The sequence below is a fragment of the Streptomyces sp. NPDC087263 genome (assembly GCF_044744645.1).
GTDB lineage: Bacteria > Actinomycetota > Actinomycetes > Streptomycetales > Streptomycetaceae > Streptomyces.
This window is the reverse complement of the sequence record NZ_JBIUYT010000009.1, coordinates 208287-264629: the sequence shown is the minus strand read 5'-3', so window position 1 is coordinate 264629 and position 56343 is coordinate 208287. Positions and strand designations below refer to the sequence as shown.

The following is a 56343-nucleotide window of genomic DNA, read 5'->3' as shown; positions in this document are numbered from 1 at the left end:
GGACGTGGTCGCGCGCGGCTCAGATGTGGTGGGGCGGCTTCTCGTCGAGGAAGCGCTTGAGGTCGGCCGCGCTGTCGCCGTCGCCACCGGGCCGCTCGCCCCACCCGCGGTCCGTGTCGTCCGAGGACCGCTGGCTCAGCGGGTCGTCGAAGACCAGCGCGGCCGGCTTGGGATCGCGCGGTTCGGGGGCGGAAGCGGTGCTCATGCCTCCAGGGTACGCGGCGGGGGCGACGACCCACCCCGGCCGAACCAGGCGCCCCAGAGGGTCGACGGGCGTGGAACCGACGGCAGACGCCGAAGCAAGTGGGTTCCACGGCCCCTCACCCGCGGATACCGGACCCCAGCCTGCTTGTGATCACATTCACAAGAATTTCCGGAACTTTTCTGCTGTGCTTGGCCCTATGACGTCCCGTTCCGCCTCCGAATCCGCTGCGACGCCACGGCCTGCCGGTCGCGGGCCGTTGCGCAGAATGACCGCCCGCGGCCGCGACGAGGCGCACCGGGTCGCGTCGCCGCTGGAGCTCTTCTTCGACCTGTGTTTCGTCGTGGGCATCGCCCAGGCGGGCGTCCAGCTGGTGCATGCCGTGGCCGAGGGGCACGCGGGTGAGGGCATCCTCAACTACGCGATGATCTTCTTCGCGATCTGGTGGGCCTGGATGAACTTCACCTGGTTCGCCTCGGCGTACGACAACGACGACGCGCTCTACCGGGTCGTCACGCTGGTGCAGATCGCCGGCGTCCTCGTACTCGCCGCCGGAGTGTCGCGGGCGACCGACGACCACGACTTCGTGGTCGTCTGGCTCGGGTACGCGATCATGCGGTTCGCGATGATCGCGCAGTGGCTGCGGGTGGTGCGGTCGACGGAGGGTGCCGAGAGGACGACGGCACTGCGGTATGCGGGCGGCGTGCTGCTGTGCCAGGTCGGTTGGCTGGGGCTGCTGGTCCTGCCGGAGCACGGGCGGCCCTGGGTGTTCCTGGTGATGGCCCTCGCCGAGTTGTGTGTCCCGGTGTTCGCGGAGAAGGACTTCGCGACGTCCTGGCATCCCCGCCACATCTCCGAGCGGTACGGCCTGTTCACGATCATCGTCCTGGGCGAGACGATCGCCGCGGCCACGGTCGCCGTGAAGTCGGGTGTGGACGAGAACGACGCGCTCGGAGAACTGCTGCCGATCGCCGCGGGCGGGCTGCTGATCGTCTTCTCCGCGTGGTGGATCTACTTCGTGGTACCCATCCACGGGCATCTGCGGACCAACAGACAGTCGTTCCTGTGGGGTTACGGCCACTACCTGATCTACGCGTCGGCGGCCGCGATCGGCGCGGGACTCGAGGTGGCGGTCGAGCAGGCGGTCGGAAAGGCGCACATCTCGACGCTCGCCGCGTCCTCCGCCGTGACACTGCCGACGGCGCTGTACCTCCTCACCGTCTGGGTGCTGCATTCGCGCTACTTCAAGGTGGGCATCGCCCAGCAGGCCGTCCTGCCGACCACCGCCCTGCTGGTCATCCTGTGCACGTTCCTGGGCGACCGGGCGGTGCTCGCGGCGGGCATCGTATCGGCGCTGGCCGTGGCGGTCGGGGTGACATTGACGGCGCGGATGGTGACACGAGAGGAGGCGCGGGCCGCCCAGCGGTAAACACTGTCGCCATGACAGTTGACGCTCTGACGGATGTCGCGGGTCTGCGGGTGGGGCATGCGACGCGTACCGACGACGGTTGGCTCACCGGCACCACGGTCGTACTCGCCCCTCCGGGCGGCGCCATCGCGGCCGTGGACGTGCGCGGCGGCGGGCCGGGCACCAAGGAGACCGACGCGCTCGACCCGCGCAACCTGGTGCAGAAGGTCGAGGCGGTCGTACTGACCGGCGGCAGCGCGTACGGGCTGGATTCGGCGTCCGGTGTGATGGCCTGGCTGGAGGAGCGCGGGCGCGGGGTGCGGGTGAGTTCCGATCCGGCGCACGTCGTGCCGGTCGTTCCCGCCGCCGCGGTCTTCGACCTGGGGCGCGGCGGCGACTTCCGGGCCAGGCCGGACGCGTCGACGGGCCGCGCGGCGGTCGAGGCGGCCGCCGCGAGCGAGCCCGGCGCTCCGGTGCGTGAGGGTTGCGTGGGCGCCGGTACCGGGGCGGTCGTCGGGGTGCTCAAGGGTGGGATCGGCACCGCGAGCGTCGTGCTCGCCTCGGGGATCACCGTGGCCGCGCTGGTGGTGGTCAACGCGGCGGGGTCGGTGGTGCAGCCGGAAACGGGGGCGCTCTACGGGGAGCTGGTGCAGGGGCGTACGCCGTATCCGCCCGCCGAGGTGCACGAGGCGGCGCAGCGGCGGCTGGCCGAAACCGGCGCGAAGAACGGCTCTCCCCCGCTGCACACCACGCTCGCGGTCGTCGCCACCGACGCCGACATCACACGCGCCCAGGCGCAGAAGCTCGCGGGCACGGCGCACGACGGCATCGCGCGCGCCGTGCGTCCGGTGCATCTGCTGAACGACGGGGACACGGTGTTCGCACTGGCCACAGGCGCCCAGCCCTTCGCCGACCCGCATCCCCTCGCCCTCAACGACATTCTTGCGGCGGGCGCGGACCTGGTGACGCGGGCGATCGTACGGGCGGTGCGGGCGGCGGAGTCGGTGGACGGGGCGGGAGGGGTGTGGCCGACGTACGAGGAGTTGTACGGGGGTCGGGGGCGGCGGGGGTAACCACCCGGAGCTTGGGTGACTGGGGCGGCGCGGGGCGCGAGGCGCGAAACGTGGAGGGCGGCAGGGCGGCAGGGCGGTGGGGCCGGGGCGGGCCGGGATTTCCGCGTTGGGTTTTGTCGCCAGGGCTTGGGGGATTGTCGCGGTTCTGTCACGTGATGGCGTTCACGGCGGACGGAGGGAACCCTTCCCGCCGCCGCTCGCTCTTTCTCGACGTAGTGGAGCGGATCACCCACATCACGAGAATCTGGAGCAGCCCGTGGCAACGCCGGACAAAACTGCGCGGCGCGCACTGGGGGCCTGTGCCGCCCTGGTGGTCGGCGCCCTCACCCTCACCGCCTGCGGTGGCAGCGCGAAAGCGGACAGCAAGGACGGCAAGGACGCGGGGAGCGGCGCGAGTTCGGCCAAGTCGTCCACGGCGACCCTGGTCATCTCGGCCAAGGACGGTTCGACGGGCGCGTCGATCAATGCGACCGGCGTGAAGGTCAGCAACGGCAAGCTCACCGACGTGAAGATGACGGTGTCCGGGACGGGGGCGGCCGTAGCCGGGGCGATATCCGCGGACGGCCGGTCCTGGACGCCGAAGGAGCAGTTGGAGCGCGGGACGAAATATCAGATATCGGCCACGGCGAAGGACGCGAGTGGGCGCACCGCCGCGGCCAACTCCATCTTCACGACGGTCACCTCGAGCAACAGCTTCATCGGCACGTACACGCCCGACAACGGCACCAAGGTCGGCGTCGGGATGCCGGTCTCGTTCAACTTCGACAAGGTGATCAGCGACAAGGAGGCCGTGCAGTCGCACATCACGGTGTCCTCCAGCAGCGGGCAGCAGGTGGTGGGGCACTGGTTCGGGACGCAGCGGCTCGACTTCCGGCCCGAGGAGTACTGGAAGGCCGGTTCCAAGGTCACGATGAAGATCGACCTGGACGGAGTCGAGGGCGCGAACGGCGTCTACGGGGTGCAGAAGAAGACCGTCACCTTCACCATCGGGCGTTCCCAGGTGTCCACGGTCGACGTCAACACGCAGACCATGACGGTCGTACGGGACGGAAAGACCCTCAAGAAGGTCCCGATCTCGGCGGGCAGCCCGGACCACACGACGTACAACGGGCAGATGGTGATCTCGGAGAAGTTCGTGCAGACGCGGATGAACGGATCGACGGTCGGTTACGGCGGCGAGTACGACATCCCGGATGTGCCGCACGCGATGCGCCTGACGACTTCGGGGACGTTCATTCACGGCAACTACTGGTACAGCAAGGGCAATCCACCCTTCGGCCGGGAGGGCACCAGCCACGGTTGTGTGGGGCTCGCCGATGTGCAGGGCGCACAAGGGGACACCAGCGCCAAGTGGTTCTACGACAACTCCCTCGTCGGGGACGTCGTGATCGTCAAGAACTCCCCCGACAAGACCGTCGCGCCGGACAACGGGCTCAACGGCTGGAACATGTCGTGGAGCTCCTGGACCACCGGAAGTACCGTCTGACGAGGGCTTTTTGCCTCGCGGGTGGGTCGTGCGGGAACTTGCCGCGCGGCCTGCCCGTTTTCCGGCCGTACGTTTTCTCGGTTCGCGGACATGATGTCCGATCGAGGGGCTACGGTATGCACCCACAAGGTGACATGCAGCAACGCCGGGAGAAACCTTGAGCGTTCCGTACGAGACAGCAGCGTACGAACCACCCGAGTCGCCCGAGTCTCCGGAGGAGCATCTCGCGCGACTCCTTGGTCGTGCCCTGAATTCCTTCGACCTGCCGGACGAGACGATACGGCGGCTCGACTGTGCGCTGGCGCACGACAGTTCGCTGCACTCCGCGCACCACAGCGCGGGGCTGCATCGCGAGACGTACCGACACACGTGGCTGCTCGCCGACGGCTCGGCGGTCACCCTGTGGGAGCTGGTGCACAACACGGCACCCGGCAGCGATCCGGAGCACGAGGTGTACGTCGACGACGAGGAGCTGCGCGCCGCCACGGACCGGCTGCCGCTGCCCGCGGACACACCGGACTTCGAACTGGCCGTGCTCGTACACCTGTCGCCGTTCCCGGAGCCGCGCCACGAGTACGTGCCCGACGACTCGGCGGATCACGCACGAAGGCTGTTACGCCGGGCGGAGAATCCGGATCAGCCGGAGGCCGACATCGCAGCGCTGCTGACACGCGAGGCGTGCGCGCACCAGATCACCCAGGCCTTCGGCCGCCCCTGCCGGACAGGCCGGCCGGGGATGTCCTTCTCGCTCTACGAGCACGCGTTCCTGCTGCGTGACGGGCAGGAGATCTCCCTGTGGGAGGTCGAGCACACGGCGACGCCCGACCGGCGGCACATGTGCGAGGTGTACGCCACGGAGGGCGCGGCGCGTGACGCGATGGAGCGGCTCGCGGCTCGGCTCAACTGACACCCACGGAGTCAGTGGGTCACCGGAGGCCGTCTACGGACGGCTTTCGCTGAACTGACGTACAAGACCGGCAAAAGCCGCGTGCTCCTGCGGGGTCAGTTCGACGGGCGCCGTGTCGGGACCGGACCGTCGTTGGCGGGGCATCGCCCGGAGCGCGTCGCCGTGAGAATGGACCGCGTCACCGTGAGGCTGGACCGCGTCACCGTGGCGCCGGAGCGCGTCGCCGTGGCGCCGGAGCGCGTCGCCGTGGCGCTGGACCGCGACTTCCGAGCGGTCACGGCCCCGGCCTCCGCGCAGGAGGCGTACCAGCCCGACAACCCAGATGACCGTCGCCAGGGCGAGGGCGGCCGCACCTGTGAGCTGAAGGATCGACACTTGCTCGGGCATACTCCCCAGTAGACACCAGGGTCCGGGACTTTGGTCCCGGACCGTGACGTATATCGCAGATGCGGCGAACAGCTCACAGATGCAATAAATGGCTCACAGATGCGGTGAACTGCTCACAGGCTTCCTCAAGGGGCAGGCGGCCGGTGGTTGGCGATTCAGGCGGCCGCCACCGGCTCCTTGTGCTCGGCCTTCCCCGATATCGGAGCGTCGGCGACCCCCGTACCCGTGCCCTCGGGGGCCTGCCTGCGCATGCCCTTCAGGACGACCACCAGGGCGGTGGTGACGCAGACGCCCGCGGCGATGGCGACGAGATAGAGGAACGGGTTGCCGATCAGCGGGACCACGAAGATGCCACCGTGCGGGGCACGCAGGGTGGCGCCGAACGCCATCGACAGGGCGCCGGTGACCGCGCCGCCCACCATGGACGACGGGATGACCCGCAGCGGGTCCGCCGCGGCGAACGGGATCGCGCCCTCCGAGATGAAGGAGGCGCCAAGCACCCAGGCTGCCTTGCCGTTCTCGCGCTCGGTCTGGGTGAAGAGCTTGGCGCGAACGGTCGTGGCCAGCGCCATGGCGAGCGGCGGGACCATACCGGCCGCCATCACCGCGGCCATGATCTTCATCGCCGAGTCGCTGGGGCTCGCGACCGCGATGCCCGCCGTGGCGAAGGTGTACGCGACCTTGTTGACCGGGCCGCCGAGGTCGAAGCACATCATCAGGCCGAGCAGGGTGCCGAGCAGGATGGCGTTGGTGCCGGTGAGGCCGTTGAGCCAGTCGGTCATGCCCTTCTGCGCGGAGGCGATGGGTTTGCCGATGACCACGAACATCAGGAACCCGACGATCGCCGCGGAGATCAGCGGGATCACCACCACCGGCATGATGCCGCGCAGCGCCTTCGGGATCCTGACCTTCTGGATCGCGAGCACCACGGCACCGGCGATGAGACCGGCGGCAAGACCGCCGAGGAAGCCCGCGTTGATGGTGAGGGAGATCGCGCCGCCGACGAAGCCGGGGACAAGACCTGGCCGGTCCGCCATGCCGTACGCGATGTAGCCGGCGAGGACGGGGACCAGGAAGCCGAAGGCCACGCCGCCGATCTGGAAGAACAGCGCACCCCAGCTGTCCGCCTGCAGCCACATGAAGTGGTCCATGACGGACGGCGCCTTGTTGACCTGGTAGCCGCCGATCGCGAAACCCAGGGCGATCAGCAGGCCGCCCGCGGCAACGAACGGCACCATGTAACTCACGCCGCTCATCAGCCACTTGCGGAGCTTGCTGCCGTAGCCCTCGCCGGACTCGCCGGTGCGCTCCACCGGCGTGCCGGGCGCGGAGCCCGCGGAGACCTCGCCGCGCTCCGCCTTGCCGCGGACCTCGGAGATCAGCTCGGCGGGGCGGTTGATGCCCGCCTTCACACCGACGTCGACGGTCGGCTTCCCGGCGAAGCGGTCCTTTTCCCGTACGGGCACGTCGTGCGCGAAGATCACGCCGTCGGCCGCCGCGATGAGCGCCGGGTCGAGCCGGGTGAAACCGGCCGAGCCCTGCGGCTCGACGACGAGTTCGACACCGGCCTCGCGTCCCGCGTTCTCCAGCGACTCGGCCGCCATGTACGTGTGCGCGATGCCGGTGGGGCAGGAGGTGACGGCGACGATACGGAACGGGCGCTCGTCGGAGGTGGCGGTGGCGCCCGGCGCCGGGGCGGATCCGTCATCGACGGTCGCACCCGGCGCCGGGGCCGCGCCGTCCGTGGCGGGGTCGGCGGAGGCCGCCGCGTTCGACTCCGCCGCGGAGTCATCGGAGTCATCGGAGTTGTCGGAGTTATGGGAGGCGGCGGCTGCCGCCTCGGGCTCGTCCCCGCGGATGAGCGCGGCCGCAGCCGCCGCGTCGTCCACCGACCGCAGCGCGGTCGTGAACTCGGCGTTCATCAGATGCCTGGCCAGGGACGACAGCATCGTGAGGTGGGCGTCGTCCGCGCCCGCGGGAGCGGCGATCAGGAAGATCAGGTCGGCGGGGCCGTCCGGCGCGCCGAAGTCGACCCCGGCCGCGCTGCGCCCGAAGGCGAGCGTCGGCTCGGTGACGTGTTCGCTGCGGCAGTGCGGGATGCCGATGCCGCCGTCGAGGCCGGTCGGCATCTGGGCCTCACGGGCGGCCACGTCGGCGAGGAAGCCGTCGAGGTCGGTCACCCGGCCCAGGCCCACCATGCGCTCGGCGAGGGCTCGTGCCGCCGCTTCCTTCGTGTCGGCGGACAGGTCGAGGTCGACCAGGTCCGCGGTGATCATCTCGCTCATCGCGGGCTCCTTCGCACGCGTATCGCCCGGGGGACGTCATGGGCGGGGGCGGGGACGGGGGTGAGTGCGGGTGTGAGTATGCGTATGCGTATGCGTACGGGGGCGGGGGCGGGGACAAACCTCAGGTGAGGTGCCGGCCGGGTGGTGGAGGCGGGACCGGGGGAGCCCTGCCTCCACCCGGCGGCGGGACCGGGCAGGCCCCGTCGTCGTATGGCTGCGGCGGGGACGGGGAAACCCCGCCGCTTCGGGGCCGGTTCAGGGGGTTGGGGGCGGGTGGATGCGGGGCGGGTGGATGCGGGGCGGGTGGATGCGGGGCGGGTGAGTACGGAGACGGTGGGTGCGAGGCCGGTGAGTACCGGGTCGGTGGGTACGGGACCCCTGTGCCCGGGGCCGGTGGGTACGGGACCCCTGCGTCCGGGGCCGGTGGGTACGGAGCCCGCCTGCCCGGGGCCAGGGAGCACGGGGCCGGTGAGTACGCGGCCCACCCACCCAACGCCGGTGAGTACGCGGCCCACCCACCCCGGGCCGGTAAACGCAGCGCCGGTAAGCACAGAGCCCACCTCCCCGCCGCCCGCGACCACGTGACCCACCCACCCCGGGCCGGTAGGCACGGAGCCGGTAAGCACGGTGCCAGTAAGCACCGGGCCGGTAACCACACGGCCCGCCTCTTCGGCCCCCGTGAGCACGGAGCCCGCCCGCCCGCCGCCAGGGCGTCCAGGGCCGGTCGGCCGGGTGTGGTGTGCAGTCATGACGCCGGCTCCGTCAGTACGCGGTCCACCGGGATCTCCGAGGTGACCGTCACGGCGGAGGGGTCGAGGTCGGCAGGGCCCGGCATGACGCTGCCGGGGAGTTGGACGGCGGCGGCGCCGTGGGCGACGGCGGAGGCCAGTGCCTTCGGGCCGCTGCCGCCCGCGATCAGGAAACCGGCGAGTGAGGAGTCGCCGGCGCCCACGTTGCTGCGTACGCCGTCCACCCGTGCGCTCGCGAACCAGGCACCCTCGCCGTCCACGAGCAACTGACCGTCGGCGCCCAGGCTCGCGAGCACGGCGCGCGCACCCAGCTCGCGCAACTCCTCGGCCGCCTTGACCGCGTCGCCCACCGTGGTGAGGGGGCGCCCGACGGCTTCCGCGAGCTCCTCCGCATTCGGCTTCACCACGTCGGGCCGCTCGCGCAGCGCCGCGAGCAGCGCGGGACCTGAGGTGTCCAGCGCGATCCGGGCGCCCGCCGCATGCGCACGGGCGACGAGATCGGCGTACCAGGAAGGCCCGAGCCCGCGCGGCAGGCTGCCGCAGCAGGTGATCCAGTCGGTCTCGCCGGAGCGGTACTGGGAGCGGACGGTTTCCAGGAGGAGTTCGGCCTCGGTGGCGGAGAGTTCCGGGCCGGGCGCGTTGATCTTCGTCAGGGTGCCGTCGGGTTCGGCGACCGAGATGTTCGAGCGGGTGGCTCCGGCTATCGGGACCGGCGCGACCTCGATGCCCTGCGCGTCGAGCAGGGCGGCGACGAGTGCGCCGGGCGCACCACCCAGGGGCAGGACGGCGATCGTGCGCTGCCCGGCGGCTGCGACCGCGCGCGAGACGTTCACGCCCTTGCCGCCCGGGTCCATGCGTTCGCCGGTGGCCCGGATGACCTCGCCGCGGTCGAGCGACGGGACCTCGTACGTACGGTCGAGGGAGGGGTTGGGGGTGACGGTGAGGATCATGCGCACTCGTTTCTCAACACACAGAGGCCACGTACCACGTACCACGTGCCGCTTGCCGCTTGCCGCTCAATACACACAGCGCCTCAGAAAGCAGAGCGCTCTAGACACACAGCACTTCGGTGCCGCCGCGTTCGATGGCGGTGGCGTTGTCCGGGCTCAGCCCGCGGTCGGTGATCAGCAGGTCCACATCGCTCAGGTCGCCGAAGCGGGCGAAGTGCTCCTGGCCGTGTTTGGAGGAGTCGGCGAGCAGCACCACACGGCGCGCGGCGCGCATGGTGGCGCGTTTGACGGCGGCCTCGGCGAGGTCGGGGGTGGTCAGTCCGTACGAGACGGAGAAGCCGTTGGCCGCGATGAAGAGGACGTCGGCGCGGATCTCGCTGTACGCGCGGAGCGCCCAGGCGTCCACGGCGGCGCGCGTACGGTGCCTCACGCGCCCCCCGACGAGGTGGAGTTGGATGCCGGGGTGGTCCGCGAGGCGGGCCGCGATCGGCAGGCTGTGGGTGACGACGGTGAGCGTCGCCTCCAGCGGGACCGCGCCGGCGAGCCGGGCGATCGTCGATCCGGCGTCCAGGATCACCGTGCCGTCCTGCGGCAGTTCGGCGACGGCGGCCTGGGCGACGCGGTCCTTCTCGTCGGCCGCCGTGTACTCGCGCTCGGCGAGGTCGGGCTCGAAGTCCAGCCGCCCGGCCGGTATCGCGCCACCGTGCACCCGGCGTACGAGGCCCGCGCGGTCCAGCGTCTTCAGGTCCCGGCGGATGGTCTCCGCGGTGACCTGGAACTCCTCGGCCAGTGACACCACGTCCACCCGGCCGCCGTCACGGGCGAGCCGGAGGATCTCCTGCTGCCGCTCCGGTGCGTACATGTCCGTTCACCTCCGAGTCATGCCCGAACCTGTGGTTTCAATCGGAGGCTACGCCCGGATTTCCGCAAAGTAAACAGGTACGGGCGCGATCCGGGCATGAACGGACTTCGGTTGCCGAGGGCAACACAACCGGGACAACGCAAGGGGCCCGGCACGTGGAGTGCCGGGCCCCTTCGGTCTTGGTTCACGAAACGAGCTCGGGCTCCTTCGTGACCTCTTCGGACGACGGGCCCCCCGCGCCCTCCACGTCCTCCGCGCCCTCCACATGCTGCCCCGGCCGCTTCGGCAGCGCGAACATCAGCAGGAAGATCGCCGTCATCACCGCCGCGACCCAGCCCAACGCGTGCTCGAAGGCGTTCACGAAGGCCGGGCCCACCTCGGCCGAGGTCAGCCGCTCCCCCATCGTGCCGAAGAAGACGACGGACACCAGGCCGAGACCCAGCGCGTTGCCCATCTGCTGCACGGTGTTGATGAGCCCGGACGCCGAACCGGCGTGCTCACGCGGCACCTCCGACAGCACCGCGTCCGTCAGCGGCGCCACGATGAAGCCCATCCCCGCGCCCATGACCACCAGGGGAAGCGCCATCTGCCAGGAGGCGATGGACATGCCGTACCGCTCGGACTCCCAGATGTAGAGGAGTACACCGGCCGCCATGAGCAGCGCACCCGCCTGGAGAACCTTGCGCCCGAAGCGCGGGACGAGCAGCTGCACCGACATCCCCGCCGCCGCCGAGACCGCGATGGAGAACGGAACCCCGGTCAGGCCGGCCCGCAGCGGGCTCCAGCCCAGACCGGTCTGCATGTAGAGCGTCCAGACCAGGAAGAAGATGCCGAGCGCGACCCCGAAGACGGTCTGTACGGCGATGCCCGCCGCGAAGCTCTTCACCTTGAAGAGGGAGAGCTCGACGAGCGGCGAACCGTCGACCCGCGCCTTCCGCTTCTCGTACGCCACCAGCGCCGCGAAGACGACGAGGGCGCCGACCATCGACACGTACCCCCACAGCGGCCAGTCCAGCTCCTCGCCCCGCGTCAACGGGTAGATCAGCATCAGCATGCCGAGCGCGACGAGGGCGACACCGACGAGGTCGAGCTTGAGGGCCCGCGGGGCCTTGGACTCGGTGATGAAGCGACGGCCCAGGATCAGGCCCGCGATACCGACCGGAAGGTTGATGAGGAAGATCGGCCGCCATTCGAGACCGAACAGGTTCCACTCGGTGAGCAGCGCGCCGAGGAGCGGCCCGGACACGGCACCCAGTCCCACGACCGCGCCGAACAGCCCGAACACCTTCCCCCTCTCATGCGCCGGGAAGGTCGCGTGCACGATCGACAGCACCTGCGGCACCATCATCGCGGCCATCCCGCCCTGGAGGATGCGGGAGGCGACGAGCATCTCGGGGTTCGCGGCGAAGCCGCACAGAGCCGACGCGATCGTGAATCCGCCAATGCCGACCAGGAAGAGCCGCTTACGTCCGTGGATGTCGCCGAGCCGCCCGCCGGTGATGAGCCCGGTGGCGAAGGCCAACGCGTAACCCGCCGTGATCCACTGGATCTGGCTGACCGAGGCGCCCGCCTCCCGCCGGATCGACGGAATCGCGATGTTGACGATCGTGACGTCGACGAGGTCCATGAAGGCCGCTGTCATCACGATCGCGAGTGCGAACCAACGGCGTCGGTCGGCCGCTGGGGCCGGGCTGTCGAGAAGGGTCTCGGTGGAGGTCATGCATCGAAAGTAGGACCCGATTAGGTCAGATCGTGTCCTAGTTGTACGGCACTCTGAGAAACATGACGACGGCAGCACCGACCTACGCGGGCGCGGAAATGAAGACCAGGGCGAAGGCCTACGCGGGCGTGGAAATAAAGACCGGGGCGAAGGCCTGCGCAGGCCCGGACAGGACGACAGGGGCGAGGACATGACCACCGACACACCGGCCAGGCTTCTCCAGCTCCTCTCTCTCCTCCAGACGCCCCGCGAGTGGCCCGGCGGTGAGCTGTCCGAGCGGCTCGGAGTGTCCCGTCGTACCGTCCGGCGGGACATCGACCGGCTCCGCGAACTGGGCTACCCGGTGCAGGCGACCAAGGGCGCCGACGGCGGGTACCGGCTGGTGGCGGGGAAGGCGATGCCGCCCCTCGTGCTCGACGACGAGGAGGCGGTGGCGATCGCGGTGGGGCTGCGGGCCGGCGCCGGCCACGCGGTCGAGGGCATCGAGGAGGCCTCCGTACGGGCCCTCGCGAAACTGGAGCAGGTGCTGCCGTCCCGGCTGCGGCATCGGGTGTCCACCTTGCAGGCGGCGACCACCGCGCTCACCAGCGGCGACGGAGCGAGTATCGCGCCCGAGACGCTGACCGTGATGGCCTCGACCGTGGCCGGCCGGGAGCGGCTGCGGTTCGCGTACCGCTCCGGGGACGGAACACCCTCGCGCCGCCTGACCGAGCCGTACCGCCTCGTCTCCACCGGCCGTCGCTGGTACCTCGTCGCGTACGACCTCGACCGCGAGGACTGGCGTACGTTCCGCGTCGACCGGGTGGCCGAACCCTTCGCGACCGGGGCGCGGTTCGCTCCGCGCGAGTTGCCGACGGGGAATGCGGCGGAGTATCTGCGGCAGTCGATGTACCGGCGTCAGGAGACGTACGACTTCGACGTCACCTTCGCCGCGTCGGCCATGTTCGTCGCCGCACGGCTGCCCGCCTGGCTCGGGGCGCCCGAACCGATCGACGACCACAGCTGTCGGCTGCGTTCCTCCGCCGGGGACTCCGTGGAGTGGCTCGCGGTGCGGCTCGCGATGGTCGACTGCGAGTTCACGGTGCGGGAGCCGGCGGAACTCGTGCGGTGTCTACAGGAGTTGGGGACGCGGTTGACGCGAGCGGCGGACGGGGAGGCGGAGGGCGGCCGCCCGGGTGGGGGGTGAGTGGGGCATCGGGCTGAGCGGAGACCGGGGATCAACGGGACGGGACGAACTGCGGGGCGCAGCTCTCGCGCTCATACCTGCTACTTCGGGTCGCGGTTGAACGACGCCTTCGACCAGAAGTAGCCGAGCACGGTCAGCGCGAGGCACCAGGCGATGGCGAGCCAGCCGTTGTTGCCGATCTCGGTGCCGAGGAGCAGCCCGCGCAGGGTCTCGATGGCCGGGGTGAAGGGCTGGTACTCGGCGATCGGCTGGAACCAGCCCGGCATCGCGTCGACCGGGACGAAGGTGCTGGAGATGAGCGGCAGGAAGATCAGCGGCAGCGCGTTGTTGCTGGCCGCCTCGGCGTTCGGGCTGATCAGGCCCATTCCGACCGCGATCCAGGTGAGTGCCAGGGCGAAGAGGACGAGCAGTCCGAAGGCCGCGATCCACTCCAGGACCGTGGCGTCCGTGGACCGGAAGCCGATGGCCACACCGACGGCGCCGACGAGGACCACGCTGGCGATGCACTGCAACACGCTGCCGACGACGTGCCCGATGATCACGGACCCACGGTGGATCGCGAGCGTACGGAAGCGGGCGATGATCCCCTCGGACATGTCCATGGAGACGGACACCGCGGTGCCGATCGTGGTGCCGCCGATGGTCATCATCAGGATGCCGGGGACGAGATACGCGATGTACGCGGACCGGTCCGCCCCGCCGTCCCCGATGCCGGCGCTCATCACATCTCCGAAGATGTAGACGAAGAGCAGGAGCAGCATGATCGGCGTGAGCAGCACGTTCAGGGTGAGGGAGGGGTAGCGGCGGGCGTGCAGGAGGTTGCGGCGGAGCATGGTGGTGGAGTCGCGTACGGCGAGGGAGAGGGTGCTCATCGGACGTTCTCCTTGGGCTGGTTGGGCTGGTTGGGGAGGGTGGTGGGGCCGGTGAGGGCGAAGAAGACGTCGTCGAGGTCGGGGGTGTGGACGGTCAGTTCGTCCGCCTCGATGCCGGATGCGTCCAGCCGGTCGAGGATGGAGCGCAGTTCGCGCTGGCTGCCGTCGCTGGGGATGGTCAGGGAGAGTGCTTCGTCGTCGCGTGAGGTCTCGCGCAGGGCGGTGGCGGCGGACTGGTAGGCGGTGGGGTCGGTGAAGCGGAGTCGGACGTGTCCGCCGGGGATGAGCCGCTTGAGCTCTTCGGCGGTGCCCTCGGCGGCGATCCTGCCGTCGTTCAACACGGCGATGCGGTCGGCGAGTTCGTCGGCTTCTTCCAGGTACTGGGTGGTGAGGAAGACGGTGACGCCGTCGGAGACGAGTTCGCGGATGATCTGCCACATGTTGTGGCGACTGCGGGGGTCGAGGCCGGTGGTCGGTTCGTCGAGGAAGATGATCCGCGGGTTGCCGACCAGCGTCATGGCGATGTCGAGGCGGCGCTTCATACCGCCGGAGTAGGTGGAGGCGGGCTTTGTCGCGGCTTCGGTGAGATCGAAGCGCTCCAGCAACTCGGCGGTGACCCGGCGCCCCTCCCCCTTGGGCAGGTGGTGCAGGTCGGCCATGAGGAGCATGTTCTCCTCGCCGGTGATCAGACCGTCGACGGCGGAGAACTGGCCGGTGACACCGATCGCGGCCCGCACCCCGTCCGGTGATGTGGCGATGTCGTGGCCCGCGACCTGGGCCTGCCCGCCGTCGGCGGTGATGAGGGTGGAGAGGATCTTCACGGCGGTGGTCTTGCCGGCACCGTTCGGGCCGAGCAGCGCGAACACCGACCCGGCCGGGATGCGCAGATCGACGCCGTCGAGGACGGTCTTGTCGCCGTACGACTTGCGCAGCCCGATGGTGGAGACGGCGGCCGGTGACGGCTGACCGCCGCTCCGCATGGACGTGGGCATGACAGATGAAGGCATGGGGCCCTCCGGCTCGGTGAGTGAAGTGAAGGGAAGGGGGATCGGCGGGAGTTGGGGGAGTCAGGCCTTGGCGCGGCGGATGTCGATGTTGCCCCAGCGGGTCCTGGCGCGGACCTCGACGGTGTTCTCGGTCTCCGCCGGAGGCGCGGACTCGGCGAGCGTGTTGTGCACCTGCCCACGCTCGGCGCTGGCGTCGAGCCAGGCGGCGGTGCCCTGGCGAATGCCGATGTCGATGGCGCCGTAGGACGTCTCCAACTGGACGGTGCCGGAGGCCACTTCCGCGATGCGCAGGGCGCCGTGGGCGGTGGTGGCTGTGACCGAGGCTTCGGCGCGCTGGATGTCGATGTCGCCGTAGGCGCCGCTCGCCCGCAGGTCGCCGGTCACGGCGGCGACGGACGTGGCGCCGTGCGAGTTCTTCAGGGTGGCGGGGCCGTCGACCGTGCCGATGCGCAGGCTGCCGGAGCTGGTGGTGATCTCGGCCGCGCCCTCGATCCGGTCGACGAAGACCGAGCCGTGGGAGACGGTCAGGTGGAGCGGCCCGGTCGCGTCCAGGCGGACGTCGCCGCCCGAGGTCTTGACCCGGGCCTCGCCGAGCCGACCCTCGCCGACCACCTGGGCCCAGGAGCCGGTGACGTCGATGCCCGAGCCCGTAGGCAGGTCGACCGTCACGTCGACGACGCCGGAGGGACCGATGAAGCGGCGCTCCTTCGTCCTGATGGTCAGGACGCCGTTCACGTAGGTGACCTCGGTCTGCTCGGCGGCCCGCACGTCCTTGTCCCGCTTGGGGCTGCCGGGCCGTACCTCGACCACGGTGTCGGTGCGGTCACTCGCGGTGAACCGGAGGGAACCGGCGCCCACGTGGGCGGTGACCGAAATCGGTTCGGGAGTGTCGAAAGAAGGCATGGCTGTCCCGTCCTCTTGGGTCTTCAGGGCGTCCCCGCTGGTGGGACGTGGTGCAGGTGAAGTGGTGTGGGTGATGAAGCGGTGCGGCAGGGGAGCGGTGCGGCAGGGGAGCGGTTAGCGCACCCAGCCCGTGATGCTCTGTCCGACGGTCTGGGTCTTCTCCGTCGTACGCGGTCGGGTGCCGCCGTCGACCGCGGCCGACACCGCACGCACCAGCCACGCGTTGACCGACAGGCCCTCGCGGGTCGCGGCCTCTTCGGCGCGGGCCTTGAGGTGGGCCGGCAGGCGCAGGTTGACGCGGGCGGTGCCGCCCTCGTCGCCGTCGACCGGAGCCGGGGCCCTGAGTGCTTCGACGGCCTCGGCCGACCCCGGGGGAACGCCGTGGTCGATGGGCGGCAGTGTCACCACGAAGTCGGGGTCGAGCCCCCGCAGCCGTACGTCGACCGAGCCGGGGGCGAGTTCGCGGGTGATCTCGTCCGTCGCGGCGGAGAGCACATTGAGCATGATCAGCCGGGTCGCCGACTCCAGGGGAGCGGTGAGCCTCTCTGCCAGCTCACGGGCTTCGTCGCCGCCGGCTTCGGCGGCCACCGCGAGTTCGCGGCGGAGGGTGTCGACATACGGAGTGAGGTCCATGACGCCATAGTGGCACCACGGTGGTGCCACGCGCAAGCGGCAGGGCGACACCTCGGGGGCAGCAAGATGGAATGACCCATCCGACCTGCGAAAACTCACTGGCACCTATTTGAGTGAAGATGGCGCCACGCGCGCTCATACGCTTCTTAGAGCTCAGGATGGCGCCGGGTGGCGCCACCGTGGCACACCGGGTGCGCCACGCCTCCGTCGGTCACCCGGTGTGCCACGGAAAGTCGCGAAGGGAACCGAGGTTGCGCACCGCGAGCGCGACGGGACCGGCCGGTCCGTCTGCCGGGTCGTCGCCGGCGGCCCACGCCTCCACCGCGACGCGCACCGCCGCGCCGGCCAGGGCGGCGCCGAGTCGGATCTCGGGAGAGAGCGGCGGCAAGGGACCGCCGGGCGGCCGGGAACCGGGTGCGCCTCCATCCCCACGCCGCGCGGTGGCGGCCCGCGCCCCCAGCACCGCCGCCAGTGTCCGCTCCGCGGTATGGCACGCCTCGCCCCACACCCTCAGCAGGGCCGGGCTCCCCTCGGCCAGCCGGAGCAGGGAGCGGACCCACTGCAGGGACTCCGCGCGCACCCCGACCCCGGGTGTCATCGTCTGGACGACCGCGTGATGGAGGGCCTCGGGGACGGTCAGGTGGGCCGGGGCGTCGCGGACCGTCTCAGCCCATTTCTGGGCACCCGCGGCGAAGAGGGGGCCGAGGGACTCCTCCTTGTTCGCGAAGTAGCGGTAGAAGGTGCGCGGAGCGATGCCGGCGTCGCGGGCGATGTCCTCGGCGCGGGTGGCACGCAGGCCGTTGCGCATGATGAGCCCGGCTGCGGCGCGGGCGATGTCCATGCGGGTGGCGGCCTTGCGCCGCTCGATCAGCGAGGGAGCCTGGCCGTCGGGCGAGGAACTCGGGGCCGCGCGATTGCCGGAGGTCCGGCGAGTAGGGGCGCTGGCGGGACGTTCCTCGGATGCCGGACCGTCGGAGGCCGAGGCCACTGGGGCCGCCGCGTCCGCTGAGGCCCGGGCCACAGGTTCGGTACCGGTCACGAACGGCAGGTTATGCCTCTGTGGCACAATCTGCCATTCGGGTCACCCCGGGGTTCAGGTTCGGGGTGGCCCGTCAAACGACCTGCCCGGAAGCAGCCTCCCACGCGCGAGGCGCAGGGCCTTCCGCACCCCTCTCGCCGGGCAGCCGGGCAGCAACCCCACGAGGCGCAGGGCCCCGCACCACCCCTCTCCCCGGGCAGCAGTCGCACGAGTCACCGGCAAGGATCACCCGAATCGCCCGGGCACGAACCTCACGAGCGCCAGGACAGCAACCACGCGAATCGCCCGGGCATGAACCTCACGAGTCGCCCGCACAGCAGCCACGCGAATCACCCGAGCAGCAACCACACGAGCCTCGCCGTCCGCCCCGCAGACGAACTCGCCGTCCGCCCCGCAGACAAAAAGGAGCCGAGCCCCGGCGCCAGGGGGGGGAGAGGCGCCGGAGCTCGGCTCTGGAAGAGTCCCGGCGCGGGGGGGGTGTGCGTCGGGACTCGGCTTCGGGGGTCACGGACGTATGCCCGGGAACCTGGGGCCTAACCCTGGGCCCTGAAGTCTTGTTCCCAGAGCCCAGCAAGTTGAAGCGGCCTAACACGGCCATGTCCGGTCGGCCTGTGGCCGACATCTGTCGGTAACGAAGAGGCGGGCTTACGCAGCCGCGTCGAAACCTGTGTCGCGTGCCAGCTTCTTCAGTTCGAGCAGCGCGTGCTTCTCGATCTGGCGGATGCGCTCCCGCGTGAGGCCGTGCTCCTTGCCGACCTCCGTGAGCGTGCGCTCCCGGCCGTCCTCGATGCCGTACCGCATCTTGATGATGGAGGCCGTGCGCTGGTCGAGGCGGCCGATCAGGTCGTCCAGCTCCTCGCTGCGCAGCAGTGTCATCACCGACTGCTCGGGCGAGACCGCGGAGGTGTCCTCCAGCAGGTCACCGAACTGGGTGTCGCCGTTGTCATCCACCGCCATGTTCAGCGAGACCGGGTCGCGGGCCCAGTCCAGGACGTCCGCCACGCGCTCCGGTGTGGAAGCGAGCTCGGCGGCGATCTCGGCGTGCTCCGGCTCGCGCCCGTGCTCGCGGTTGAACTCGCGCTGCACGCGGCGGATCCGGCCCAGCTCCTCGACCAGGTGGACGGGGAGGCGGATCGTGCGCGACTGGTCCGCTATGGAGCGGGTGATGGCCTGGCGGATCCACCACGTCGCGTACGTGGAGAACTTGAAGCCCTTGCGGTAGTCGAACTTCTCGACCGCGCGCACCAGGCCGGCGTTGCCCTCCTGGATCAGGTCGAGCAAGGGCAGGCCGCTGCGCGGATAGCGGCGGGCCACGGCGACGACAAGGCGCAGGTTCGAGCGGATGAAGACGTCCTTGGCCCGCTCGCCCTCGGCGACCAGCGCCTCCAGCTCCTCGCGGGACGCGTCCGCCTCGGCCTGGGCCTCACCTTCGAGGATCTGCCGCGCGAACACACCCGCCTCGATGATCTGAGACAGCTCTACTTCTTTGGCGGCGTCGAGCAGCGGCGTACGCGCGATCTCGTCGAGGTACATGCCGACCAGGTCGCGGTCGGCGATCTCGCCGCCTACGACGCGAACACTGCGTGCACCGTCGCTGGTCTCGCCGGAGGCGGACTTACGACGGGCGACGGCACGGGTTGCCATGCGTGCTCCCTTGCGATGGTGGGCTTGCGGGTCGGTCCGGACACTTTGGGCTCACCCTCCCGGGTGCCCGGCATCCGAAGGAAACAACGACTGGAATCCGGACAGAATTCCCAACCCGCCCCTCGATTTTTCTGATCATGCAGTACCCTGTCCCGCCACAGAGGGGTACCAGATGACGACAGAACGTACAGAAGTGCAGGTCAGGCCGGGATCCGAGGGTGATCTCGATGCTCTCACCGCCATCTACAACCACTATGTGCGTGAGACGCCCATCACATTCGATACCGCTGTCTTCACTGCGGAAGAGCGTCGTCCGTGGCTGCTCTCCCACCCTGAAGACGGACCGCACCGCCTGATGGTTGCCACGGACGTGGACTCACAGGCAACTCTTGGGTACGCCACCAGCAGCCCGCACCGCCCCAAGCCCGCGTACGCCACCTCGGTCGAGGTCACCATCTACCTCGCCCCAGAAGCGGCCGGCCGCGGCATCGGCACCCGCCTCTACGAAGCCCTCTTCGAGGCCCTGGAGGGCGAGGACCTGCACCGCGCCTACGCGGGCATCGCCCTGCCCAACGAGGCGTCCACACGGCTGCACGAACGCTTCGGGTTCCGGCACATCGGCACCTACCGGGAGGTCGGCCGCAAGTTCGGCCGGTACTGGGACGTGGCCTGGTACGAGAAGGAGCTGTGACCCGGTAGGCACGGCCGGGCGTGGCCACCGCTCAGCCGAACTGCACCGACCGCTTCGCCATCCCCAGCCAGAACCCGTCGATCACGGACTTCTGCCCGTCGAGCTCACCGACCGCGTCCGCCGCACCCATGGTCACGAAGAGGGGCGCGAAGTGCTCGGTGCGCGGGTGGGCGAGACGGCCCGCCGGGGACTTGCGCTCGAAGTCGAGCAGCGCGTCCACGTCACCGGCGTCCAGCGCACGGTGACCCCAGTCGTCGAACTCGCTCGACCAGGAAGGCACGCCGCCGCCGGTGTGCCGCAGGGCCGCGAGGTTGTGCGTGAAGAAGCCGGAGCCCACGATCAGGACGCCCTCGTCGCGCAGCGGCGCCAGCTTCCTGCCGATCTCCATCAGCCGGACCGGGTCGAGGGTCGGCATGGAGATCTGGAGGACCGGGATGTCGGCCTCGGGGAACATCTCCACCAGCGGGACGTACGCGCCGTGGTCGAGTCCGCGGTCCGGGATGTCCTGCACCGGGATGCCTGGCGCGCGCAGCAACTTCCGTACGGACTCGGCGAGTTGAGGGGCGCCCGGAGCCTCGTACCGCACCTGGTAGAAGTGCTCGGGGAAGCCCCAGAAGTCGTATACGAGGGGGACCGTCCCGACCGCGCCGAGGGCGAGGGGGGCCTCCTCCCAGTGGGCGGAGACCATGAGGATCGCCTTGGGGCGCGGCAGGTCGGCGGCCCAGGCGGCGAGCTGGCCGGGCCAGACCGGGTCCTCGGCGAGGGGCGGGGCGCCATGACTGAGATAGAGGGCGGGCATGCGCTCCTGCGGGGCGCGCCCCTCGGTCGCGACAGACGTGACGACAGACGTGACGACAGAATTGACAGCGGACGTGACAACGGGCGTGACAGGCGTGACAGCAGGCGTGACAGCAGACGTGACAGGAGACATCGCGGCGGCTCCCTCCGGCGGGGTTCGAACACACAGCCCGAAGTATCGGTCCCCCAAGCGGCCGATACTTGAACTCTCAATATTGATCCTCACCATAGTCCCCGTTTGTTTAATTTTCAAGAAGGGGCTCGTACAGTGGAGTACATGAACACGGCATCCGCTCAAGAGACGCGCTGGCTCACTGACGAGGAACAGCGCACCTGGCGTGCCTACATGCACGCATCCACCCTTCTGGAGGACCATCTCGACCGACAGCTCCAGCGGGACGCGGGCATGCCGCACGTCTACTACGGCCTGCTCGTACAGCTCGCCGAGGCGCCGCACAGGCGGCTGCGGATGACCGAGCTGGCCATGAACGCGAAGATCACCCGGTCCCGTCTCTCCCACGCGATCGCCCGCCTGGAGAAGAACAGCTGGGTACGGCGCGAGGACTGTCCCTCCGACAAGCGGGGGCAGTTCGCGGTCCTGACGGACGACGGCTACGAGGTCCTGAGCCGGACCGCGCCCGGCCACGTCTCCGCCGTACGCCAGGCCCTCTTCGACCGACTCTCCCCCGAGCAGCAGAAGGCCCTCGGCGAGGCCATGCGGATCATCGCCGAGGGGCTCCAGCCGAAGGACGCGGGCGCCGACCTGCCCTGGCTGCGTTAGGGCTCTCTCGTGGGGAGCCGTAACGCAGCCAGGGGACCGGCGCGGGTCCGCCCCGGCTCCAAAGTGCTCGGAACCGGGGCGGACCCTGGGATTCGTACGGACGAGGCGTCCCCACCCCTCGTCCGTACGCGAAGTACGAAGTACCGGGGGTACGACGGGGTACGAACAGCCGGCGTCAGTGGGCGACCACCGGCACCTTCAGCTCGTCCTCGGCACCCTCGCCCGCACCCGCGCCGGAGACCGAAGAGATGTCCGGACGGCCGGTGTTGATGAGGGTCGCGGCGACCGTCGCGGCGAGCACGAGGATGCCGACGGCGAACCAGATCGCGTTGGTGTAGCCGTGCACCTGGCCCTCCAGCTGGACCAGCTGCTGCTGGGCCTGGGAACCGGCGCCGCCGATGTGGTCCTTGATGTACGCGGTCGTCGCCGAGGCGGCGATCGTGTTCAGCAGCGCCGTACCGATCGCGCCGCCCACCTGCTGCGAGGTGTTCACCATCGCGGAGGCGACACCGGCGTCACGCGGCTCGATGCCGAACGTGGCCAGCGACATGGCGGGCATGAACGCCGTACCCATACCGAGACCCAGCAGCACCATGCCCGGCAGGATCACGCTGGCGTACGAGGAGCCGATCTCCAGCTGGGTCAGGAACAGCATGCCGAGCGCGGCGACCAGGAAGCCCGGGCCCATCAGCAGGCGCGGCGCGACCCGGGTCATCAGGCGGGTGCCGATCTGCGTGGAGCCCACCATCATGCCCGCGATCATCGGCAGGAAGGCGAAGCCGGTCTTGACCGGCGAGTAACCCTTCACGATCTGCAGGTAGTAGGTCAGGAAGAGGAACAGGCCGAACATCGCGATGATCGCGAGGCCGAGCGAGAGGTAGACGCCGCCGCGGTTGCGCTCGGTGATGACACGGAGCGGCAGCAGCGGGGCCTTGACCCTGGACTCGGTGAGGACGAACCCGGCGAGCAGTACCGCCGAGGCGACGAACAGGCTGAGCGTCACGGAGTCGCCCCAGCCGTCGGACTCGGCGCGGGTGAAGGCGTAGACGAGCGTGACCAGACCGAGGACGGAGAGGACTACGCCGGGGATGTCGAGCGGCGAGCGGTTGCGGCCACCGGCCGGCTCACGGATGACGAAGTACGCGCCCAAGGCGGCGATGATCGCGAACGGGATGTTCACGAAGAACGTCCAGCGCCAGTCGAGGTACTCGGTGAGGACGCCGCCGAGAATGAAGCCCACAGCGCCGCCACCACCGGCGATCGCGCCGTAGATGCCGAACGCCTTGGCGCGCTCCTTGGGCTCCGTGAACATCACGGCGAGCAGCGAGAGCGCGGCGGGCGCGAGCAGCGCGCCGAAGGCACCCTGTAGGGCGCGGGCGCCGAGCATCATCGCCTCGTTCGTGGCGGCGCCGCCGATGGCGGACGCACCGGCGAAGCCGATCAGACCGGCGACAAAGGTGCGCTTGCGGCCCCACAGGTCGGCGATACGACCGCCGAAGAGCAGCAGACCGCCGAAGGCGAGAGCGTAGGCCGTGATGACCCACTGCCGGTTGCCGTCCGATATCCCCAGGTCCTGCTGGGCGGAGGGCAGCGCGATGTTCACGATGGTCGCGTCGAGGACGACCATCAGCTGGGCGAGCGCGATGAAGCTGAGCGCTTTCCAGCGGTTGGAATGTGCCGAGTTGACGTCGGACATTGCTGTCGAACTTCCTGTTTCAGACATGGGAGTACCCACTCCGGGACTTCGTAGCGAAAAAGACGATGAGACGAGGACAGAGGGAAGCGATAAGGGAAGGGGTCGGCTCGTCGACGGTGACGGCCGTAAAGGGCTGTGCGAGTTCTGGGTGGCGTTGTACGAGTTCTGGGTGGCCTTCGTGGTGCGTGCTGGTGATGACCGGGGACCGACCGGTCAGGTCACCGTTCTCGCCATGGGTCTGGTGTCAGTCCCGCCATCGGTCACGCACCTCGCAGCCCCTCCATGGTCGCGGCCGTACCCGGCAGTTCGGAGCGGGCCGGTGCCCGCAGGCCGTCCAGGAACAGCTGCAGATGACGGTGTACGAAGCGGTCGAAGCCCTGGCATGCCGTGCCGGGCAGCGGTCGGGTGAGCTGGGTGACGGCGACCATCAGGTCTCCGGCGGCGACGTCGGAGCGCAACTGTCCGGCCTCCCGGGCGCGCTCCATCATTCCCTCGACCAGCGCCTCGATCCGCTGACGTGACGCGAGCAGATCCGGGTGGTTCTTGTCGAAGTTGCCGGAGAGCATCGCGCACAGCGCGCCGAACCGCTCGTCGACGCAGGCGTGCACGAAGCGGCTCAGCACCTCGAACGGGTCAGCGCTCTCGGTGAGCGCCAGTTCCGCCTGCTCGGCCGTACGGTCCATGACCGTGCAGACGACCTCCCGCACCAGTGCGTCCCGGTCCGGGAAGTTGCGGTACACCGTGGCGTTGCCTACGCCGGCCCGGCGGGCGATCTCGTCGAACGGCACATCGGAGCCGAACTCGATGAACATCTCCTGGGCGGCGCCCACGATCCGCTCCCGGTTACGCAGGGCATCGGCGCGCGGCCGGGGCACTCGGCGCTGCGCTCGGGTTGCGGTCTCCACGGCGTACTCCTTGTAGGTGGTTGACGGCCGTTCGCGTAGATGACGGCCGGGTTGCGATCCGGGGATTAGCTCCCCGCTTCGCTCGGACACCTGACTAAACGGGGAAACGGTCCCCGGTTATTTCCCGCCTTCGGTGTGACCTGAGTCACATCCACTGCGGCGAGAAACCCACGATCGGGCTCATCCAGCGCGCGCCCCGGCACCCCTCGCCACAGGGTGATCGAAAGGGTGCAGTCGGTGACCGGCGGCTGCCGTCGAGCGAAGGGCTCCCGTATGCAGCCGACCAGCCGTCGGATACGCCCGCGCCGCGTGGTCGCGCTCGCCTCGGTGGCCGTTCTGACACTGGCGGTCAGCACCTCCGCCGGCACCGGTCATCTGACGGCGGACTCCACGACGGCGGGCTCCATCGCGCTGGCCCGCTCCACGGCGCTCGGTCCCTGCATGATCAACGGCTCGCTGGGCGTACAGATGGGCGAGGGCATCCCGACGTCACCCGGGTACGCCCGCTCCACCGGCACCGTTCGCGCCCTCACCCTGATGGTCGACTTCTCCGACGCGCCCGGCCAGGGCAGCGCGCTCGACCGCCTCGCGGAGTTCTTCCCGCAGACCCAGGAATGGTTCAGAACCGGCTCCTACGGCCGCCTCGACTACCGCCCCGAAACGCCCGTACGGCACTGGCTGCGGATGCCCAAGCCGTTCAAGACGTACGGCATAGAACGCGGCGCGCCCTTCGACCCCGGGTACCGCACGCTGGTCCAGGACATCGTGGCCACCGCCGACCCGACCGTGGACTTCCGCTCGTACGACCTCCTGAACGTGCTGGTCACGCCGAACGCCGGGCCCTCCGCCCTGGACACCGTCCTGTCCGTGACCTTCGCCGGCAACACCGAGGCACCGATCGCCGACGGCGTCGTGGTCTCCAACGCGTCCTTCGTCTACAGCCGCCAGGACGACGGCTCCGGCTCCTACGGCGAGACGGGCTACCGGGTACTCCCCCACGAGAACGGCCACACCTTCGGCCTGCCCGACCTGTACACGCAGGACGGCGGGGGCGCGGTCGGGCACTGGGACATCATGAGCGAGGACTGGGGGGCCGGCAACGACCTGCTCGGCTGGCACAAGTGGAAGCTCGGCTGGCTCGACGAGACGCAGGTCGGCTGCGCCGCCGCGGCCGGCACCACGGAGTACACACTCACCCCGCTGGCCAAGACGGGCGGCGCCAAACTCGTCTTCGTACCGACCGGCACCAAGACCGGGTACGCCTTCGAACTGCGCACCCGGGACGGCAACGACCTGGCCGTCTGCCGCCCCGGCATCCTGATCTACAAGGTCGACGCGAACGTCGACACCGGCAACGGCCCCATCACCGTGTACGACTCCCACCGCGACAGCGGCGGCTGCACCCGCTCCCCCAACGTGCACGCGGAACTCTCGGACGCGCCCTTCGCCCCCGGCGAGTCCTTCAAGGACCCCAGGACCGGCGTCGTGATCACCGTGTCGGGAGTGGATCTCGCGGGGAACTACCGGGTGTACGTGACCCGACGCTGAGCCGGGGCCAGGCCTGCCGGTACGCCGGTGACCTGCTGAGGACCTGCTCAGAACCTGCTGAGGCGGCCGGGCAAGGACTACCGTGTCTCTTCTGAGTGCCGCAAACGGAGAGCCCATGCCATTGAACGTCGTGCCGGCCCCCGAGGACGAGACCGAGACCGAAGACGGGAGCGGAAGCGGACGCAGAAGCGGAAGCGCACGCGGGACCGTGTTGACCGGGACCGCCGTGCCCACCGAGGCCGTGACCCCCCTCATGCGCGGGATCGCCGTCCTGCGACGGCTGACCGAGGCCGACGGAGTGTCCAGCCTCAGCGGCCTCGAGCGGGCCACCGGGCTCGCGCGTTCCACCGTCGACCGGATCACCGCGACGCTCGCGCGCATGGGGTACGTACGACTCGACGGCCGGGACGCCGTACTCGCCCCGCGCCTGATGGAACTCGGCAACGCCTACCTCGGCGCCCTCCGCCTCCCCCGCCTCCTGGACGCGCACGCCGACGCCCTCGCCGACGAACTCGACGAGTCGGTGTCCCTCGCCGTCGGCGACCGGGACGGCATCCGCTTCATCCACCAGGCGACCCGGCGCCGCGCCATGTCCCTGAGCTTCCGCATCGGCGACCTGCTCCCCGCCGAACGCACCGCCCCCGGACCCCTGTTCGCCACCGAGTGGGGCGAGACGGAGTGGGCGCGGTGGCACGAACGCCGGGCCGCCGATCCGGAGGACCGCGGTTTCCCCGCCGTACCGGCACGGAGCCGGCCGTTCGCCGACGCACCGTCCGGGTCCCGCGAGTCCGCCAACCGTGACCACGCGGCCCGGCCCGCCCCGCCCGTCCGGGTCGTCACCGTCGGCGACGACTTCGAGACGCGTACGGACGAAGCCCGCAAGGACGGCTGGGCGCTCGACGACCAGCTCATCGAGCCCGGGCTAGTCGCTCTTTCCATGCCGGTACGGGAGGCGGGGCGCATCGCCTGCGTGGTGAGCGTGGTCAGTCACACCAGCCGGCACACCGCGGCCGACCTGCGGGACACCCTGCTGCCCCGGCTGCGGGCGGCCGTGGCCGCGATGGAACGGGAACTGCGCGTGACCCCGCCCGCCGCCGAACCGACCGCCCCCTCCGGCCTCGCCACCTGGACCGGCGCCTCCAAGCAGGAACTGGGCCGGGAGTTCATCGAATCGCTGGCCCGCGGACTGACCGTGATCACCTCCTTCGGCGAGGGCCGCGCCGAGCTGACCCTCACGGAGGTCGCCCAGGCGACCGGGCTGGCCCGCGCCACCGCCCGGCGCGCCCTGATCACCCTGGAACACCTCGGTTACGTCACCACGCACGGCCGCGTCTTCCGGCTCACCCCGCGCGTCCTGGGCCTCGGCTTCCCCCCGCTGTCCAGGACCTCGCTCCCCGACATCGCCATCCCCCACCTCGCCGAACTCTCCCACCGGTTGCACGAGTCGGTGTCGCTCGCGGTGCTGACCGGCGACGAAATCCAGTACGCGGCACGCGTCGCCACCAGCCGCGTGATGAGCGTCAACGTCACCGTCGGCACCCGGCTGCCCGCGTACGCCACCTCACTGGGCCGCGTCCTGCTCGCCGACCTCCCCGACGCGCACCTTCCGGAGCTGCTCCCGCTGACCCCTCGTACCCTCACCGATCCCCAGCAGCTGCGGGCCGAACTGGACCGCGTACGGGAAGCCGGATACTCCCTGACCGACGAGGAGTTGGAGGAGGGGCTGCGATCCGTCGCCGTTCCGGTGCGCGAGCGCGGCGGGCGGGCCGTCGCTGCCGTGAACGTCGCCGTGCACAGCAGTCGCCGTACCGCCGAGGAGTGCGTCCACGACATCCTGCCCGAACTCCACACCACGGCCGGGCGAATCGAGGCGGACCTGCGGGTCGCGGGGCGCTTCAGGCGGGTACCGGTGGGGTGAGCTCTGGCGGCGCCCCCGGACACCCCACCGGCAAGCCGGTCACCGGCCCCGACCCCGGCCGCCCCACCACCCAGCCCACATCCGCTACCCTGTCCGAAGCTGCTCCTAGCGGCAGCACAGACCTTGCAGAGACCTGGCTGACCACTCACCCAGAGTTACCCACCGTGTCTCAGGCAGGGCCCCGCCTTCGTAGCTCAGGGGATAGAGCACCGCTCTCCTAAAGCGGGTGTCGCAGGTTCGAATCCTGCCGGGGGCACGCGACTAAGGGCCAGCTCAGGAGGGGTCTCCTCCCGGCTGGCCCTTTACTTTGTTCGGCTTCGTGCCACTAGTGCCGCTTGGATGCCACATCCCTGGACGCGGGCGGGTCGCCCCCGTCCTTGCGGATCATCGCGCCGAGGCGATCAGAAGTGGCCCGAACACCATCGCCCGAGAAGCCCAGAGCGTCACTCGGCCAGGTCTCGTGGGGGCGAACGCCTCCCAGAGCGGGACACTTGACGGCCGCGCGGCCGACGTGAGCTGGTGTTGTGCGTGGTCAGCCGTCCACAGGACAGGGTCCCCAACATTTGAAGTCGACTTAGACCGTGTCCTACGTGGTGAGGCGGACGAGGCGCTTGTAGCAGCAGAGGGCGGCGGCGAGTCCGAGGAAGGCCAGGTAGTTGCGGGGGTGGCGTTCGTAGCGGGGGCTGAGTCTGGGGTAGCCGGACAGCCACGACATCGTCCGTTCAATCACCCACCTGCGGCGGTCCAACCGTTCGCTGGACTCGATGCTTTTGCGCGCGATCCGGACTCCGATTCGCTTGCCGCGTAGCCATCTCCGCAGGCTGGCGTAGTCGTAGGCTTTGTCTGCGTGGAGGCGCTGGGGCTTGAAGTAGCGGCCGTTGTGGGGGTCGTGTCTCCTTACGTTGTTCCTGGGGTTGATTCCGGTCACTCGCAGGATCGGAAGGCCCAGGGATGCTGGGTGTGGCTGCGTGTCTCCAGCCCGGTGGTGGCTTCAAACGGTTGGCCGCCCGGCAATCCCGCGACGACTCGACCACTGATTGGGACGCGCGGCAAAAGATCGCTTGGTAAGGACACGCTGGCGAGGTCGTCTGCTGGGACGGATTAAGGAACGACTACGGAGGCGGCCGTGCCCCAACTGTGGGCTGGTGTGGATGCAGGCAAGGCCGAGCACCACTGCGTGGTCCTCGGGGCTGACGGCAGGCGGAAGCTGTCGCAGCGTGTGGTCAACGACGAGAATGCATTGCTCAAACTGATCAGCGATGTGCTGGAGTTGAGCGACGGTGAGGCGGTGACGTGGGCGATCGACCTCAACGCCGGCGGAGCTGCCCTGATGATCGCGCTGCTCACCGACAACGGGCAAAAGGTCCTCTACATCCCCGGCCGCACCGTCCATCACGCCTCCGGCTCCTACCGGGGCGATGGGAAGACGGACGCGAAGGATGCCTTCGTCATTGCAGATCAGGCGCGCATGCGCTGTGACCTTCAACCGGTGCACCGCGGCGACGACATCGCGGTCGACCTGCGATTTCTCACCTCGCGTCGCTTGGATCTGGCTGCGGACCGCACGAGAACCATCAACCGGCTACGGGCCCAGATGCTGGAGTACTTCCCAGCTCTGGAGCGAGCCTTCGACTACAAGGAGTCGAAGGCGTCCTTGGTGCTGTTGACGGCCTACCAGACTCCGGCTGCCCTGCGGCGGATAGGGAAGAACCGGCTTGCGACCTAGTTGAAGAACCGCAAGGTCCGCAACTCTCAGCTGGTTGCTGCCACCGCGGTCGAGGCCGCCGAGGCCCAGCACACCGCCGCGGCTGGAGAGAAGGTGGCCGCCGCAGTGGTGGCCAAGCTCGCGCGGGAGGTGACGGCCCTCGATACAGAGATTGCCGAGACCGACGCCCTGATCGAGAGCCGGTTCCGCGACCACCCACACGCCGAGGCCCTCTTGAGCATGCCCGGCGTCGGATCCATCCTGGGCGCCGAATTCATCGCCCACACCGGCGGAGACATGAGCGTCTTCGGGAGTCCCGACCGCCTCGCAGGTGTCGCCGGCCTGGCCCGGTCCCGAAGGACTCGGGACGAATCAACGGGAACATGCGCCGCCCCCGACGCTACTGCCGAAGGCTGCTGCGAGTCTCTACATGTCGGCCATGGTCGCCGCCCGGTGCTGTCCCGTCTCAAAGGCGTATTACGAGCGAAAGAGGGCCGAGGGCAAGAGCCACAAGCAGGCCATCATCGCCCTCGCACGACGATGCCTGAACGTCATATGGGCCCTCATACGCGATGGCCGCACCTTCGAGATCACCGCGCCCACGCCTCCTGTCGCACTGGGCTGAACGCTCACAGCACGTCACCAGCCAGGCTTGACAACCTCATTGGGAATCGTTTAATCGTTTGGTGACCCCCGACCATGGGCTTCAGCCCTTCGCTGTCGCGGGTGTTACCAGCTGAGATGCCGACGAGGAGAGGCAGTCCGTTCGCGTCCGACAGGATGTGCATCTTGGGACCCGGCTTGCCTCGGTCTACGGGGCTCGGGCCTGTGAGTTCGGCCCCTTTTTTAGCCCTGACGTGGGCGGTGTCGGGGACGACGCGGGTGACGTCGATGAGGCCGACGTCGTCGAGCCGGTGAAGCACGGCTTCGTGCAGGCGGCCCCATACTCCCGCCCTCGACCAGATGAGAAACCGGCGGTGCGCGGTCGACTTCGATATCCCGAAACACGGCGGCAAGGCTCGCCAGGCGCAGCCACTGACCAGCACGTAGACGATCGCCGCGAACAGCGTCTCATCAGGCGTGTCCTGCGTTCCGCCGCCCTGCGGCCGCATCCTCGACGGAGGGATCAGCGGCTTCGCGATCTCCCACAGCCCGTCCGGGACAATCCAACTCCACGCACCCCGCCCCATGAACAGACCACCGAATGATCACCACGTAGGACACCGTCTAAAGGTCGTGGAGATGCACGAGCATGAACTGCGGTCCGGAGGCACTGTCAGCGACAACGCTGTTGCGCATCGACACCAACAGGTACGTGCCGTCCCTGCGACGAAACCTCACCTCCACCCTGCCACCTTCGGCGGAGGTGCGCAGGAGAATGCCGACGTCCTCGGGATGGACCAAGTCAGAAAAGGAATACCGGCGCATGTCGGCAGCAGGTCTTCCCAGCATCCGGCACAGCGCATCATTCGTGCGCAGGATCCTTCCATGCTGCTCACCGCCCATTTCTGCGATCGCCATGCCTGACGGCGCGTATTCGAAAGCCTGCCGGAAGGACTCCTCGCTCGCGCGCAGTGCTTGCTGCTCCCGTTCGAGGCGGACTAGCGCACGTTGCATGTTTGCTCTCAGTCGAGCGTTGCTGATCGCAACCGCGGCGTGAGCTGCATACACCTGAAGCGCCTCGCGCCCCCACGCACCCGGGCGCCGGCCACTGCGTGGCCGGTCGACCGATATAACTCCGACGAGGTCTTCAAAGTCCTTGCCACCAGCGGAGTACATGGGAGCGAAAAGGCGATCATCAGGATGCCATCCATCGCCGTCCTGTGGCTCGAGCCCGTCGGATTTCCACTGGGGCACCTCGTCAGAATCGAGCGCCCACCCTTCCGTGTACGGAATGAATCGCAGCGTCCCCCATGCTTCTCCCATGGAAAGACGGCGTTCCCATGCAGCCCGGGAACCGATCCGGCCCGTGATCAGAGCTTCTGCCTGGGGGTTGCCGACCAAGGCCGCAACGACCAGTTCTCCGTCCGGCCGCACCAGGTTGAGGGCTACCAGCTCATAGCCCAAGCCCGCCACCACTCCTTCGGTAATGGCCTGAACCGTGTCGGCGAGGCTGTGCGCCGGGGAGACCTGTTGGATCAGCTGATCCAACAGGCTGCGAAGACTGGCGAGGCGGACGTAGGGCTCTGACTCAGTGGGGCCCGCTGTTGCCTCATCGGACGACTGGGTAGCGCTCCATGATCTCCAGTCAGCCCGTGGTGCCGACGGAGGCACGTAGGCTGTGTTGCGCACGAAAACGGCCCCTCCGAGGTTGTTACGGCACAACCTGTGCGGCTCGGGCCTGGCCTTGATACTGAGTTCTAGACGTAGCTTCCTGTAGATCGTGTCCAGGTCGAGGAACTCACCACCGTCGAGGACTCCATCGTCGAGGAGCCTGATCAGTTCTCCCGTGAACGCTGTGTACTGCTCTCCGGGAGGGGCGAGGGCGACCGAATTTTCGGCGGAGGCAGCCAGCAGATAGGTGCCCTCCACTTCCAAAGCAGCCTCGGCAGCCTGCACACCAAAGGCCCGGGCGCTGTAACAGCAGTCAACAATAACGATCTTGCGAACTGCGGGACTGTGCTCGATAGAACGCCGAATCCATTCGAATGGTGCCGCTGTGTCGTGCACCGATGCCCGATCGCTGTCGCCCACCGCCAGGCACAGTTGGCCGGTACGCGATTCGATGAGTCCGTGGCCCACGTAGTAGACGATCAGCGCGTCTGTGGCATCCTGTGCCGCATCAGCCACTGGTTTGGACAGCTGCCGAGGGGTCTGAGGGTTGATCACTACCCGGCAGTGGTCAGCTGGCAGACCCCAGGTATGCGGTTGAGTGAAGAGTGTGGCAAGAGACTGCGCGCTACGCTCCGCGGCCGGTAAGTCGTCAAGCGTCTCGTAGGCGCCAGCGCCGATGAAGACCGCTCGTGATGCGGACGGGTCAGGCAGAGCCGTCATCGCCGGCCACCGGGTCTGCGCTCAGTACCTCAATGAGACGCCGTGCTTCCTCAGTCGAGGATCCCGAGATAGTGATACTCACCCCGCCCTCGTGGTCCAGAGTGATTGTCGGATTCTGCGGACGCGTGGCCCGCCAGGCGGCCAAGGACATGGCGAGGGATGCCGTGCTGAAACCACTGCCGACGATCAGCGACACAAGGTCGATCAAGTCTCCCTGCGCTCCCGGCGGCGAAGAACGTGACGCGCCGAGACTCGGCCGTGCGCAGCGGCGAGCAATCGGATCCGCAAGCAACCACTGGTGGAGCGACCTCAGTTCCTCCTCCGGCATGTCCACACCTTGGAAACTCAGATCCACCCGCACAGGCGGCCCCCCTTGCCCAGCACTCTCAGCACGCACCACTGTGGCGGACAGGCTATCGAGGTTCGAGCTCGAACGAGTCGGGATCCACCCAGGCGGCAGTCACTCTCACCGGGCTGCAGGTGATCGTCAGTTGCACAGCCCCACGCATCCGACTGAGTTACAGCTTTCTCTACTGGTTCAAGGCGGCTCGCTCCGCTCCCCGCGCGCGGCACGGGCCTCGGCGGGCCTGCGCTCCTGTCTCCGCCCCGCACCTCTAGGTGCCTAAGGCCGCTTCACCAACTTTCGTCGTACGGGATCTGCAAAGCGCACAATCAAGCACGGAATGTTGCTGCGATGTGCTAAAAGAAAATATGGACGCACCAGAGCTTGAGCAGGCGCTGCTTGATCACCTCGTAGACGAGCTGAACGACGAAGGCAGGAGAGCGACAAGCTTCCTGCGGTCGGCTCGGGCTTTGATCGACCTTGAAGATGACTCTGTTCCAGAGCACGGATCACTCGTCGCTTACACCCTTAGAGAAGCAATGAAGGCTATTCCCTCCTCTCAAAGCGTAGCTGGCAGTGGGGGTGAATGGAAGATATTGTCCCGTGAAGTCGTGGAGGCTAAGCAGCGATTGCTGGCGGCTGCCGAGCTAACTGAAGCGGATCGAGAAAGTTCTCTTCAGCAGCTTGTGAGTAAAATCGATTCCCTCGATACATTCCACAAGCAAGATGCCATACATCAACGACGATTGATCGCCGTAATCGTTAACCGCACAGGAACACAACCATTTTCCGCGGGAGAAATAGCCCCGATTTCAACATATCAAAAAATCCTGGGTCACCTCGATAGGGGTCTACATAGCGGCATAACGATCACTGCGGCCCGAGCCCTCTGGCGTGACTCCGTGAACATTCTCCGCCAGCTTTTCACACCCCCTGAGGTTCGCCTGGCGGAGCTTGACGAACTGGCTGCTTTGGAGAACCCGAATGACGAAAATATCGAAAGCCTCAAGCAACTAGTGGTGAGCCCTTATCATCTTCGACGATTCCTGGGGCAGCTGGATTCCCCGGCATGGCTCACCGTGCTGGTAGAAACCAGTTTGCTGGATCCTCCCTCTGAGCATCAGGGCTGGCCAGTGTTCGCCGCAGTCGACAATCTCAAAGCGGAGCACTCTCCACAACTTGCCATGATCCTCGACCAGATCGCAAGACGGTCCATCCACAGTGAGGTGGCAACTTGGTACACCGCGCGCGCGGCTCTAGATATCTCTGAGCATGGGCACGCGATCCTAAAGCTCTGCCTTAAGAAGCATCCACGTTCGGCGCCAATATCTAGCTTCGCGAGTAGCGCAGCCGAGAAGGCCGACGCAACAGGTGAATTTATCGAATTCGTAGCCAACATTATCCTCAATCATTCTAACTGGATGCACACAAAGGCCTATGTCAAAAAATTCCTAGAAGTTTACATCTCGGGAGTGAACGAGGAAAACGGACTCAAGAGACTAAAAATACTGGCGTATAGAGTATCAGACGCCCCAAAGGAGGAAATCGAAACGGCGCTCTTCGTGTTGCAGAATGCATCCTTGAGCGACTACCCCGGAGAGGTGAGTGAGAGGAGATCTCTGCCTGTGCTCTTGGACGCCCTAATTCTCTGCCTCAAGAAGCTGGCCGGATTTGTTGAATACCATGAACTTATCTCACATATAACTCCTCTCCCGGCGCCCCTCCAGGAGCGATCCCGGTCGTGGATTCTGGCCAATTCGCGGAATGTGGATATACAGACAATTTCGCAAGAGTTGACCACAGCCATCGCAACACGCGCCCCTCTAGCGGACGACGAGATTCTGATTCAGCGTGTAGTTTCCGAGATACCGGCTCACTCATATGCATCCGCATGGAAAGCCGCCCTGGGCGATCCTCCGGATATTCAAGAACTCGGAGCTGCTCTGGCTGAGCGAAACCCCAAGGAGGAGTGGCTCCGGGCCTACCGATGGAGTGCATTTCTACCGAGCGAGGTGAGCGCGTCCTGGGCGACGACCGTGGCCGTTATATCCGGCGCATACGGGCCGCCGGCAAGGAGGCTGGAGCCGATCCGGCCCACCTTTGGGTTTGGTAGGAGCCCAATAAGCAGCGAAGAGCTTGCTGCCATGACACCGCAAGGCGCAGCCCAATGGATTGCCAACTGGTCTCCTAGCGATAGCGATTTCCTGGTAAGCGCGCGCGAACTCGGTCGGGCTCTGGAGTCGGCTGTTTCTTCTGGCGCGAGAGAATGGTCAAGAGAGCCGATAGTAACCGCCAGTCGCCTTCATCATCCCACTTATATTGCGCACTACCTTCAGGGTCTCGTTAACGGGGTATCTGACATCACGACAGAATCCATTAGCCAGATAGTCGACTTGATCGAACTCACTCGCACTCATCCATGGCCGGTCACAGCCCTAGGAAATAACGACTTCGATTACGACCCTACGTGGCGACCGACGGAGCACGCAGGCATATCGCTGATTAAGGCTCTCGCACAGTCAGATCTTGGCTTCGCCGACCGCGTGGACTACGTGTGGTCTATTCTTCAAACGGAAGCCACGGATATGTCGGAGCCCTCTGGCGTGCTATCGAACTCAGATGACTACCTAGAAACGGCAATAAATAGGCCTTTCACGCGTGCACTCGAGGCGGTCTTTTCCGTCATATCGATGGAACGGAAGAAGAGTATAGTTCGCGACGATGGCTTGCGTACCATTGAGGCCCTGCTAACGCTCACAGGCCGCGAGGGGGCAGAAGCTCGGGCTATCATCGCCCCGAGGGTGCGATTTATTTCCTACGTTTCGCCTGAATGGCTAGAGGCGATAGAGCCCAAACTGTTCGGAAATGAGTCTCCATCGGATCTCAAGCAGATCTCCATCGATCTCGCTTTGCAATGGGGGCAACCGTACTCCTGGCTTCTTGAGAAGTATCGGGGCCTCGTAAGAGACGCTGTCCGGCGCAAGGTCAAGAATGCGCTCGCTCATTATTTGATTGCTATGCTTTGGAAGGCACGAGGATACTCTCCTGAAGAGACACTGAACTTCCTCGCAGAAAATTCCACGATATCTGAGGCGGGGAAGAACCTGGGACTGACTCTCAGGGGACAGGATGATATTTCTGATCAGGCCTCAGTAGCCGTAGACTTCTGGAATGCTGTTATAGCGAAGCATCCGCACGATCTTTTTGGATTCGGATGGATGGCAGACGTGTCCGCCATAGCGGATAGCGACTGGAATGGCATCATGCTCAATACTTTGCTTGCCACTCAAGGGAAAGTTGATCTGCCTCAATCCGTCGCCGAGAGAGCATCCGCGCAAGCGCAAAGCAAAGAAACACTGGCAATCCTTGATGCGCTTGTACGAGGGCTTGAAGAGGAATGGGACCGCAGGGAGGTAGCCAGCTATGCCAAGTCTTCCCTTCTTTCAGCGGAATCCTTGAAAGAAACGGCCGAGTACCGGCGACTCCGAAACACTCTGCTGGAGAGGGGACTTATGGGGTAGAACTGTTGTCCCAGCCACGGCGCGAGAAATTCCGTACTTTGCAAGCTAAGAGCACCATTCGCGCTTCAATCCGCCACGAATGCGGTTTCCGAGTCTCAAGACTCGCGCACCGTCGTCACGCGGTCAGCCGTCGCAGCTTGCTGTGGTCGACGACACAAGCAGTAGCGTGGCTAAGGCCGGTGGAGATGCAGCGAGGCACACGCGTGCGTGGTCGGCCGGCGCACCCACCGTCGTGGCTGACTGTCGTCGGCCGAGGTTCGTGCCGCTGCCATGCCAGATGCGGGGGTCAGCCACGGTCAACGGTCGTGTCTCGCAGTTGAGGTATAGGCAGCCTGGCCAGGTATCGAAGCCCCAGCTCAGCGGCACGATCCGCCAGCCTCTCTCCTGAAGCGGGTGTCGCAGGTTCGAATCCTGCCGGGGGCACAGCAAAGCAGCAGGTCAGAACCCCTTCTGCCCGGTAGGGCGGGAGGGCTTCCGGCCCTCGCCAGCTGATGTACGAGGCTGCAGCCGAGCGCGAACCAAGCACCGCCGAATCACCTGCGCAGGTGCTGTCTGGCCCATCACCACCCAGACCGACAAGCGTCGTCAAGCCGCCATGGCACACAGCCTCCAGCCCTGGTGCAACGTCGGTCGCGTGGAGACTGTTGTCGCTCCCCGCCCTGACGACGGAAGTCGCCGGCACCGTTGGAGCCTGTCCTGGCGATCGGCTGGGCGAGTCGAGCGGCTGACATATCCGCTTGGTGTTCGGTGCAGAGGTTGAGACCCTTTCCGGCATGGCCAACTGGGCGACTTTCGTTGTGGTGTCGGAAGACGGTGGCCTCGATGTGTACGAGGCCCGGTTCGGAGCGGTGGGTCTCGACCTGGACCTGCTTGCCGGGCTTGATGCCGTCCTGTCCCTCCTCCGCGCACGCCCCCAGGTGCAGGGACAGTGGCCCTGGCGCGGCGACAGTGCCTGCGAGGCGGCGGCGTTGATCGATTTGCGGCGCAAGACGCTGTTCCTCTTCACCTGGGAGGGGGCGATCACACGGATGCGCCACCGTGCGGCCGCCTGGGAGGTACTGAGCCGCGCATGGCCAGGCTGGGAACTGCGCTGGACCTACGACGGCCAGGCCGAACTGCTCGCCTGCCTCGGCCTGGACCCGGAGAAGTCCCGGGACCCCGATCGGTCCGTGTACCCGGAGTTGGTGCTGGAGCCCGACGACGAGGAATTGGCGGGCCGTGACCCGTGCGTCCGCGTGGTCACGATCGGCACTGACCGGTGCCATCTGTTGTCCGCGGTCAACGACCACCCGATCACCGAAGGGCCCGCCCTGGTCAATCGGCTCGCGGGAACACCCGACCACGGGGTGTGCGCCATCGCCGCAGAATCCGGAATCCACGTCGATCCCGAGCGACGGCGGGTCGGCTGGTGGCTGCTCAACGCGACAGCGGAAGCTGGGGAGATGGCCGCGCGCTGGCCCGGCTGGACAGTGGAGTTCTGGCACGACCGCTGGGAGGAGCACGTCCGCGTGGCGGATGGCCGGTTCGCGCCACCGCCGGTCAACCGGGAGCAGGCCCTCGCAGAACTGAGGAGCGAAGCCCTGGAGCACTGGTCCCCACGTCGCGCCTCCGAACCGAACGAACGGATCGGCTGGATGCAGGCGATCGCGCCAGAGGCTCTCACGGACGCCGTGATAGCGAATATCAGCGCCCTTGCGGGCGCGGTCGTCCCGGTCTCCTGACATCGCCCGGCCCCGTCCTTCTCCAGGGCGGGGCCGGGCGATGTCGTGGGACCTCAGCGCAGTACGACCTCGCCCGCGTGGACGGCGCGCATGGCGCGGTCGACGGTTTCCTGGTTCTCGCCGACCGGAGCCACGTAGTCGATGACGTCGCGTGCGGCGGCCTCTCCGAGGGTTCGGGTGATCACCCATGTGGCGAGGTACTGGGACGCCATGCAGCCGCCCGCCGTGGCGATGTTCCCCTCGGCGTGGAAGGGCGCGTCCAGCACCGTGACGTTGCGGGCCTCCACAAAGGGCCGGGTCTTCATGTCCGTGCAGGCCGGCATGCCGTCCAGCAACCCGAGCCGGGCGAGCACCAGCGCGCCGGAGCACTGCGCGCCGATCAGCTGTCGTGAGGGGTCCAGTGCCAGCCGGGAGATCAGCCGGTCGTCGGCGACCACCTCGCGCGCCTTCACGCCGCTGCCGATCAGCACGACGTCGGCTTCGGTCACGTACTCCATCGGGCGCTGCCCGGTCACCTCGACGCCGTTCATCGAGGTGACCACCGGCGTGGGTGTCGTGATGAAGGCCTCCAAGCCGTCCTTACGGCACCGGTTGATCAGCGCGGAGGCGATGAAACTGTCGAGCTCGTTGAATCCGTCAAAGGTGACCACGGCTACCTGCATGGCAACTCCTCACAGCACGGCAATCGGCGATGGAGTGCAGTTTCTCAGGGCGCTGCGCCCAGGTCACAGGCCAATTGGCGGGGAGTGGCTCACCTCATCCTCTCAACAGAGTTGCTCGGTACAGAGCGGTACAGAGTTATTCGGTACCGGTTTCGGCCTTGTGCAGCAGCTGGGCCAGCAACAGGGCGCCTCCGGCCGCTGCCCCGGCCCCGACCGCTCCCGCGGCCAGGAAACCGCGAGTGGAGCGCCAGGACAGCACCGACCACCGCGACTGCGCGGACAACAACGACCCCGTACTCAGCCAGGACCCCGCAGAGATCAGCGACAGGGAGGACCCAACCGAGCCCACCGACAGGGCGCTTCCGATCGAGCCCACCGACAAGGCCGAACCGACGGACCCCACCGACAGCACCGATCCCACCGAGCCGATCGACAACACAGAGTCCTGGGACCACAGCGACAGCACCGAATCAGAGGAGGCACGACGGACCGACCGTGCGGGCAGTTTTGTCATGGGACCATCCTGCCCGCCGGCATCTACCGGTGGCTGTGCAAGCGGGCGCGTACGAGGTTGGGGTCGGTGGCTGTGAAGTAGGCGGCGTTGAGGATGTAGACGTTGTTGCCGTGCAGGGCTATGGAGGTGGGGTTCTGGAGGCCGTTGGTGGCGTTCAGGACGGTGGTGGTGGTGCCGTTGGGGTGGATGCGTACGACTGTGTTGGGGGCGTTGAGGGCGGCGAGGACTTCTTCTCCGTGGCCGGTGAAGGCGAAGTCGTCGATGCCGGTCAGGCCCGAGGCCCTGACCTGCGGGGTTCCCGCTCGGTTTCCGGGGCGGATCGGGATGCGCAGGAGGGTGCCCTTGTCGAGGTTGGTCACCCAGAGCGCGCCGCGGTGTACCTTCGCGCCGTTGGCTCCGAGGAAGCCGGTCGAGGCGAGTTCGGGGGCGGTGGACCATGCGGTGGCCGTGCCGCCGGTGACGGGGACGGTCCATACGGTGCCGAGCACCGAGTCGGTGATGTAGAGCTGTTTGCCGTGCTCGTCCAGGGCCAGGCCGTTGGGCAGGCCGCCCGCGGGGAGTGCGGCGATGCGCAGCGGGGACTGTCCGGGGCGCAGCCGCCACAGGCCCGTCAGGTCGGCCGTGCCGGTTGCGTAGAGCACGTACACGGTGCCGTCCGAGGTGTGGACGATGCCGGTGGCCAGGGGGAAGCCGAGGGCTGGTGTGTTGACGCCGCCGTCGGTGGGTGCGGGCAGCGTTGCCAGGATGCGGGTCGCGCCCTGGGGGGTGATCTGAGCGACCTGGCGGCTGGCGGCGAAGGTGACGTCCGCCGTGCCGTCGGGGAGCAGGGTGATGTTCTCCGGCATCTGGCCCGCGGACAGGTCGAAGTGGGTGGCGATCCGCACATCTGTCAGGGGCTCGCCTGCCAACTGTGCGTTGGCCGGGGTTGCCGCTGTAACGACGGATGCGAGCACCGCTATGGCTGACATGGTGATCTTGATGCTTCGCATGGACATGGACATGGGCGTGCGCATGGGCAGGGTTCCTTCACTGGTTTCGGGCAGGCGGCAGCCATGGTGCGGCGCCGTGGTCGGGAGGACGCCTTCGAAGGGATGCTGGCGCGGATACGGAACTCACGCGCCGGGCGCAGCGCCCTCAGGCGACGGAGCGGAGCGGATCGGGCCGGGCCGGGCCGGGCCGGGCCGGGTCAGGTCAGGTCAGGTCAGGTCAGGTCAGGTCAGGTCAGGTGGTCGTGCGGATATCAGCGCCCCGGCGCGGCAGCGTCGCCTCTCGTGGGGCGGTCGCGTGGGCGAGCAGGGTCAGGGCGGTCGCGGAGGGGGAACCGGGGGCGGCGGTGGCCACCACCAGGGTCGGGCCGTCGCCTTGCGGGTTCTGCAGTGTCTGTTGGGTGACTGTCACCGTCCCGACGAGGGGATGTCGCATCTCGTAGTCGGCGACATCGCAGGCCAGGACCCGGTGATCGGCCCACATCTCGGCGAACTGCCCGCTGCGCATGGTCAGTTCGCCGATCAGCGAGGCCAGCAGCGGATCGGTCGGGTGCTTGCCGGCCGTCAGGCGCAGATTGCCCACCACCGCACGGGCCTTGGCGGGCCAGTCGGCGTACAGCTCGCGGGTGTGCGCGTCGAGGAAGACCAGCCTGGCCATGTTCGGCCGTCGGTCCGGGTCATCGGGGCTGTCCGGATCGAGGTGGCCGGCGAACAGCCCATGTCCTGGCCGGTTCCAGGCCAGGACGTCGGCGCGGCGGCCGATGGCTATGGCGGGTGTGCCGTCAATGGCTGCCAGCAGGGCGCTGGTTGCCGGGGTGATGCGTTCAACGCGCGGCTGTACGACGGGACTTGGCCGTCTGGGTGCACGGGCCAGGGCGTGCAGATGGGCGCGCTCGGAGTCGTCCAGGCGCAGGGCGCCGGCGATGGCGTCGAGCACCTCGCGCGAGGCGTTGCGTGACTGCCCCTGCTCCAGGCGGGTGTAGTAGGGCGCGCTGATGCCTGCGAGCATCGCGAGCTCCTCCCGCCGCAGCCCCGGCACCCGACGCCGTTCGCCGTACGTCCGCAACCCGACGTCCTCGGGGCGCAGTTGGCCCCGACGTGCCTGGAGGAAGTCGGCGAGCTGCCCGTGCTTGTTCATGGTGCCGAGTATGCGCACCGCCGACGATCCGCGCCTGACCCCGCCGGGGTAGGGATCCGCAGGGTCTGGCTCGCCCCTGCCCCGGACCCCACGATGAGCCGCATGCCCCTACGTATTCGTACGCACCGCAGCCGGCAGGAATCCATGGAATCCATGAGCACGACCGACACCGACCCGAACCCCCTCGCGGGGATCGACCTGACCCCCTTCGCCTTCACCCGGCGGTGCTGGGTCGGCGCGACGCCTGATTTCGTCTACCGCCTCGTCAGCGACGTGTCACTGATCGAGACGTGGAGCCCGAGTGCCAGCGAGGTGAACTACGCGCCGGGCGACGGTCCATGGGTCGGTGCCCGGTTCAGTGGCCGCAATCGCCGGGGCGGGCGGGAATGGGTCACCGACTCCGAGGTGGTGCGAGCTGATCCGGGCACCGCGTTCGCCTTCGCCGTCGGCGGAACCGACCATCGCATCGTGCGTTGGGACTGGCACTTCCGCGAGCAGGGCAGCGGCAGCATCGTCCAGCAGTCGTGGCAGTTGCTGCGTAGCGATCCGGTCCTGGGCAGAACCCTCGAAGACGTCCAGGCCTTGCGCGACCACATGGCCGACAGCGCGGAGTCCACTCTGCTCGCCCTGGCGGAGTGGATCGCCGGACGCCCTACCAGCTGATCACCGTTCGAGGGACTCGGCGTCCCCCATGACGATCACCGGGTGCCGGTCGGGGTCGAGCGTGCGCAGGAGTTGCTCTAGGTGATCCTCCTCCAGGCTCACGCAGCCGTGCGTGGGGCCGCCGTGGTCGACGTGCAGCCATATGCCGCCGCCCTTGCCCGTGCCGAGGGGACGGGTCCAGTCGAGGGGTGAAGTCCCGGGTTCGCGGTTGTAGTTGATGGCTATGACGTAGTCGAAGGAGCCCGCGAGCGGTTCGCCCTCGAAGCCCGTGCCGCCGATGGTGAAGCCCTGCGACTGGTCGTACGGCAGCTTGGTGCCGGGGTCGGCGAGCAGTCCGCCGGCGTCGGTGAGGGCGAACACGCCGATGGGCGACCGGAGATCACCGGCGTGGTGGTCGTCCGTCCAGCCCTTGAGGGCGTTGTGGGCGGGCCAGGCGGCTCCCGGCTCCCAGCCCGTACCGGTGCCGGTACCGGTGCGCTGGTAAAGCACCACCTGCGAGGCCGAGGAGTTCCTGCCCTGTCCGGTGACCAGCACGACCTGGCGCGCGTTCGCGGGGATTTCGGACAGTGTGTGCGTACCGAGGCCAGGCAGTTGCGCGGGGGTGTGAGTGGGAGTGAGAGTGGGGGCCGACTCGGCGGACACTTCGTTGCCCGACGCGGCGTGCGTCCCGACGTCCGCAGACCTGGCCGCGTCGACCGCTCCGGCGCCGGTCCCTGCCCCAGCCCTCGCCCCCGCCCCCGCCCCCGCGCATCCGGCGATGGTGACGGACAGGGCCAGAACGACAGCCGGTATCCCCAGACAGTGAGTGCCAAGAAGCCGCCGTCGGGGCAGCCGACGTATCGATGAAGTCATGATCCTCAGCTTGGAGAGGACGTATGAGGAACTGGTCAGCTCCGGGTCACCAGGCCGGACGAGTTCGAACGGACGAGTTCAAACGGACGGGTTCAAACGGACGACTTCGACCATCGGGGCGTCGGCGCCGTACGCGCCAAAGGGCAGGACCCCAGCCTCCCTCGCGGATGTCAGGAAGTCGTCAGGGTGTGGGATAGCCCGCACAGGGCTCTGAACGCCGCTTGCGCGCGCTTAGAGTCGGCGGCGTGTGCGCACATATCCTGGTCGCGGAAGACGACGAGATGCAGGCCGAGCTCATACGACGGCTACTGCTTCAGGAGGGTCACACCCCCGTCGTCGTCCACGACGGGCGGGCCGCGATCGACGAAGCCACCCGCCGCAGACCCGACCTGGTCGTGCTGGACCTGATGCTGCCCAAGGTCGACGGCCTCGGCGTGTGCCGGGTGCTACGGCAGAACGGGGAGATCCCCGTCCTCATGCTCACCGCCCGCTCCACCGAGGACGACGTGCTGCTCGGCCTGGGACTCGGCGCGGACGACTACATGACCAAGCCGTACAGCCCACGGGAACTGCTGGCCCGCATCCGCACCGTGCTGCGTCGCACCCAACGGCCCGCCGACCAGTCCCCCGTGCTCCGCGCGGGCGGCATCACCGTCGATCCCCTACGCCACGAGGTGACCTGCGACGGCTTCCCCATCCCGTGCACTCCCGGCGAGTTCGCCATCCTGCACGCCATGGCCGCGGAACCCGACCGGGTCTTCTCACGCCGTCAACTCCTCCAGCACACCCGGGGCCACGACCGCGCATCCACCGAACGCGCCATCGACGTACACATCATGAACCTGCGCAAGAAGATCGAGCCCGATCCCCGTGTCCCCGCCCGGCTGTTGACGGTCTTCGGGGTCGGCTACAAACTCACCGGGCAGCCGTCATGACCCCCAAAAACCCGCACATACCCTGGCGCAAGAGCCTGTTGGTACGGCTTCTCCTCACGTCGATGACCATCGCCGTGCTCTCCGTGGGCGCGACCGCCTGGCTGGCCGTGCAGACCACCACGCGGGCCATCCAGGACGAGCGGGGCCAAGTGCTCTCGGACGACACCGACATCCTCCGTCGGCTCAGCGGCTTCGCCGCGACCCACGCCGACTGGACGGGCGTACAGGACTCGGTGCGCACGCTCTCCCGCACCATGGGACGGCGGATCGCCCTGACGACCGAGACCGGGCGCGTCATCGCCGACTCCGCCGCCCCCGAAACCGCCCTGCCCGCCCGCGCCTCGGCCACCGTCGACCCGCTCACCACCGACACGTACACCGAACCGGGAGCCCAACTCACCGGACTCGACCCGCGGGTGGTGGGGCCGTACCGGCTCACCGCGGACGAACGGGAACTGGTGAGAGCGGTCGCCGAGAAGTGCATGCACCGGTTCGAGAGCGACGGCAGCCTCCGGGAGCTTCCCAGCGGCCGTACGGTGATCGTCGCCGACGCCGGAGAGGTGGCCAGGCCGCTCGAGTGCACCGCTGAAGTACTCGACACGCCCACGCCCACGGAGCAGAAGGCGCTCAGCGCACTCAACGCTCTGGCCGGGCCCTGCTTCGATCCGGGTCGGGACGAGGGTCTCCAACCGTGGATCGACTTCGTACCCGGCTCGTCGGCGGGCGAACCGGCCCGCCGTGCCGGTGGCGGACAGCAGGAGCCGACCTGTGTCGAGAACGCGCGGCGCACCCAACTCGACCCGTACGTCGCCCCGCGGGCCAGGCTCTATCTGGGGAACCTGGGCGGACAGCCCGCGGGCTTCGACCTCTCCCCCGCCAACAAGACCAAGATCTTCGGTGTCACGGGGCTGGTCCTGGCCGTCACCGTCGCCATGACCACCGTGGTCGCGATCCGCCTCGTCCGTCCGCTGCGCGCCCTGACGGCCGCCGCCCAGCAGCCGCCGCAGCAGCACACGCGCGTCGCCGTCACCACCAAGGATGAGACCGGCTATCTGGCCGCCGCCTTCAACGACCTCACCGCACGCCGCGAAGAGCTCGAAGCCCAACGCAAGGCCATGGTCAGCGACATCGCCCACGAGCTGCGGACGCCGCTGACCAACATCCGCGGCTGGCTGGAGGTCACCCGCGACGGGCTGCTCGCCCCGGACCCGGATCTCCTCGCGTCCCTGCACGACGAGGCGCTGCTCTTGCAACACATCATCGACGACCTGAGCGACCTCGCCGCAGCCGACGCCGGCACCCTGACCCTGCACCGCCGGCCCATGCCCGCGGACGAACTCCTCACCCAGGCGGTGTCGGCCCACAGCACTCGTGCCGAAACCGCGGGCATCCAGCTGCGCACGCACACCGACCCCGGCCTCTGGCTGGACGCCGATCCGGTGCGGATGCGGCAGGCTCTGGGCAACCTCCTCTCCAACGCGCTCCGGCACGCCCCCGCGGGCGGCACGGTCACGCTCGCCGCCCGGCAGAGCGGCGACCTGGCCGTCCTCACCGTGCGGGACACGGGCAACGGCATCGCACCCGAGGAACTGCCCCATGTCTTCGAGCGCTTCTGGCGAGCCGACGAGTCCCGCAGCAGACACACCGGCGGAAGCGGACTGGGGCTGTCCATCGTCCGCCAGTTCGTCGAGGCGCACGGGGGAACCATCACCGCCGACAGCGAGCCCGGCAGCGGCGCCGTGTTCACCATCCGGCTCCCCCGCGCCCGGCAGCCGGACAGCCCGGCCCCCTGACAGGGAGTGCAGCGATCGGCACCAACAGCCTTCTCCTTTAGGCGAGTTGACGACGACGAGCCATCGCAATGTGGCTCGGACTCCTATCGAACCCCGGTACGATCGGCGACTCAGCGCTGCCGGACGCGTTCGGCGTAACTTGCTCTTCTGGAGGCCGGACGCGTTCGGCGCAGCTCGCTCTTCTGAAGGACGGACGCGTTCGGCGCAGCTCGCTCTTCTGGAGGGACGCCAAATAGTGCAGGCTCCGCTGCCACGCCGGTCCAGGGGCCCGTCGGCGATCGCCGCCGCCTTCGTCGGGCCGGGTTCCGGTTCCGGGGACCACGCCGGTTCCGCGCCCAGGGCCGAGCCCGAGCCCGCCGCGCCACCGATGTCCGCGGCGGCGGCCGCATTCGCGGCCGAGCTCGCCGCCACGACAACGGATCAGGCGCTCACTGCCACGCCGCCGAAATACCCGGTCATGGGCACGGCCGCCACCCCGGCGAGGACCCGCCCCCCAGCCGGACGCCGGTTACCCCGGACGGCGTTACTGGTCGGCGCCGTCGTGGCCGGGGCCGCGCTGATCGGCGGTGCCGTCCTCGTGGTCCGCGCCAGTGGCGCGCGATCGTCGGAGTCGGTGCGCGGCGCCGTACCGGACACCACCCGGGGTGGCGGGGCGTACGAGAGCACGCCGAGCGGGCTCGGATCGGCCCCGCCGTCCGTCGCACCGTCGGCGAGCGGCACCAGCGCGTCGCCGCAGCCGTCGGTCACGGGATCCGGCACCGACGGCGCCACCCGCACGCCCGCGCCCGCGCAGCCGTCCACCACCCCGGCTGCCGGCGGCAACAGCGGTCCCACCGAGTCGGGCAACAGCGATCAAGGCGCCGTCGCCTGCACCCCCACCGCAGGCTCCGGCCCGCTCACCGACTACTCCGCCTGCGCCGCGCCCGGGATCATCACACTCCAGGCGACCTTCAACACCGCGCAGAGGTATTACCACGCCTTCATCAACACCGACGGCAACACCACGACCGGATACCGGCTCCCCTTTCCGTCGCTGTCGGCCCTCGGTGCCGACTACATGATCGAGAACGGCGTCCTCTACAAGAGCCTGTCGACCGGCTGGAACTGGACCGAGGCCGCGGCCGGCCCCACGATGACAGTCAGCGGCGCCACCCGGACCTGGACGCTGCCGCTGACCGGGATCGGCTCACCGACCGGCACCCAACGGGTGGAGTTCCACGCCGGAACCGACTACACCCCGGTGATCACCTTCAGCCCGAAGTAGTTCGGAGCGGGGACGCGGGTGCGGTCCGTTCACTCGTCAGGGCCCGGGCGATCCTGCGCGCCAGGAGCGGGTCGGCGGGAAGTACGTGGGAGGCGAACCAGCGGGCTGCCACCGGGTCGGGCGACGGTTCCACGAACTCCGCGCCCGCGTAGTCGTCGAGTGGAGGGTCGTAGACGTAACCGGTGACCACTCCGTGGCTCACCAGACGGTCGATGAGGGCGTCACGGTCGTGGACCAGGAGCGGGGCCCTGAAGAGAGGGAGCGGGTCGGGGTGCGCCGCACTGTCACGGAGCGCCGGGGACGCCCAGGGGGTGCCCGCGAGCAGCGAGACACCGACGCCACGTCGGCTGAGGTTGGCGTCGAGGCCGGCCATCCTCAGCTCCAACTGCCCGCGTACCAGGGCTCCGTGGCGGGAACGGAAGCCGTGCAGGTCGACACGGACCCAGGGCTCGTACGCCGTGAGGCTCGGGGCCTCGCGCGCACGGTCGGCGAGCCGTGGTGCGTGCAGGGCCATGCGGTAGTCGTCGCGTTCGAGCAACCCCAGGCGCTGGAGCGTCCGCCAGACCGGACGCACCAGGTGGAGGGTGCGCACGGTGGAACGGGCCAGCGGTCGCAGGGTCGCGGTCAGGTCGTCGTGGAGGCGGCGCGGCGTGAGGAGTTCGTCGCGCAGGGCCTCCAACTCCCGCCGGGTGCGCGCGTCTTCTACGGCGAGGAAGCCGCCGGCCGTCGACGCGGCATGCTTGGACAGGCTGAACGCCGCCGCTCTCCCGAAGGTCCCGATCGGCTGCCCGTCGACGCGCGTGCCGATGGCGTGCGCCGCGTCCTCGAACAGCGGGATCCCCAACTCCTCGCACCGAAGGCTCAGTTCGGCTACCCGGTCCGGGATCCCGTACAGGTTCGTGGTCAGGACGGCGTCCACGTTCCGCCAGGTCGACTCCGGTACGGCGGCCGGGTCGATGTTGCCGTCCCACGCCGACACCGGGGCCTGCACCGGGCGCAGTCCGGCCGCGAGGACGACGAAGAGGATCACGTCGTCGTTAACCGGCGACATCAGTACCCGTGCGCCCGGTCGACACCAGCGCCGTAGCGCCAGATACAGGGCGAGCCGGGCCGAGGGTGTGTAGACGCATTCCCGCCCGAGCCGCCGTGACATCGTCGCAGCGAGCCGTGATCCGTACGACATCGTCACCTCTTCCGTTGTGCCGTTCTTCCGCTGTGCCGTTCTTCCGCTGTGGTTCGACCCGTTCAGGAGGGACAGAGCGCGCAGGGCAGTCCCCCGGCGTCGCGCGCCGACGGGGGTGGGGGGAAGGGGAGATGGGGGGGTAGGCAGAAGGGGGATAGGTACAAAGGGGGACTAGCTTGCTCGGCGGGCCCGGGGTTCCGCTCGGGTGGCGGCCGGGCGGGCCGAGGTCCGCAGGGTGCCGGCCGTCTTCAGGAGCCGGTCGGCCGGCTTCCGCAGCCCGGGGTGGGCCAGGACCGTGTTCCGCAGGCCGCGGACGGGCCTGCGCCACAGCCGGTGCGCCGTCGCCACCGGGTTGGGGCGGGTGGCGAACCCTTCGCCCACGCGCAGCTCGCGGGTCTTGAGCCAGTCCTTGTACTCCTTGTCGCCGCGCCCCATGTCCATGGTCCGCACGCCCTGCCGACCCGCCGCCTCGGCCATCCGCAGGTGCATGATCAACCCGGGTGAGTAGTAGCGGAGTTCGGGGTCGTACGTCGTGAACCAGGCGGCGAACACCGTGCGCGAGGTCGGTCCGAAGTGCGCCGCCACCGGCCGGTCGCCGGCGTACACCACGGACAGCACGCCGGTGAAGTGCTCCTCACGGACGTGGAACAGCTGGTCCACGAGGTCCACGATCCACGGCCGCGCGAACCGGTCCATCCGTCCCGTCCTGCGGTACTGGGCGGACTTCCACTCCATGAGCTGGTGCAACATGCGCGGGTCGCGCTCGTCGTAGACGAACCGCATCTCGCCCAGGTCGCGCCCCAGGCGGCGTTCCTTCTTCAGCGTCGTCTTGGCCAGACCGGGGTAGGCGCCGCGCAGCCACTCCGCGTAGCTGCCGTCACCGACCTTCAGGTCGAGCACCGGTGAGGCGAACGTCCCCGTGACGTATCTGCCGAAAGGTCTCTGCTCCTCGACGAGGTGGTCGAACTCGAAGACGGACAGCCCACAGGCCTTCAGCAGTCGCTGGGGGTCCCAGGTGACCCCGGGGCGGTGCACGAGGGCCTGGCAGTCGGAGAGGCCGAGCCCGATGGCCCGGCCGACGCCGAAAGCGTTGCGCTCGTACGGGAGGAAGCCGACCGGTTCTCCGTTCTCGTGCAGGACCGCCACCCGTGCCCCGCTGCGGTGTCTGCCGATCCCGGCGGCGAACTCCGGTGCCAGGAAAGGGTTCGCGTAGTCCGGTGACTCGTCCATCGCCCGATGCCAGGCCTCGCACAGCGAGGAACTCAGCTCCTCGGGTCTGTGGATCGTGATGTCCGTCTCAGAAGATCGCATAGACGACCGCTCCCCCAAATCCCCCATGACGCGCCCTCCGCGTCCGCCCCGTCACTTCCCTGCCCAGGGGCTCAAACGTCGCGAAAGGTACGCACCCTGTCAAGGGTGCCTGTCGTAACGGAAGTGTGCGGATCGGGAGGGTGCGGATCGGGAGGGTGCGGAGGGGAAGGGTGCGGAGGGGAAGGGTGCGGATCGGAGGGCGCGGCCACCCTTCACCCTCCGGACCCGCTCAGAAAGTCACCGAGGTGGTCTCTGTGGTCCCGCCGAGCCGACCGGGCGCGCTCTGCTCCTGCCAGTACAGGTTGGTGTGCGCGATGACCTGGGCCGGGGGCGGTGCGCCGTACGCCGTGAGGTCTTCCGTCGTGTGGGCGTCGGCGACCAGCGTCACGTCGTAGCCACGGACGAAGCCGCCGTGCAGGGTGGACCGGATGCAGGCGTCGGTCTGGGCGCCGGCGACGACGAGGCGGCCCACGCCGCGCTCGGCGAGCAGCGCTTCCAGCTCGGTGGCCTCGAAGGAGTCGCCGTAGAGCTTGTGGACGAGCGGCTCCGCGGCGTCCCGGACCAGCTCCGGTACGTACTGCCAGCTCTCGCTGTCCCGCTTGAGCTGGTCGTCGGAGTGCTGTACCCACACCACGGGTACGTCCTGCGCGCGGGCCTTGTCGACCAGGATGTTGATGTTCGCGATCACACCGTCACGGTCGTGGGCATCCGCCACCACCCCGTTCTGAACGTCAATGACGAGAAGCGCGGTGTTCGGCCTGTCGGGCAGGGTCGTCATGGGAAATCCTCCTCTGTTTCCGGTCGACCCCACACTAGGCCGGGGCACTGACATCGAGACTGGTGAGCAGGTTCCGGTGGTCGGGGCTCCGGCAACCGCAGCCCTCGCCTCGTGTGGCGGACAGCTACTTCTGAAGAGCAGCGGGTGAAACGACCGGGACGGCGCACGCCGCCGGGACACACCCCTGACGGGGTGGCCCGGCGGCGGCTACTGTCCGATCAGGCCGCGCCCGCCTGGCGGTAGACGCCGAGGGCTTCGTCGCCGAGCACCGGGTGGTACTCGTTGCTGCCCGAGCTCACGCTGATGTTTCCGATCAGGAAGCCGGAGCCGGTCGAGGTGTCGAAGCTGGACAGGAACCCTCCGCCGCTGGAACCGCCGGTCTGCACGCAGTCGATGCCCCACATCGTGGAACCGACCCGCCCGGCATCGATGAACTCGTTGCCCTCGCAGTGGTTGAGGCGCTCCCCGCTGCCCTCGGCGCTGGAGCCGCCGTAGCCGAAGGAGTGCACGTGCTGGCCGTTCGCCGAGCTGAAGGCGACGCCCTGTGCCCCCACTGTGTCGACCAGCGTGCGGCTGTTCACCGTGCCGACGACCGCGAACGCGAAGTCCCAGTTGGCGTTCCCGGCCGAGGAGACGTAGTCGGTGTCGAAGAGGAGGCTACGGGCGGTGAAGGTGCCGAACGGTCGCGTGCCGTTGGTGTAGCCGGGGATGAACACCCAGTTCTTGTAGACCTCACCGGTCGAGGCGTTGACGACACAGTGCCCCGCGGTGAGGACCACGGACTTGTTGTCGCTGTTGGCCACGGTGGCCGAGCAGGTGTACGTGCCGCCCGTCGCGTTCTGGAAGAAGACCTTGCCGGCGGTCGTACTGATCAGGCCGCCCCCGGTCCAGGCGGTGGGCGAGGACGCGGCCGCGAACTCGCCCGTGGCGGACTCGCTCGTGGCGGGGGTTCCCGTCGCGGTGACCGGCGGGACGGTCACCTCGGTGCCCGCCGTCTGCGGCGCGACCGTCTCAGCCGTCACTCCTGCCGGCTGGGCCGGGGCGGACAAGTCCTTTGCCGCGCGCAGCCGTTCGGTGGTCCAGAAGTGCAGCGCCGCGTTCTGCTGCGCGGCCGAGAAGGACGTGCTGTCGACGCGGGTGGGGGCGTGCGGCGCGGCGTTGGCGGTGCCTGCCGTCCATGCCGTGGCAGCGAGTGTCAGGGCACCGAGATACGCAGCAGTACGTTTCATGGCGGCAGATCCAAGTCCTCGTGGGGAAGGGGAAGTTCGTGCGAGGCACCGGTTCGGACCCGTTGGACTCGGGCGAGGACTGCTTTCGACAACGTTGTCGATAGCGACTCCCACTGACAACGTTGTCGATCCAATGCGCCGCCAGACTAGCTCCCCCGTTCATGGCGTGTCCATGGCATGCGTGAACCCGTACGGAATCCGTTGTACGGGTGTTCTGTGGTGAACGTACGCCCCCGAGGGGGGAGTTCATCAGGGTGAACAGCGGGAGCGGCAAGAGCCGCAGGAAGAACGCGTCCGCCATGAAGATGGTGGGTGCGTTGATCGGCGTCTTCCGGAGGACGGCCGGGTACACCCGGCGGGAGCTGGACGAGCAGTTGAGGCTGGACGAGCAGACCCTCGCCTCGATCGAGCAGGGCAGACGGTCACTGAGGTCGGAATACGCGGTGTTCCTGGACGAACTCCTCGACACCAAGGGGGCGTTGGCCGTCGCCGTGGAGAACATGCCCGAGGTGGATCTGTTTCCTCGGTGGGCCGAGGAGTTCATCGACTTTGAGCGGACCGTTCGTCCTCATCGAAACGCAGGACCACCAGCGCGTGGCCTACGTCGAGGTCGCGTACGCCTGGCGCAAGTCCAGCTACAGCAGCGAGCAAGGCGGCGCCTGCCTCGAAGTCGCCACCTCACCGCACACCATCCACATCCGCGACTCCAAGATCCCCGACGACAGCCCCGCCCTCGCCCCCGCCACCTGGACGGCGTTCCTCACGCTTGCCCGCGGCTGAGAGCGTCAGCGTCACGGCGATCGACGCGGCGGCCATGGCCGTCATCGCCGTACCGGCTGACGTCAGTTGAGCCACCGCCCCCGCCAGCGCCGCGCTCACGCCCTGCATGGTGAGCATGCCTGAGGAGTGCAGGCCGAGGGCGTGGCCGCTCAGCTCGTCCGGGGTCAGGGCCATCAGGCGTTCCTGCTGGATGAGGCTGGCTCCGAATCCGACGGAGGCGAGGGCGATGCAGGCCGCCGCGATCGCCGTACCCGGGCGGAGGGCGAAGAACAGGTACGGCGTGGCCAGGAGCAGCAGGAACGGGATGCCCAGTCGGCGGCGGACCGGCGGCGGGATGAAGCGGCCCGTCGTCACGTCGCCGACGAACATGCCGAACGCGCCGCAGGCGAAGAGCAGGCCGGCGCGGTCGGGGGCGTAGGACACGAACAGGGACTCACAGCCGACGACGAGGCCGTTGGGGATCCAGAGGAGCAGGTACGTCCTGCGGCGCGGGGGCGAGGACCAGAGGATGGCGTTGGTGCGCCAGGTCTGTGCGATGGACGGGCGGCCGGCTGCCCGGGGGGCGCGGCGGGACAGGCCGAGGCGGGTGACCAGGGCCGCCGCCAGGTACAGCACCGCCGCGATCCCCAGCGTGGCCCTCGGTGACAGCACCGCCACGAGCACGCCGCCCGTCGCGAAGCCCGCGATCTGCGTGAAGCCGTTGACCATGTTGAAGACCGAACGGCCCAGCAGATAGCCGTCCTTGGACAGGATCTCGTTCAGCAGGCCCCAGCGGACTCCGCCGCCGAGCGAGGAGACCAGGCCGAGGACCGCGATGAGGGCGAAGAGCGTCCAGAGGGGCAGGCCGGGCATCGCCATCGCCGCCGTGCCGAGGGCGAAGGACAGGGCGATGCCCGTCATCGTCGAGCGGGGCGGCAGGCGGTCCGCCGCCGAGAGCAGGGTGGTCGCGCCGACCACCTGGGCCAGCTGCGGCCCGAACATGCTCACCGCCGACAGCAGCGGTGATTCGGTCGCCTTGTACACCAGCGTTCCGATGGCCAGGCCGCCGATCGTCGAGGCCGTCGAGTGGAGCGCGGAGGAGAGGAAGAGCGGGGTGAACTCCCGGGTGCGGAAGAGATCCGAGTAGCTGCGCATGCGCGGATTCTGGGGTGCGGTGTGCGGCGGCCGGTATTGTTTCGCGCAGGAGCGAAACGTCAGGGGTGTGGAGTACGTGGGCTGGTGGCAGGTCAACGCCGACACCCTCGCCGGGAGCCGCTTCGTGCTGTCGCCGCTCGCCGAGACCTTCGCGAGCCTGAAGATGCTGCACGCGGAGACCGCCTCGCACCCCGGCGAGCAGGCCTGGCTGCGCACCCATCTGCCCGCCTACAAGCGGCACTTGGCCGCCGATCCCGTCACCGCGCTGCTCATCCGCTCCGGACTCGGCAGGGACTGGATCGCCGACTTCCTCACGCCCACCCCGCGCGACGACCGGGCAGCCTTCGAGGAGGAGGTGGAGCGGGTGCGCGCGGTCTCCCCCCGGGCGGCGCGCGAGCACCTCACCCTCTCCCTGCGCGGCCCGCTCCCCGCCCGCCTCGACCGCGACGACCTTCCGGAACGCGCTGCCGACCTCCTCACCTACGTGTGGGAGGAAGCCGTACGTCCGTACTGGGCCCGGCGGCTGCGCGTCCTGGAGGCCGATGTGGTCGCGCGTACCGCCCAGTTGAGCCAGGGAGGCTGGGCGGCTGCGCTCGACGCGCTGCGGCCGGGGACGCGGTGGCTCGGCGACAACCGGCTCCAGGTCAACCTGCACGAGTACCCGCCCCGCGAGATCTCCGGTGCCCAGCTCTTCTTCGTACCGGTCACTCCGCAGCGCATCGGGTGGGTTTCCTGGGAGGAGCCCCATCGGTACGCGGTCATCTACCCGTGCGCGGGCGCGCTGGCCGGCGGCCCGGACGCGGCGGCCGTGCCCGCGAGTCTGGGCGCACTCCTCGGAACCGCCCGGGCCGGCATCCTCGTACTCCTCGAATCGCCCATGTCCACCAGCCAGTTGGTCGCCGTGACCGGGCAGGGGCTGGGTTCGGTCGGGCGGCATCTGAAGGTGTTGCTGGACGCGCGGCTCGTGGAGCGACGGCGGGCGGGGCGTTCCGTGCTCTACTTCCGGGCCCCTGCCGGGGAGGTCCTGGTCAAAGCCCAGCGGGAGAATCGGGACTCACCCACCTCGTAGGCCTACCGCTGCGACGTCGTCTCCCTCACCCACGGCAGCAGCGTCCGCTCCGCCAGTATGAGGGCGTAGAACAGCGCCACGCTCATCACGCCCAGCAGCGCGATCGCGGCGAACGCCAGTGCCGTGTCCGAGTTCGCGCCGGACTGCATGATGACGAAGCCGAGGCCCTCGTCGCCGGCGCTGAACTCTCCGATGACCGCGCCGACGGCCGCGAGCGGCATGGCCACCTTCAGTCCGACGAAGATCTGCGGCAGCGCACTGGGAAAGCGGAAGCGCAGAAAGGTCTGGACGCGGGAGGCACGCAACGACCTTGCCAGCTCGACGAGTTCGACCGGTGTCGAGGTGAGTCCGCTCGCGACCGACAGGACGACGGGGAAGAAGCAGACGAGCAGCGCCATGACCACCTTCGGCTGCGACCCGAAACCCATCCAGACCACGAGAAGCGGGGCCAGCGCCACCTTGGGCACCGCGTTGAACGCCACCAGGAGCGGCGCGAACATCAGCTCCACGATCCGTGACGCCGCGATCGCCACTCCGATCACCAGCCCCGCGCCCACGGCCAGCGCGAACCCCAGCACGATGACCAGGAGCGTGCCCATCGCCTCGTCCAGCAGATAGCCGGGGACGCGGAGGAAAGCGTCGAGCACGGCCACGGGGGACGGCAGGATGATCTCCGGTACGTCGAGGACGGCCGCCGCCAGCGCCCAGGCCCCGACCACCGTCACCAGCCCGAGCACCGGCCAGCCGAACTCCCCGGCCCGCCTGAGCACTTGTGGGCTTCGGCGCACGTCAGGACTTCGAGGCACGTCGGGATCTTGGGGCACGTCAGGGCTTCGAGCCACGCCAGGACCGCGGCTCACGTCAGAACCTCGGCGCACGTCAGGACTTCGGCACCAGGTCGAAGGACACCAACTCCTCGGGCGTCAGCCCGGGTTTCACGGCTCCCGCATCCTCCAGCGCCTTGATCGCCCCGGCCACGCGCTCGGGATCCATGGTGCCGATCGGTGCGCCGTCCTCCTTCGGTTGTACGGCGGCCCCCACGAGCTCGATCTCGGCGGCGGCGGTCTCCTTGTTCAGCGTCGGGAACTTCTCGGCCATCAGCGCCGCAGCTTCGTCGGGATGGTCGATCGCGTACCGCATGCCCTTGAACAACGCCGTGGTGAATCGCCTCACCAGGTCGGGATCCTCCTCGGCGATCTTCGTGGTGGTCGTGATCGCGGCGCCGTAGCTCTCGGTGAGGTACTCGCCGAAGGGCAGGACGACGACCTCCTTGCCCTTGACCGCGTTCTCGATGTTGGGGCGGCCCACCCGGTACTGACCGACGGCGTCGACCGAGCCGGTCGCCAGGTTGACCCCGAGCTGCTGGGCTTCCAGGGCGACGAATTCGACCTTGTCGGCGTCGATACCCGCGAGCTTGGCGTACGCGGGGAAGAGGGCTCCGATGACCGACCCGGCCGGGTCCGCGATCTTCTTGCCCTCCAGGTCGGCCGGCTCGCTGATGCCGCTGTCGGCCAGCGCCATGACGGCTGCGTCCGTGGTCTGATGGACGGCCGCGACCGCGGTGACCCCGGAGACCTTGCCGTTGCCGAGCTGCATGATGGTGCTGCTGAGGTCGATGGGGGCGAACTGTGCGCTGCCGCCGGCGAGCGCGGCCAGGCTGTTGCCGCTGCCCTGGCCGGGCTGGATGGTGACGGTCACGCCCGCGTCGCTGAAGTAGCCCTTGTCCTGGGCCACATAGGCGTACGCCTCGCGGCCGAAGGTGCCGAACCCGGTGATGTAGGTGACCTTGTCGGGAGCGGAGCCGCCGGAAGCGCCGCCGCCGTTCTCACTGTCGTCGTCGGAACCGCAGGCCGTGGAGAGCGCCGCCGTCATCAGGACGGCCAGGAATGCGGCGAGCAGTCGTGATGTCCTTTTCGAAATGCAAAGGCTCATGGAAATCAAGTGGAGTCGCTGGAGGGGAAGTTGTCGAGACCACAGAGCCGGTTGACATGTAACAAACATTGAGCGACCGATTGATCACGGGGTACGCCGACCTATCCTCGGCCGTACGGCCCTACGGCTGTATCCGCTGCTCGTACCGCTACAGGTGAACCGGTGTTGAGGGGGCTCCCGTGATCC

Annotated in this window: 48 protein-coding genes, 1 tRNA gene and 5 pseudogenes (1 of these 54 cut by a window edge); 23 read left to right on the top strand and 31 right to left on the bottom strand. The window is 68.6% G+C overall.

The window, feature by feature from the left end; genetic code table 11:
• Positions 1–19 precede the first annotated feature (19 nt).
• Positions 20–205: a hypothetical protein gene (locus tag ACIPC1_RS28675; protein WP_402521968.1), complete on the bottom strand. Its 186-nt coding sequence runs from the start codon at positions 203–205 to the stop codon at positions 20–22.
• A gap of 196 nt (positions 206–401) precedes the next feature.
• On the opposite strand from ACIPC1_RS28675, the gene ACIPC1_RS28670 reads away from it, so the two are divergent.
• The 5 genes from ACIPC1_RS28670 (at position 402) to ACIPC1_RS28650 (ending at position 5475) form a co-directional block, all read left to right on the top strand.
• On the top strand, positions 402–1631 hold the full coding sequence (locus ACIPC1_RS28670) for a low temperature requirement protein A (RefSeq protein ID WP_402521966.1): 1230 nt from the start codon (positions 402–404) through the stop codon (positions 1629–1631).
• 11 nt (positions 1632–1642) lie between these two features.
• Positions 1643–2683 (top strand): P1 family peptidase, encoded by a 1041-nt coding sequence (locus ACIPC1_RS28665; protein WP_402521963.1) that lies wholly within the window; start codon positions 1643–1645, stop codon positions 2681–2683.
• A gap of 256 nt (positions 2684–2939) precedes the next feature.
• Positions 2940–4169, top strand: a complete 1230-nt coding sequence (locus tag ACIPC1_RS28660) for an Ig-like domain-containing protein (protein WP_402521960.1) — start codon at positions 2940–2942, stop codon at positions 4167–4169.
• Positions 4170–4326: 157 nt separating this feature from the next.
• Complete coding sequence (locus ACIPC1_RS28655; RefSeq protein WP_402521957.1) at positions 4327–5076, top strand: DUF6227 family protein; 750 nt, start codon at positions 4327–4329, stop codon at positions 5074–5076.
• Positions 5077–5259: 183 nt separating this feature from the next.
• Positions 5260–5475 (top strand): hypothetical protein, encoded by a 216-nt coding sequence (locus tag ACIPC1_RS28650; protein WP_402521954.1) that lies wholly within the window; start codon positions 5260–5262, stop codon positions 5473–5475.
• Between the two features lie 143 nt (positions 5476–5618).
• On the opposite strand, the gene ACIPC1_RS28645 is transcribed toward ACIPC1_RS28650, so the two are convergent.
• From ACIPC1_RS28645 to ACIPC1_RS28630, 4 genes are all read right to left on the bottom strand, one after another.
• Positions 5619–7748 (bottom strand): fructose-specific PTS transporter subunit EIIC, encoded by a 2130-nt coding sequence (locus ACIPC1_RS28645; protein WP_402521951.1) that lies wholly within the window; start codon positions 7746–7748, stop codon positions 5619–5621.
• A 745-nt stretch (positions 7749–8493) separates the two neighbouring features.
• Positions 8494–9447: a 1-phosphofructokinase gene (gene pfkB / locus ACIPC1_RS28640; protein ID WP_402521948.1), complete on the bottom strand. Its 954-nt coding sequence runs from the start codon at positions 9445–9447 to the stop codon at positions 8494–8496.
• A 100-nt stretch (positions 9448–9547) separates the two neighbouring features.
• On the bottom strand, positions 9548–10309 hold the full coding sequence (locus tag ACIPC1_RS28635; protein WP_402521945.1) for a DeoR/GlpR family DNA-binding transcription regulator: 762 nt from the start codon (positions 10307–10309) through the stop codon (positions 9548–9550).
• A gap of 184 nt (positions 10310–10493) precedes the next feature.
• On the bottom strand, positions 10494–12029 hold the full coding sequence (locus tag ACIPC1_RS28630; protein ID WP_402521942.1) for an MFS transporter: 1536 nt from the start codon (positions 12027–12029) through the stop codon (positions 10494–10496).
• 62 nt (positions 12030–12091) lie between these two features.
• On the opposite strand from ACIPC1_RS28630, the gene ACIPC1_RS28625 reads away from it, so the two are divergent.
• On the top strand, positions 12092–12223 hold the full coding sequence (locus ACIPC1_RS28625) for a hypothetical protein (protein WP_402521939.1): 132 nt from the start codon (positions 12092–12094) through the stop codon (positions 12221–12223).
• Positions 12220–13215 (top strand): helix-turn-helix transcriptional regulator, encoded by a 996-nt coding sequence (locus tag ACIPC1_RS28620; RefSeq protein ID WP_402521936.1) that lies wholly within the window; start codon positions 12220–12222, stop codon positions 13213–13215. The genes ACIPC1_RS28625 and ACIPC1_RS28620 overlap by 4 nt, the downstream gene beginning before the upstream one ends.
• Before the next feature lie 80 nt (positions 13216–13295).
• Here the strand turns inward: ACIPC1_RS28620 and ACIPC1_RS28615 are convergent, their stop codons facing one another.
• The 6 genes from ACIPC1_RS28615 to ACIPC1_RS28590 form a co-directional block, all read right to left on the bottom strand.
• Complete coding sequence (locus tag ACIPC1_RS28615) at positions 13296–14087, bottom strand: ABC transporter permease (protein ID WP_402521933.1); 792 nt, start codon at positions 14085–14087, stop codon at positions 13296–13298.
• The gene (locus tag ACIPC1_RS28610; RefSeq protein WP_402521930.1) at positions 14084–15094 is read right to left on the bottom strand and encodes an ATP-binding cassette domain-containing protein; all 1011 of its coding nucleotides are present in this window, start codon (positions 15092–15094) and stop codon (positions 14084–14086) included. The genes ACIPC1_RS28615 and ACIPC1_RS28610 overlap by 4 nt, the downstream gene beginning before the upstream one ends.
• Positions 15095–15154: 60 nt before the next feature.
• Positions 15155–15997: a DUF4097 family beta strand repeat-containing protein gene (locus tag ACIPC1_RS28605; protein ID WP_402521927.1), complete on the bottom strand. Its 843-nt coding sequence runs from the start codon at positions 15995–15997 to the stop codon at positions 15155–15157.
• A 114-nt stretch (positions 15998–16111) separates the two neighbouring features.
• Positions 16112–16630, bottom strand: a complete 519-nt coding sequence (locus ACIPC1_RS28600; RefSeq protein WP_402521924.1) for a toxin-antitoxin system HicB family antitoxin — start codon at positions 16628–16630, stop codon at positions 16112–16114.
• 211 nt (positions 16631–16841) lie between these two features.
• Complete coding sequence (locus tag ACIPC1_RS28595; protein ID WP_402521921.1) at positions 16842–17669, bottom strand: TetR/AcrR family transcriptional regulator; 828 nt, start codon at positions 17667–17669, stop codon at positions 16842–16844.
• A gap of 645 nt (positions 17670–18314) precedes the next feature.
• Positions 18315–19313, bottom strand: coding sequence for an RNA polymerase sigma factor RpoD/SigA (locus ACIPC1_RS28590; protein WP_384381997.1), 999 nt, complete (start codon positions 19311–19313; stop codon positions 18315–18317).
• Between the two features lie 172 nt (positions 19314–19485).
• Between ACIPC1_RS28590 and ACIPC1_RS28585 the strand changes: the two genes are divergently transcribed.
• Positions 19486–20004, top strand: a complete 519-nt coding sequence (locus tag ACIPC1_RS28585) for a GNAT family N-acetyltransferase (RefSeq protein ID WP_402521918.1) — start codon at positions 19486–19488, stop codon at positions 20002–20004.
• Positions 20005–20035: 31 nt separating this feature from the next.
• Here the strand turns inward: ACIPC1_RS28585 and ACIPC1_RS28580 are convergent, their stop codons facing one another.
• Positions 20036–20803, bottom strand: coding sequence for a dioxygenase (locus ACIPC1_RS28580; protein WP_402521914.1), 768 nt, complete (start codon positions 20801–20803; stop codon positions 20036–20038).
• 276 nt (positions 20804–21079) lie between these two features.
• On the opposite strand from ACIPC1_RS28580, the gene ACIPC1_RS28575 reads away from it, so the two are divergent.
• Positions 21080–21583 (top strand): MarR family winged helix-turn-helix transcriptional regulator, encoded by a 504-nt coding sequence (locus ACIPC1_RS28575; RefSeq protein ID WP_402521911.1) that lies wholly within the window; start codon positions 21080–21082, stop codon positions 21581–21583.
• 175 nt (positions 21584–21758) lie between these two features.
• On the opposite strand, the gene ACIPC1_RS28570 is transcribed toward ACIPC1_RS28575, so the two are convergent.
• Together ACIPC1_RS28570 and ACIPC1_RS28565 are read right to left on the bottom strand one after the other, a co-directional pair.
• A complete protein-coding gene (locus tag ACIPC1_RS28570) occupies positions 21759–23306 on the bottom strand; it encodes an MFS transporter (protein WP_402521908.1) in 1548 nt (515 codons plus the stop codon).
• A gap of 233 nt (positions 23307–23539) precedes the next feature.
• Positions 23540–24184 (bottom strand): TetR/AcrR family transcriptional regulator, encoded by a 645-nt coding sequence (locus ACIPC1_RS28565; protein ID WP_402521905.1) that lies wholly within the window; start codon positions 24182–24184, stop codon positions 23540–23542.
• Between the two features lie 273 nt (positions 24185–24457).
• On the opposite strand from ACIPC1_RS28565, the gene ACIPC1_RS28560 reads away from it, so the two are divergent.
• The 3 genes from ACIPC1_RS28560 (at position 24458) to ACIPC1_RS28550 (ending at position 27906) form a co-directional block, all read left to right on the top strand.
• A complete protein-coding gene (locus ACIPC1_RS28560; protein ID WP_402521902.1) occupies positions 24458–25732 on the top strand; it encodes a M6 family metalloprotease domain-containing protein in 1275 nt (424 codons plus the stop codon).
• Positions 25733–25985: 253 nt separating this feature from the next.
• Positions 25986–27650, top strand: a complete 1665-nt coding sequence (locus tag ACIPC1_RS28555) for an IclR family transcriptional regulator C-terminal domain-containing protein (protein ID WP_402522369.1) — start codon at positions 25986–25988, stop codon at positions 27648–27650.
• A 183-nt stretch (positions 27651–27833) separates the two neighbouring features.
• A tRNA-Arg gene (locus ACIPC1_RS28550) sits at positions 27834–27906 on the top strand.
• A gap of 330 nt (positions 27907–28236) precedes the next feature.
• Here the strand turns inward: ACIPC1_RS28550 and ACIPC1_RS28545 are convergent.
• Positions 28237–28545 (bottom strand): annotated as a pseudogene (locus ACIPC1_RS28545) (transposase); the annotation flags it as partial.
• Positions 28546–28776: 231 nt separating this feature from the next.
• Here ACIPC1_RS28545 and ACIPC1_RS28540 point away from each other — a divergent pair.
• A pseudogene (locus ACIPC1_RS28540) lies at positions 28777–29980 on the top strand (IS110 family transposase).
• A 4-nt stretch (positions 29981–29984) separates the two neighbouring features.
• Here the strand turns inward: ACIPC1_RS28540 and ACIPC1_RS28535 are convergent.
• The 4 genes and pseudogenes from ACIPC1_RS28535 to ACIPC1_RS28520 form a co-directional block, all read right to left on the bottom strand.
• Complete coding sequence (locus ACIPC1_RS28535) at positions 29985–30545, bottom strand: IS5 family transposase (protein WP_402521899.1); 561 nt, start codon at positions 30543–30545, stop codon at positions 29985–29987.
• Between the two features lie 40 nt (positions 30546–30585).
• A pseudogene (locus ACIPC1_RS28530) lies at positions 30586–31509 on the bottom strand (PAS domain S-box protein); the annotation flags it as partial.
• Between the two features lie 210 nt (positions 31510–31719).
• Positions 31720–32349 (bottom strand): annotated as a pseudogene (locus tag ACIPC1_RS28525) (caspase domain-containing protein); the annotation flags it as partial.
• Complete coding sequence (locus ACIPC1_RS28520) at positions 32333–32677, bottom strand: hypothetical protein (protein ID WP_402521897.1); 345 nt, start codon at positions 32675–32677, stop codon at positions 32333–32335. The gene ACIPC1_RS28520 and the pseudogene ACIPC1_RS28525, both read right to left, overlap by 17 nt.
• Before the next feature lie 383 nt (positions 32678–33060).
• Between ACIPC1_RS28520 and ACIPC1_RS28515 the strand changes: the two genes are divergently transcribed.
• The gene (locus ACIPC1_RS28515; protein WP_402521895.1) at positions 33061–36213 is read left to right on the top strand and encodes a hypothetical protein; all 3153 of its coding nucleotides are present in this window, start codon (positions 33061–33063) and stop codon (positions 36211–36213) included.
• Between the two features lie 773 nt (positions 36214–36986).
• The gene (locus tag ACIPC1_RS28510) at positions 36987–37934 is read left to right on the top strand and encodes a hypothetical protein (protein WP_402521893.1); all 948 of its coding nucleotides are present in this window, start codon (positions 36987–36989) and stop codon (positions 37932–37934) included.
• A gap of 53 nt (positions 37935–37987) precedes the next feature.
• Here ACIPC1_RS28510 and ACIPC1_RS28505 read toward each other — a convergent pair whose 3' ends face one another.
• The 4 genes from ACIPC1_RS28505 to ACIPC1_RS28490 all read right to left on the bottom strand — a co-directional run bounded on the left by ACIPC1_RS28505 (position 37988) and on the right by ACIPC1_RS28490 (position 41234).
• The gene (locus ACIPC1_RS28505; protein WP_402521891.1) at positions 37988–38596 is read right to left on the bottom strand and encodes a DJ-1/PfpI family protein; all 609 of its coding nucleotides are present in this window, start codon (positions 38594–38596) and stop codon (positions 37988–37990) included.
• 136 nt (positions 38597–38732) lie between these two features.
• Entirely contained in the window at positions 38733–39110 is a 378-nt protein-coding gene (locus tag ACIPC1_RS28500) for a hypothetical protein (protein WP_402521889.1), read from the bottom strand.
• A gap of 23 nt (positions 39111–39133) precedes the next feature.
• The gene (locus tag ACIPC1_RS28495; protein ID WP_402521887.1) at positions 39134–40123 is read right to left on the bottom strand and encodes a hypothetical protein; all 990 of its coding nucleotides are present in this window, start codon (positions 40121–40123) and stop codon (positions 39134–39136) included.
• A gap of 208 nt (positions 40124–40331) precedes the next feature.
• A complete protein-coding gene (locus tag ACIPC1_RS28490) occupies positions 40332–41234 on the bottom strand; it encodes a helix-turn-helix domain-containing protein (RefSeq protein ID WP_402521885.1) in 903 nt (300 codons plus the stop codon).
• A gap of 153 nt (positions 41235–41387) precedes the next feature.
• Between ACIPC1_RS28490 and ACIPC1_RS28485 the strand changes: the two genes are divergently transcribed.
• Positions 41388–41897 carry an SRPBCC family protein gene (locus tag ACIPC1_RS28485; RefSeq protein WP_402521882.1) on the top strand — a complete coding sequence of 170 codons (510 nt, stop codon included), beginning with the start codon at positions 41388–41390 and terminating at the stop codon, positions 41895–41897.
• Here ACIPC1_RS28485 and ACIPC1_RS28480 read toward each other — a convergent pair whose 3' ends face one another.
• Complete coding sequence (locus ACIPC1_RS28480; RefSeq protein ID WP_402521880.1) at positions 41898–42749, bottom strand: L,D-transpeptidase family protein; 852 nt, start codon at positions 42747–42749, stop codon at positions 41898–41900. It lies immediately after the preceding gene.
• A gap of 245 nt (positions 42750–42994) precedes the next feature.
• Between ACIPC1_RS28480 and ACIPC1_RS28475 the strand changes: the two genes are divergently transcribed.
• The 3 genes from ACIPC1_RS28475 (at position 42995) to ACIPC1_RS28465 (ending at position 46741) form a co-directional block, all read left to right on the top strand.
• Positions 42995–43684, top strand: a complete 690-nt coding sequence (locus tag ACIPC1_RS28475; RefSeq protein ID WP_402521878.1) for a response regulator transcription factor — start codon at positions 42995–42997, stop codon at positions 43682–43684.
• Positions 43681–45477: a sensor histidine kinase gene (locus ACIPC1_RS28470; RefSeq protein ID WP_402521875.1), complete on the top strand. Its 1797-nt coding sequence runs from the start codon at positions 43681–43683 to the stop codon at positions 45475–45477. The genes ACIPC1_RS28475 and ACIPC1_RS28470 overlap by 4 nt, the downstream gene beginning before the upstream one ends.
• Positions 45478–45712: 235 nt before the next feature.
• Entirely contained in the window at positions 45713–46741 is a 1029-nt protein-coding gene (locus tag ACIPC1_RS28465) for a hypothetical protein (protein ID WP_402521873.1), read from the top strand.
• Here the strand turns inward: ACIPC1_RS28465 and ACIPC1_RS28460 are convergent.
• The 4 genes from ACIPC1_RS28460 to ACIPC1_RS28445 all read right to left on the bottom strand — a co-directional run bounded on the left by ACIPC1_RS28460 (position 46728) and on the right by ACIPC1_RS28445 (position 51242).
• Complete coding sequence (locus tag ACIPC1_RS28460; RefSeq protein WP_402521871.1) at positions 46728–47924, bottom strand: DegT/DnrJ/EryC1/StrS family aminotransferase; 1197 nt, start codon at positions 47922–47924, stop codon at positions 46728–46730. The genes ACIPC1_RS28465 and ACIPC1_RS28460 overlap by 14 nt on opposite strands.
• A gap of 171 nt (positions 47925–48095) precedes the next feature.
• Positions 48096–49235 carry a GNAT family N-acetyltransferase gene (locus ACIPC1_RS28455; protein ID WP_402521869.1) on the bottom strand — a complete coding sequence of 380 codons (1140 nt, stop codon included), beginning with the start codon at positions 49233–49235 and terminating at the stop codon, positions 48096–48098.
• Between the two features lie 229 nt (positions 49236–49464).
• Complete coding sequence (locus ACIPC1_RS28450) at positions 49465–50013, bottom strand: isochorismatase family protein (protein ID WP_402521867.1); 549 nt, start codon at positions 50011–50013, stop codon at positions 49465–49467.
• Positions 50014–50231: 218 nt separating this feature from the next.
• Complete coding sequence (locus ACIPC1_RS28445) at positions 50232–51242, bottom strand: trypsin-like serine peptidase (protein WP_402521865.1); 1011 nt, start codon at positions 51240–51242, stop codon at positions 50232–50234.
• 299 nt (positions 51243–51541) lie between these two features.
• On the opposite strand from ACIPC1_RS28445, the pseudogene ACIPC1_RS28440 reads away from it, so the two are divergent.
• A pseudogene (locus ACIPC1_RS28440) lies at positions 51542–51712 on the top strand (helix-turn-helix domain-containing protein); the annotation flags it as partial.
• 79 nt (positions 51713–51791) lie between these two features.
• Positions 51792–52022, top strand: a complete 231-nt coding sequence (locus ACIPC1_RS28435) for a DUF397 domain-containing protein (protein ID WP_402521862.1) — start codon at positions 51792–51794, stop codon at positions 52020–52022.
• On the opposite strand, the gene ACIPC1_RS28430 is transcribed toward ACIPC1_RS28435, so the two are convergent.
• Positions 51921–53156 (bottom strand): MFS transporter, encoded by a 1236-nt coding sequence (locus tag ACIPC1_RS28430; RefSeq protein ID WP_402521860.1) that lies wholly within the window; start codon positions 53154–53156, stop codon positions 51921–51923. The genes ACIPC1_RS28435 and ACIPC1_RS28430 overlap by 102 nt on opposite strands.
• A 76-nt stretch (positions 53157–53232) precedes the next feature.
• On the opposite strand from ACIPC1_RS28430, the gene ACIPC1_RS28425 reads away from it, so the two are divergent.
• Positions 53233–54225 (top strand): ArsR family transcriptional regulator, encoded by a 993-nt coding sequence (locus tag ACIPC1_RS28425; protein WP_402522366.1) that lies wholly within the window; start codon positions 53233–53235, stop codon positions 54223–54225.
• A 2-nt stretch (positions 54226–54227) separates the two neighbouring features.
• Here the strand turns inward: ACIPC1_RS28425 and ACIPC1_RS28420 are convergent, their stop codons facing one another.
• A complete protein-coding gene (locus tag ACIPC1_RS28420) occupies positions 54228–55031 on the bottom strand; it encodes an ABC transporter permease (protein WP_402521858.1) in 804 nt (267 codons plus the stop codon).
• 73 nt (positions 55032–55104) lie between these two features.
• Positions 55105–56157 (bottom strand): ABC transporter substrate-binding protein, encoded by a 1053-nt coding sequence (locus ACIPC1_RS28415; RefSeq protein WP_402521856.1) that lies wholly within the window; start codon positions 56155–56157, stop codon positions 55105–55107.
• A 179-nt stretch (positions 56158–56336) separates the two neighbouring features.
• Between ACIPC1_RS28415 and ACIPC1_RS28410 the strand changes: the two genes are divergently transcribed.
• A protein-coding gene (locus ACIPC1_RS28410; protein WP_402521854.1) for an ABC transporter ATP-binding protein crosses the window boundary here: on the top strand, positions 56337–56343 show its beginning. It continues 764 nt past the right edge of the window; the window shows 7 of its 771 coding nt (coding positions 1–7); its start codon is at positions 56337–56339; its stop codon lies off the right edge, out of view.

What these genes read in the sequence shown, in the direction of transcription:
- ACIPC1_RS28675 (WP_402521968.1), bottom strand. Translation starts at nt 205, where the DNA reads ATGAGCACCGCTTCCGCCCCCGAACCGCGCGATCCCAAGCCGGCCGCG.
- ACIPC1_RS28670 (WP_402521966.1), top strand. Translation starts at nt 402, where the DNA reads ATGACGTCCCGTTCCGCCTCCGAATCCGCTGCGACGCCACGGCCTGCC.
- ACIPC1_RS28665 (WP_402521963.1), top strand. Translation starts at nt 1,643, where the DNA reads ATGACAGTTGACGCTCTGACGGATGTCGCGGGTCTGCGGGTGGGGCAT.
- ACIPC1_RS28645 (WP_402521951.1), bottom strand. Translation starts at nt 7,748, where the DNA reads ATGAGCGAGATGATCACCGCGGACCTGGTCGACCTCGACCTGTCCGCC.
- pfkB (WP_402521948.1), bottom strand. Translation starts at nt 9,447, where the DNA reads ATGATCCTCACCGTCACCCCCAACCCCTCCCTCGACCGTACGTACGAG.
- ACIPC1_RS28635 (WP_402521945.1), bottom strand. Translation starts at nt 10,309, where the DNA reads ATGTACGCACCGGAGCGGCAGCAGGAGATCCTCCGGCTCGCCCGTGAC.
- ACIPC1_RS28630 (WP_402521942.1), bottom strand. Translation starts at nt 12,029, where the DNA reads ATGACCTCCACCGAGACCCTTCTCGACAGCCCGGCCCCAGCGGCCGAC.
- ACIPC1_RS28625 (WP_402521939.1), top strand. Translation starts at nt 12,092, where the DNA reads ATGACGACGGCAGCACCGACCTACGCGGGCGCGGAAATGAAGACCAGG.
- ACIPC1_RS28620 (WP_402521936.1), top strand. Translation starts at nt 12,220, where the DNA reads ATGACCACCGACACACCGGCCAGGCTTCTCCAGCTCCTCTCTCTCCTC.
- ACIPC1_RS28615 (WP_402521933.1), bottom strand. Translation starts at nt 14,087, where the DNA reads ATGAGCACCCTCTCCCTCGCCGTACGCGACTCCACCACCATGCTCCGC.
- ACIPC1_RS28610 (WP_402521930.1), bottom strand. Translation starts at nt 15,094, where the DNA reads ATGCCTTCATCTGTCATGCCCACGTCCATGCGGAGCGGCGGTCAGCCG.
- ACIPC1_RS28605 (WP_402521927.1), bottom strand. Translation starts at nt 15,997, where the DNA reads ATGCCTTCTTTCGACACTCCCGAACCGATTTCGGTCACCGCCCACGTG.
- ACIPC1_RS28600 (WP_402521924.1), bottom strand. Translation starts at nt 16,630, where the DNA reads ATGGACCTCACTCCGTATGTCGACACCCTCCGCCGCGAACTCGCGGTG.
- ACIPC1_RS28590 (WP_384381997.1), bottom strand. Translation starts at nt 19,313, where the DNA reads ATGGCAACCCGTGCCGTCGCCCGTCGTAAGTCCGCCTCCGGCGAGACC.
- ACIPC1_RS28585 (WP_402521918.1), top strand. Translation starts at nt 19,486, where the DNA reads ATGACGACAGAACGTACAGAAGTGCAGGTCAGGCCGGGATCCGAGGGT.
- ACIPC1_RS28580 (WP_402521914.1), bottom strand. Translation starts at nt 20,803, where the DNA reads ATGCCCGCCCTCTATCTCAGTCATGGCGCCCCGCCCCTCGCCGAGGAC.
- ACIPC1_RS28575 (WP_402521911.1), top strand. Translation starts at nt 21,080, where the DNA reads ATGAACACGGCATCCGCTCAAGAGACGCGCTGGCTCACTGACGAGGAA.
- ACIPC1_RS28570 (WP_402521908.1), bottom strand. Translation starts at nt 23,306, where the DNA reads ATGTCTGAAACAGGAAGTTCGACAGCAATGTCCGACGTCAACTCGGCA.
- ACIPC1_RS28560 (WP_402521902.1), top strand. Translation starts at nt 24,458, where the DNA reads ATGCAGCCGACCAGCCGTCGGATACGCCCGCGCCGCGTGGTCGCGCTC.
- ACIPC1_RS28555 (WP_402522369.1), top strand. Translation starts at nt 25,986, where the DNA reads ATGCGCGGGATCGCCGTCCTGCGACGGCTGACCGAGGCCGACGGAGTG.
- ACIPC1_RS28535 (WP_402521899.1), bottom strand. Translation starts at nt 30,545, where the DNA reads ATGGGGCGGGGTGCGTGGAGTTGGATTGTCCCGGACGGGCTGTGGGAG.
- ACIPC1_RS28520 (WP_402521897.1), bottom strand. Translation starts at nt 32,677, where the DNA reads ATGCCGGAGGAGGAACTGAGGTCGCTCCACCAGTGGTTGCTTGCGGAT.
- ACIPC1_RS28515 (WP_402521895.1), top strand. Translation starts at nt 33,061, where the DNA reads ATGGACGCACCAGAGCTTGAGCAGGCGCTGCTTGATCACCTCGTAGAC.
- ACIPC1_RS28510 (WP_402521893.1), top strand. Translation starts at nt 36,987, where the DNA reads ATGGCCAACTGGGCGACTTTCGTTGTGGTGTCGGAAGACGGTGGCCTC.
- ACIPC1_RS28505 (WP_402521891.1), bottom strand. Translation starts at nt 38,596, where the DNA reads ATGCAGGTAGCCGTGGTCACCTTTGACGGATTCAACGAGCTCGACAGT.
- ACIPC1_RS28500 (WP_402521889.1), bottom strand. Translation starts at nt 39,110, where the DNA reads ATGACAAAACTGCCCGCACGGTCGGTCCGTCGTGCCTCCTCTGATTCG.
- ACIPC1_RS28495 (WP_402521887.1), bottom strand. Translation starts at nt 40,123, where the DNA reads ATGCGCACGCCCATGTCCATGTCCATGCGAAGCATCAAGATCACCATG.
- ACIPC1_RS28490 (WP_402521885.1), bottom strand. Translation starts at nt 41,234, where the DNA reads ATGAACAAGCACGGGCAGCTCGCCGACTTCCTCCAGGCACGTCGGGGC.
- ACIPC1_RS28485 (WP_402521882.1), top strand. Translation starts at nt 41,388, where the DNA reads ATGAGCACGACCGACACCGACCCGAACCCCCTCGCGGGGATCGACCTG.
- ACIPC1_RS28480 (WP_402521880.1), bottom strand. Translation starts at nt 42,749, where the DNA reads ATGACTTCATCGATACGTCGGCTGCCCCGACGGCGGCTTCTTGGCACT.
- ACIPC1_RS28470 (WP_402521875.1), top strand. Translation starts at nt 43,681, where the DNA reads ATGACCCCCAAAAACCCGCACATACCCTGGCGCAAGAGCCTGTTGGTA.
- ACIPC1_RS28460 (WP_402521871.1), bottom strand. Translation starts at nt 47,924, where the DNA reads ATGTCGTACGGATCACGGCTCGCTGCGACGATGTCACGGCGGCTCGGG.
- ACIPC1_RS28455 (WP_402521869.1), bottom strand. Translation starts at nt 49,235, where the DNA reads ATGCGATCTTCTGAGACGGACATCACGATCCACAGACCCGAGGAGCTG.
- ACIPC1_RS28450 (WP_402521867.1), bottom strand. Translation starts at nt 50,013, where the DNA reads ATGACGACCCTGCCCGACAGGCCGAACACCGCGCTTCTCGTCATTGAC.
- ACIPC1_RS28445 (WP_402521865.1), bottom strand. Translation starts at nt 51,242, where the DNA reads ATGAAACGTACTGCTGCGTATCTCGGTGCCCTGACACTCGCTGCCACG.
- ACIPC1_RS28430 (WP_402521860.1), bottom strand. Translation starts at nt 53,156, where the DNA reads ATGCGCAGCTACTCGGATCTCTTCCGCACCCGGGAGTTCACCCCGCTC.
- ACIPC1_RS28415 (WP_402521856.1), bottom strand. Translation starts at nt 56,157, where the DNA reads ATGAGCCTTTGCATTTCGAAAAGGACATCACGACTGCTCGCCGCATTC.